Origin of the sequence: Klebsiella sp. JN_Kp126 (assembly GCF_033843325.1) — a bacterium.
GTDB classification, from domain to species: Bacteria; Pseudomonadota; Gammaproteobacteria; order Enterobacterales; family Enterobacteriaceae; genus Klebsiella; species Klebsiella michiganensis.
In genome coordinates, this window is sequence record NZ_JAWXQV010000103.1 from 1 (window position 1) to 44,392 (window position 44,392).

Genomic DNA, 44,392 nt, shown 5'->3' on the forward strand with positions numbered 1-44,392 from the left:
CAAGGCGCGTTAAGCGCCGCCCCCGGGAGCAGAGCGCAGAGTGGCTGAATTTCCCAAAGGCGCTGCTGCGCCTTATCCGCACTACACCCGCCACTCGCTCCTTTCTTCACCGTTCACCAGCAGCCTGCGTTTTTCCCCCGCCGGCAACGACACCTTCAGCGCTTTCCACGCCGGACGATAATCGCCGCGCGCGTTCACCTTCAGGTTGATGCTGGCGCTATCGCAAACCATTTCCCATTCTACCCACAGCGCATGGCCATTCTGGTAGCCCCAGCTTTCGCCATCATCTTCAAACAGCAGGCCGCGACGGGTCCCCACGCCCTTCAGCGGGAACAGCTTCAGCTCGCGGCAATCGTCTTTTTGCGCATCGACGTGGCGGAAACGCTCGCTCAGCGGCAGGCCTGCTCCGGCGCGAACCAGCAGCGGCAGTTTTTCCAGCGGCGCATCAAGGACGATCCACTGGCCTCCCGCGAACCACTGGTGGCTATCAAAGTCGTACCAGCCGTCCTGATTGGCCGGCAGCCAGACGCGGCGCTGACGTGCGCCGGGTTCGACGACGCTGGCGACCAGCAGATCGCGACCCAGCAGGAAGTCGTCGCATTCGGCAAACGTCTGCGGATCGTGTTCGTGATCGAGGAAGGTCGGACGCAGCATCGGTTCATCGTCGGCGTGAGCCTGCCACAGCAGCGTATAGAGATACGGCAGCAGACGATAGCGCAGCTCAATGGCTGAACGGATAGCCGGCGTGACTTCCGGGTACATCCAGGCTTCGTTGACCGTCTGGTCGTCATTCCACGAGTGAATGGTAAAGCGCGGATGCATAACGCCGTTTTGTACCCAGCGTACGAACAGCTCCGGGTCCGGTTTATCGCCAGAGAAGCCGCCAACATCGTGGCCGACGTTGAACAGCCCGGAGAGGCTCATTCCCAGCCCCATGCGGGTGTTATAGCGCAGCGTATCCCAATTGGTACGGTTATCGCCGCTCCAGGTCTGGACGTAGCGCTGCATCCCGGCGCAGCCGGAGCGAGAGATCAGGTACGGTCGTTTGTGCGGCGCAAAGCGCTGCTGAGCCTCCAGCGACGCGCGCATCATCAGCAGCGGCATGACCGGGCGAATATGTTTAATGGCAATTTCCTCGCCAAACCCGTAACAGCGGGCTTCGCCGTCCCAGACTTCATACTCGTTATTATCGTTCCACGTGGAGTCGATACCCATCTCCAGCAGCTGGGTTGTCACGCCTTCCTGCCACCAGGCGACGGTCTGCGGATTGGTAAAGTCAAGGTGCGACCCTTCGTCATCCCAGAAGCTGGAGCGCTCGGGAGCATCCGCCTGTGAATCGCGGATAAAAAGCCCGCGCTCCGCGACCTCGTTATAGCGCGGATGGTCCTGCAGCAGGCAGGGCTTAATATTGGCGGCGAGCTTCAGTCCGGCATCGTGGAAGGCCTGGCTCATCACCTTCGGCTGCGGCACCTTGTCGTTGTTCCAGTTAAAGACGTAGCGCTTGCCGTCAATCGAGGTATAGCCGGAAGAGAGCTGGAACGAATCGCACGGAATGGCGTGTTCATCACACAGGCGGATGAAGTTCATCAGCTGGTTTTGCGCATCCGGCGCGTCGGTGTAGTGCATCGTCGAACCGCTGTAGCCAAGACTCCATTTCGGTCCGAACAGCGTTTTGCCGGTCAGGCGTACGAATGCTTTGGTGATATCCAGTACCCGTTTGCCGGAGAAAAGATAGTAATCGATGTCGCCGGCTTCCGCCTGCCAGCGGCGATAGGCGGTATGGTAATTATCGATTTCGTTGCCGAGATCCAGCCAGCAGCTGCTCAGGTTGTCGTAAAACAGACCGTAGCTGACATCGCTACGCTGCGCGATGGTAAACGGAATATGTTTGTACAGCGGGTCGGTGCTCGCCGCGTTATAGCCCATGGCGTCGAGGTTACGCATCTCATAGCGCTTCCCGTTTCGCTGCAGATCGCCGGCTTTTTCGCCCAGACCGTAGAAGCGTTCGTCTTTGCGTCGGCTCAGGTAGTGGGCAACGCCGTCGCCGTGCGCATTCGCCAGGTAGGCGCTGGTGGGGCGGTCGTTAACCAGCGGCTGCCACTCGCCGGCCTCATCGCGATAGCTCCATTCCAGCCACAGCGGCTGGTGGACGGTGACGCGCAGCTGGTCGGTGGCGATGCTCAGGGTATCGCTATGCTCCGTGAGCTGCCAGGCGGGGAGGCTAAAGCCGCTCAAATCTTCGCGCGGGCGCCCTTCCCAAGGCACGTCCTGCTGGGGAGCGATACTCCAGGTGCGATCCAGCGCCAGCTGGCCGTGCCGCTTTAGCAGCACGCGGAACATATTCTCTTCCAGCACGTACAGACACAGGGTGTGCTGGCCGTCTACGATCAGCTCAACGTGGTGGTCCAGCCGTTGGTGCAAAGTCCAGTTTTTCGAAGTCTTCATTTTTTACATCCACTCTCAGGCGCGTTTTGCGCGACGTTCAGCAATAAATGCCACCAGGAATACCGCGCCAATCAGGTCAAAGAACCCCATGGCGATAAATAGCGGGTTGAAGCCGATTTTGTCGGCGGTGACGCCAATCAACAGCGAGAACAGAAAGCTGGCGATCCAGGCGGCGGAGCCGCGCATCCCGTTCACGGTCGCCATCTGTCCTTTATCGAACGACTCCACCACCAGCGCGCTGAGCATGCAGGAGATGATCTGGTGGCCGAAGCCGCCTATCGAAATCAGCACGATGGTGATATATGGATCGCGGGTGATCGCCACGGTGGCGAGCGAAATCATCAGGAAGGCGCCGGTGACGGAGCTGGCGACCACCGAGTTCACTCGCGAACAGCCGAACCAGCGGGTATACAGTTTGGTCAGATAGCCGCTGGCGACGCTGCCGAGGTCGGCCGCCAGAAACGGCAGCCAGGCAAACATGGCGATTTGTTTTAAATCCATGCCGTGCTCTTTCGCCAGGTAGAGCGGTACCCAGAAGCTCAGCACCGCCCAGGCGGGCTCAGCCATAAAGGCCGGAATGGCGATACCGTAGAAGCGCTTGTTTTTCGATACGGTTTTTAGCGCGGTAAAGAAGGGTAGTTTGACCGGTGGCGCTTCATTGTCCTGCTGGATCAGCGCCAGCTCAGCTTTACCGAGGTTAGGGTGTTTTTCCGGGTTATGATAGAACGCCCACCACAGCACGACCCACAGCAGCGCCAGCGCGCCGGTGAACATGAATGCCCCCTGCCAGCCGAACGAAGCGTGTGCGAAGTAGATAATCGGCGGCGCCAGCATGGCGCCCACGGAGAAGCCGACGCCCGCCCAGCCTGCCGCGATCGGCCGCTCGGATTTTGGAAACCACTCACCCAGCGTTTTGGCGTTGGCTGGCGTCGCCGCCGCCTCAGCGCCGCCCATGAAAAAGCGCAGAATCGCCAGGTGCAGCCAGCTCCCCGCCCCGGCATGGGCGATGCAGGCGATGGCCCACAGGGTGGCGCAGATCATAAAGCCGAGCTTGAGGCCAATAACGTCGATAAGCCAGCCGCAGAGCGGCTGGAAAATGGTGTACGCCAGCTGAAAAGCGCCGACTATCCATGAGTACTGTTCAGTGGTAATACCCAGGGAGGTTTTTAGTTCCGGGGCGATAATCCCCAACGAATTACGCGTGATGTAGTTAACGGTGACGCCGAGTAAAAACAGCACCAGCATCCACCAGCGCAGGTTCTTCACTATGCGGCGCGATTTACTGACCGCCATATCATTATTGAGGCCTTGGCTCATAGAACTCTCCACGAGACATGTAGTAGGGAAAATTGACCAACCCGCTTGCTGAGTTGTCGCTAAAATTTTCTATTTCGTTGTTTGTTAAGGTTGATGTCTCGACACTATTGGTTGACTAATCTCAAAGGTGTTGGACCAATTCAGGCTAAGGGAGAATGCGAGCGGGCAATAGCGACAATTCTGCAAATATTTTCATGGGACGATCCAGATCGCAGTATGACATCGCCAAATCGCTTAAAAATATTCACATTCTCAATATGAAAATTTTTTCATGAGAAAAGTAGAGCGCGATCACAAAATGGATAAAAAGCTGAAAGTGAGCGAAATCGCGGCGCGTACCGGGCTGTCGGTGAGCACGGTATCGCGGGTGCTGGCGGGAAAAGCAAATACCAGCGCCAGGGCTCGCCAGAGGGTACTGGAGTGCGCCCGCGAGCTGGGCGTGATGGAGGGTATCGCCGCCGGGCGAATGCTGCTCAATAATCTGGTGGTCTTTGCCCCTCAGCGCGCTTTCGATGAACGCACGGATATTTACTACTATCGGGTGATTCAAAGCATCAATAGCGCCCTTATGCCGCATGAGGTACACCTGCGCTATTGCGCGCTGGAAGAGAACGACAGCGATGCCAATTTGTTTTTGCAGCGCATGCATGAAGCATCGACCCAGGCCGCGATTTTACTGGGTATCGACGATCCGCATATTCACGATCTGGCGGCCGATCTGGCGAAGCCCTGCGTGATGATTAACTGCCACGACGCGGGAATGCGTTTACCCTCCGTCGCGCCGGATCATCGGCTGATCGGCCAGTTCGCCGCCCGGTATCTGTTTGAGATGGGGCATCAGGCGATCATGAACGTGATGTGCCTGCGCCGCTATACCATGGAGCTGCGTCTGCTGGGCATTAAGCAGGCGTGGCGGGCGCGGAATCTCCGTTTCGTTGACGGCAGGGATTTACTCGCTGTGGCCAACTTCAGCGCCAGGGATACGGAGGAAAAAGTCGGGGAGTGGCTGGATCAGCGCGGCGATGGCCCGCTGCCGACGGCATTTCTGGTGGGCGGTGATTTTATGGCGGCAGGCACGATCGCCGCTTTACAAAAACGTGGTTTGCGCGTCCCGCAGGATGTTTCCGTCATGAGCATCGACGGCTTTAACCTGGCGGCGATTCAGGATGTACCGCTAACTGCCGTCCACGTCCCACGCGATGAATTAGGGGCCGAAGCGGTACATTTATTACAGCAGAGACTGATCCGTCCCGATGCGCCGCACGGCGCGTTACTCCTGCATGGGACGCTGGCAGTACGCGATTCGGTACGGCGGATACGCGCCGGTAACCGCCGTACCGCCGTTGAAGCGAAGGGGCTATATGATGATTAATTCGCCATCCCCAACGCGCGCTTACCGTGGATATTTAAGTCATCCAGCGTAAAGCGGCCTTCCCAGTCGCTTTCATAATCCTCGCGGGGGAAATCTCCCGGCGAAGCGCCGCGCGCCAGCGCCGCTTTGACCTTCTGCGCGTAGGCGAGGTTTTTCTCGCACATTGGCGCGGCGGGAATATACATCACGTTGCCCCAGCCCTGCTGATTTTCCACCGGCGCGACCGAGTGGATCACGTCGCAGTGCCACCATACCGAATCGCCCGCATTCAGCGCCGGAATAGAGCTTAAGGCTTTGATCAGCAGCGGGTGCCATTTTTCCGAAATCGGCAGCACCTTGCCCGGCGCGACGCCGCACAGCTCATCTTCCGGGACATCATCGAGCAGCGGACGCAGCAGCACGTAAGCCATCGCTTCCGGGATCGGCACCACGTGCAGTAGGCCCTGATCGGGGATCATATCGGAGAGCGCGGTCCACCCCTGGAAGGTGCGGAACACCGAGCATTTGGTGGTGTTGTCGACCGTATACTCTTCGACTTCGGTGCGGTGCGCCGCGTCCCACGGGTCGTAAGCATCAATGTTGCCGTTAAACACGTCGGCAAACACTTTCTGATAGGCCGGCAGCAGCCAGCGCTCCAGGGCGCCGGAATCGGTATGCGCCCCCAGACCTTTCGAGGTAGTCCCCGGCGGGCGGCGGCGAATGCGGTCCGGGTAGATGACGCTGACATCCGGGTCGAACCATTGCTTGCCGTCGCGGTTAAACGTCCACAGACGGTTGAGGAACGACTGCACGGCAGCCATTTCATCGCTCTGTCGCGCCTGCATCTGCGCCTGGGACCAGTAAATTGGATAGATTTCCGGCCGTGATGCCTCCAGCGAGCCGAAAAAGGTATCGCCCGGGCCTCTGTAGACGTCATCAAAATGGTTGCGGTCGAGATAGTCGAGCATTGAGTTATCCCACGCCAGCGCCCGTTCACGAGAAAAATGGCCCTTGATGACCGCGCAGCCGCGACGCTTGATGAGCTCGCGCTGGGCCTCCGTGACCTGGCCACGCGCAATCGCCTCGAACGGGATTAGCGGCCAGACGTCCTGGCCGCTGGCTTTAAGGGCGTCAATTTCTTCCAGACGCGCGGCGATACGCGCGGTCAGCCGATCGAACACCGCCTGTACGTCGCCGATTTGCGCCCGCAGCTCCTGCTTGATCTGGCGGATAGCCGCTTTAGGGTCGGCAGGTAAAGTTTCACTGGTATGGGTAACAGCCATGATGACCTCTCATCTTTCATTCGAAAGTGTTAAATCTTACATATGATAATTTAAGTTAAAATTAAGTTAATGCAAGTTTAAAATTATGCAGAGGTGCACAAAACGGGAAGCCGGGGCGGTCAACCCCGGCGCGGCGTTACTGATTGAAGGGGGCGGCGTGGTCGAGGACGGCCTGAATGACGTTCAGCGCGCCGTCGTGGTTGTTATCATCGGTGGCAAAACGCGACACCGCCTTGATGCTTTCGGCGGCGTTGGCCATCGCGAAAGAGTATTTCACCAGCTTGAGCATTTCCGTATCGTTAGCGCTGTCGCCAATGGCTACGCAGGCCTGCGGCGAGATGTTCCAGCGCTTCAGCAGGCGGCTGATGCCGTTAGCTTTATGCAGGCCGGGGATAATCAAATCGACGAAGCCGAAGCCGCTGGTGACCGGCTTCATGATGCCGTCCAGCGAGACGTGCAGTTTGTCGATAAGCTGCGGGATTTCGCTATCCGGCAGGTTCAGGGAAAACTTAAACAGCGTGTCGTCGATGTCATGATAGCTGCTAATGCGCTGCAGGCGATGGTAGTGCTTTGACATCAGGGTGACGAACGCCTCGGGCGCGCGCTCGCTGACGTAAGCGCTCTCGAGGCCGCAGGCGACGAAGTTGAGCTGCGGGTCTTTCAGCAGTTCGCCAATGACGACCTGGGATTCATGACGGGTGAGTTCGCCGTGGAACAGCTGTTGACCGTGTTCGTAAACCAGCGCGCCGTTCTCGGCAACAAAGGAGATTTGGTCACGGATTTCCGGGAAAAAAGAGATCAGCTGGTAGTACTGGTTGCCGCTGGCGACCACGAACTCAATACCCTGCTGCTGGAGTTGCGCGAACTGCGCAAGAAAACGCGAGCGGTCATACTGCTTGGCGTCATTGAGAAAAGTTCCGTCCATATCGGTGACGATAACTTTAACGGTCATAACACATGCTCCTGGCTTAACTTCGACCAGTAACATTCTAATTACAATGTGATGGGGAGCACAAATTTATTTCGAATGAAAGTTTGCGTTCACCTCTGTGCAGCATAAAATCCCGGATTGCGGCGTAAACGCCTTACCCGGGCTACCGGCCCGCAAACGGCTTCGAACCTGTAGCCCGGCTAAGCGTAGCGCAAGCCGGGGGATGTGACTTACAGCGTATGCTCGGTACGGGCGATAATATCGTCCTGTGCATCCGGCGACAGGGCGGTAAAGAACGCCGAGTAACCGGCCACCCGGACCACTAAATCACGATACTGGTCTGGGTGTTTCTTCGCTTCCAGCAGCGTCTCGCGCGACACGATGTTGTACTGAATATGCCAGCCTTTATGCACCTCGAAGAAAGTGCGCAGCAGCACCATCAGTTTTTGCTTATCGGATTCGTTCTCCAGCGTGGCCGGGTTCAGCTTCTGGTTAAGCAGTACGCCGCCGAGGATTGAGCTGGTCGGCAGTTTGCCCACCGAGCTGATTACCGCGGTCGGCCCGAGATGGTCGGTACCGGAGGCCGGGCTGGCCCCTTCCGCCAGCGGCGAGTGCGCTTTACGGCCATCCGGCGTCGCCATGGTCTGCGCGCCAAACGGCACGTTGGCGGAGATGGACGAGGTGCCGGCGTAGTAGTTGCCGCCGATCGGGCCGCGGCCGTAGCGCGGGTTATGATACAGCTTCAGCTCGTCGATATAGGTCTGGTAGGCGCGAGCCAGCAGCATATCCACGCTGTCTTCATCGTTACCGTATTTCGGCGCGCCGTTGATTAAGCGCTGGCGCAGCTGCTCGTGGGTCAGGCCTTCGAAGTCTTCAGCCAGCGCCTTTGCCAGCTCCTGCTGACCAATAACGCCCTGATCGAACACCAGCTTCTTCACCGCCGCCAGGCTGTTGCCGAGGTTAGCGATGCCGACCTGCAGACCGGAAACCCAGTCATACTTCGCGCCGCCCTGCTTGATGCTCTTCGCGCGCTCGATGCAGTCATCGACCAGCGCCGAGCAGAGAATATCGTGCACGTTCTCTTCCAGCATGGTGTCGACCACGTACTCAATCTCGATAGATTTGCGCGTGTAGTAGCGGATCTGCGTATCCCAGTCGGCCAGAACCTGTTCAAAGTTGTCGAAGTTACCTTTTGACAGCGCATGTTCCTGCGGCAGGAAAACCTGGCCGCTGGTGGCGTCGCGGCCGCCTTCCAGGGTTGCCAGCATGACGCGGGCGAAGTTGATAAAGCTCATCCCGGTGCAGCGATAGCCCCATTTACCGCCGACGGCGGTTTCGATGCAGCCGATAGCGGCATAGTCGTACGCGTCCTGCGGCTCAATCCCCAGCTTGATAAATTCCGGGATGACGATTTCATCGTTGTTGAACGCCGGCATACCGAAGCCGCAGCGGATCACCTGCACGCAGGCGTCGAGGAAGTCGTTGCTCATGCCCGCGTGATAGCGCACGCTGAGGTTAGGCTGAGTCGAACGCAGCCGACCGCAGGATTCCAGGATGGCGTAGGAGAGCGGGTTCACCGCGTCCTGCGCGTTGCCGTCAACCAGATTCTGGCCGCCGATGGTGACGTTCTGGTACAGCGGGCTACCGGCGGAAGCCTTAGAGTGCGAGCCGGAGCGAATTTTGTTCACTTCCAGCAGCTTCAGCCAGCAGCAGTGCAGCAGCTCGATGGCGTGTTCGCGATTCAATGATTGCGCCAGCTCAACGTCGCGGCGATAGTAAGGGTAGAGATACTGGTCCATACGGCCGAAAGAGACCGAGTGACCGTTGGATTCGATCTGCAGAATCAGCTGGATGAAATAGCACAGCTGCAGCGCCTGCCAGAAGGTTTTCGGCGGCTCGTGGGCGATAATATCGCAGTTTTCGGCTATCGCCAGCAGCTCGTCGCGGCGGGATTCGCGGCTCTCCGTCGCGGCCATATTGCGCGCCAGCCCGGCATAGCGCTTACAGTGGTCGCTGACCGCTTCCAGCACGATATCAATGGCTTTAAGGAACTGCTCGCCGTGCAGATCTTCCAGCACTGTCAGGTTAATGCGCGAACGGCGCTCGGCGACTTTCGCCCGCATGCCGTCGAGGCCTTTTTCCAGCAGCAGCGGATAGTTAACCGCAAGGTGAGCGTCGCCGGAGGTCATATTGCCTTCGGCTTTGATAATGCCGGTCGCCAGCAGCGCTTTTTGCTCGTCGGTAAACATGCCGTAGCAGCGATCCTGTACGGTTTGACCGCGCCACCACGGGCACACTTCGTGGAGCACGCGTTTGTTCTCTTCGCTAACGGCAAACCCGGCGCCGGGGCGATCGGCGAGGTCGTCGATCTCTTTTTCGATCCAGCTAACGGTGTATTCCGGGAAGATAGGCGCCGCGCGAACTTCGCTGGCCTGGTTGCCGACGATCAGTTCATCGTGCTTAATCCAGATCGTGCGTTCCGCCAGGTGATGAGCCAGCGCCAGCGCGCGGCGTACCGGGATCGGCTTATCCAGGTGCTGCTGATAGGCTTCGGTATAGTGCAGGGCGCGCTCGGTACAAACCGGCGGCTTAACGATATGCACCAGCGCCATTTTATGCGCCTGAATGCGCGGGCTCAGAGTGTCCAGTTTCAACGTTGTCATAAGGTTATCCTCGTAGAGTCGCCGTTAAACCTTTGCTCTGAGCATAGCGCTGCGCGAAGGCGAGCAGCTCGGGTGCAGCAAGCGGTTTATCCGGAGCGGTATAGGGCTGACTGAGTAATTGGTATTTATTCATGCCTAAGGTGTGGTAAGGCAGGAAGTGGATCTCGCCAACCTGTAAACGGTCAGCGGCAAAATCGGTAATGGCGGCAATATCGCTTTCGTTGGCGTTAAAGCCCTGGATCAGCGGCACGCGAATGATGATTTTCTTTCCGGCCTGCGCGACGCGCTGCAGGTTATCCAGCACCCGGCGGGCGCTGCCGTCCGTCCACTGCTGAAAAATCGCTTCGTTGACGTGCTTGAGGTCGGCGAGAAACAGGTCGATAAACGGCAAAGCGGGTTCGACGTATTTCCACGGCACGTGCAGGCAGGTTTCGACCGCGGTGTGGATCCCCGCGTTGTGGCTGGCCTCAAACAGCTGTCGGGCCAGTTCGGGATTCATAAACGGCTCGCCGCCGGAAAGCGTGACGCCGCCGCCGCTGCGGTCGTAAAACGGTTTGTCGCGCAGCACCGTAGCCATAATTTCTTCGACGCTTTTCTCTTCGCCGCACACGGTTAATGCCGTGCTCGGGCAGCAGTCGCGCAATTTGCCGATATGCGCATCGGTGAGCTTTTCGCGGTGGATAATCAGACCGTCCAGCTTGCGGGTAATCACCTCCGGCGCAGCCTGCTGGCAGAGGTCGCAGCCGTCCAGGCAAAGGCGGGCGTCATACAGCAAATCCGCCGTGCGGGCGCGGCTTTCCGGATTCTGGCACCAGCGGCAGCCCAGCGAACACCCTTTGAGGAAGACAACAGTGCGGATCCCCGGGCCGTCATGGGTTGAATAACGCTGAATGTTGAAGATCATGATTCACCCTCTTATTTGCATATGAAGATTAAATTACTTTCGAATGAAAGTTGTATTGATATAAATCAACAAGCAGAAAGAGGAAGGAGAATGAAGGTTAAAATGCCGCTGCGGGTCACAAAACATCCGGCGACAGCGCCGCCGGAAAAGGGTCAGGGCGTACCGCACACCTCGCAGTGAGGGTTACGCGGCAGCCTCATTTCGCGGAACTGGCAGCGCATAGCGTCGTACATGACGATTTTTCCCGTTGCCGGGCTGCCGTAGCGGGCCAGCAGCTTAATCGCTTCCATCGCCTGCAGCGAACCGATGGTGCCGACCAGCGGCGCCATGACGCCGGCTTCGACGCAGGTGAGGGCGTTTTCGCCAAACAGGCGGCTCAGGCAGCGGTAGCAGGGTTCATCTTCCTGATACGTAAAGACGCTGATTTGCCCTTCCATGCGAATCGCCGCGCCGGAGACCAGCGGCGTTTTATGGCGGAAACATCCGGCGTTGAGCTGGTTACGGATCGCGACGTTGTCGGTACAGTCGAGCACCAGATCGTGGGCGGCGATTTGCGCCGCCAGCGCCTCGTCTTCCAGCCGCGCGTTGAGCGCCGTGAGCTGAACGTGGGGATTAATCCGCGCCAGCGCGGCGCGGGCGGAGTCGACCTTCGGCTGGCCGATGGTGTCGTCGCTGTGCAGCGTCTGGCGCTGAAGGTTGGAGAGCGAGACGGTATCGAAATCGAGCAGGGTTAGCTGGCCGACGCCTGCCGCCGCCAGATACTGCGCGGCGGCGCAGCCCAGCCCGCCGAGGCCGACGACCAGCACGCGGGAGGCTTTCAACTGCTCCTGACCGTCAAAATCGAAATCGCGGAGAATAATCTGCCGGTTATAGCGCAGCATCTCCGCATCGCTCAGCTCCACGCCCATTACAGCCCTCCGAACAGATGATTAAACGGCTCGACTTCCACCCATTCGCCCGCTTCCACGTTGCCGCGCTCGCGTTCGAGAACGATAAAGCAGTTGCCGAGGCTGAATGAACTGAAGATATGCGAGCCCTGGTGACCGGTGCTGCTAACCACCAGCTCGCCGTCGGGACCGCGCTGCAGCACGCCGCGCTGAAAATCGAGGCGGCCCGGCGATTTCTTCAGGCCGGAGGCGGCGCGAACGCGCAGGCGCATCGGCTGAGCTTGCCCGACGTTGCCGGACAGCTTCGCCAGCAGCGGCTGAACCAATTGGTAGAAGGTCAGCGTTGCGGAAACCGGGTTGCCGGGCAGGCCGCAGAACCAGCTGTGGTTGAGCTTGCCGAAAGCGAAAGGTTTACCCGGCTTAATCGCCAGCTTCCAGAAGCCGATTTCCCCCAGCTCTTCGAGGATCGCTTTGGTGTAGTCCGCCTCGCCGACGGAAACGCCGCCGGAGCTAATCACCACGTCGGCCTGCTGGTCAGCCTGAATAAAGGCTTCGCGCAGTTTAGCCGGGTCGTCGGGAATAATGCCGAGGTTAATAACCTCGCAGCCCAGCTCCTGCAGCATCAGGTGCACCGCCAGGCGGTTGGTATCGTAAATTTGCCCGTCGGCCAGCGGCTGGCCCGGTAGCTGGAGCTCATCGCCGGTGGAGAAGACCGCCACCCGCACTTTACGCACCACCTCAACCTCGGCAATCCCCAGCGAGGCGATGACCGGCAGCTCGGCGGCGGTCAGGCGGGTACCTGCGGGGAAGACGACCGCGCCGTGGGCGATGTCTTCGCCAAGACGACGAATATTCTGCCCGTTTTTCACCGGGGCGAGGAAGCGGATACCCTCATCGGTTTGTTCGGCCTGCTCCTGCATCACCACCGCGTCGCAGCCTTCCGGCACCGGCGCGCCGGTCATAATGCGGATACAGGTGCCCGCGGGCCAGACGCCGTCAAAGGGTTGACCGGCGAAGGCCTTGCCGGCCACCGGCAGCGCTGCGCCGTCGGTGAGATCCGCCAGGCGCACGGCGTAGCCGTCCATCGCCGAGTTATCAAAACCGGGAACGTTAAGCGGCGAAACGAGGTCATGGGCGGTCACGCGCGAAAAGGCCTGCAACAGCGGTACGGTATCCGTCGCATTCAGCGGCGTAATACGAGTGAGCATCTGGGTCAGGGCTGTGTCGAGCGGCATCAGTCCGGCGGTAAAATCCATGGGTTTCTCCTGCGGGCAAACATCGAAAACGCCTATTATGGCAGAAAAGAGAGGCGGGCTATATCCCACCTGGCGACAAGCTTTACATCACCGTCCGCTCTTTCTATATTCAAAAATTGTATAGGACAGTCAGCACGATAATGATATTTATACACTTTATCGTTAAGGAATGGCGCAATGGGTAAGGCGGTTATAGCAATTCACGGCGGGGCCGGGGCGATTAGCCGCGCGCAGATGACGCCGGCGCGCGAGCGGGAGTACGTGGCGGCGCTGTCGGCGATTGTCGATAGTGGACAAAAAATGCTGGCTGCCGGGGCCAGCGCGCTGGATACGGTAACCGAAGCGGTCCGGCTGCTGGAGGAGTGCCCGTTATTTAACGCCGGTATTGGCTCGGTATTTACCCGCGATAGCCGCCATGAGCTCGATGCCTGCGTGATGGATGGTTACAGCTTACAGGCGGGGGCCGTGGCCGGGGTTCAGCATTTACGCAATCCGGTGCTGGCGGCGCGGCTGGTGCTGGAGCAAAGCCCGCACGTGCTGTTGATTGGCGAGGGGGCGGAAGCGTTTGCCGCTTCCCGCGGTATGGCGCGGGTCGATAACAGCCTGTTTTCGACTTCCGAGCGTTTGCTGCAGCTGCGTCAGGCGCAGGAGGGGGACGATATCGTGCTCGATCACCACGCCGCGCCGCTGGATGAACGGCACAAAATGGGCACCGTCGGTGCGGTCGCGATGGATCTGGCGGGCAACCTCGCGGCGGCGACCTCCACCGGCGGCATGACCAATAAGCTACCGGGACGCGTCGGCGACAGCCCGCTGCCGGGTGCGGGCTGCTATGCCAATAACGCCAGCGTCGCCGTTTCCTGTACCGGTACCGGCGAAGTGTTTATACGTACGCTCGCGGCCTACGATATTTCGGCGCTGATGGAGTATAGCCAGCTCAGCCTGCAGGAGGCCTGCGAAAGGGTGGTGATGGAGAAACTTCCGGCGCTGGGCGGCAGCGGCGGCCTGATCGCCATCGACAGAGAAGGCAACGTGGCGCTGCCGTTTAATAGCGAAGGCATGTACCGGGCCTGGTGTTATGCGGGCGATACGCCCACGATTGGTATTTATCGCGAATAAGAGGAAAGGGCGTTGCCGCATAGTCAAGAAATCGATGCCGATGATGTTCTGCAGGTGCGCGGCCTGAACGTCGTGTTCAATCAGCAGCAGCAGGCTTTTTCCGCCGTCCGCGACCTGTCGTTTACCCTGCGGCGCGGCGAGACGCTGGCGATTGTCGGCGAGTCCGGCTCCGGGAAGTCGGTGACGTCCCTGGCGCTGATGCGCCTGCTCGACCAGGCGGTCAGCGAAGTGCGCAGCGATGCGCTGCTGCTGCGTCGTCGCAGCCGGCAGGTGATTGAGCTGAGCGAACAGTCTGAAACCGAGATGCGCGGCGTGCGCGGCGCGGATATGGCGATGATCTTCCAGGAGCCGATGACGTCGCTGAATCCGGTCTTCACCATCGGTGAACAGATTGCCGAATCTATCCGCTTACACCAGGGGCTGAAGCATGATGAGGCCCTGCGCGAAGCGAAGAAAATGCTCGATCAGGTGCGCATTCCGGAAGCGGAAGCCATGCTCTCGCGCTATCCGCATCAGCTTTCCGGCGGGATGCGTCAGCGGGTGATGATCGCCATGGCGCTCTCCTGCCGACCGGCTGTGCTGATTGCCGATGAACCGACCACCGCGCTGGATGTGACTATCCAGGCGCAGATTTTACAGCTGATCGCCGTCCTGCAAAAAGAGATGGCGATGGGCGTTATCTTTATTACCCACGATATGGGCGTGGTCGCCGATATCGCCGACCGCGTGCTGGTGATGTATCGCGGCGAAGCGGTGGAAACCGGCAGCGTGGAGGAGATTTTCCGCGCCCCGAAGCACCCGTATACTCAGGCGCTGCTGGCCGCGGTGCCGCGGCTGGGGGCAATGCGCGGCACTTCACTGCCGCGCCGCTTCCCGCTGTTAAACCAGAGCCCGTCGCCGGAGGGGCAGAACACCGTTGTGCCCGGGGAACCGATCCTGAAAGTTCGCGATCTGGTGGCGCGCTTCCCGCTGCGTAGCGGCATTCTCAACCGCATTACCCGCGAGGTGCATGCGGTCGAAAAGGTCAGCTTTGATTTATGGCCCGGCGAAACCCTGAGCCTGGTGGGGGAGTCCGGCTGCGGTAAATCAACGACCGGCCGGGCGCTGCTGCGGCTGGTGGAAACTCAGGGCGGTAGCATCACCTTCAACGGCCAGCGGATTGATACGCTGACGGGCAGTAAGCTTCAGGCGCTGCGCCGCGATATCCAGTTTATCTTTCAGGACCCCTACGCTTCCCTCGACCCACGGCAAACGGTGGGCTATTCGATTATGGAACCGCTGCGCGTGCATCGGCTGCTGGAGGGCGATGCCGCTCGTGAGCGGGTCAGTTGGCTGCTGGAACGCGTCGGGCTGGAGCCGGAGCATGCGTGGCGCTATCCGCACGAGTTTTCCGGCGGCCAGCGGCAGCGCATCTGTATTGCCCGCGCGCTGGCGCTCAATCCGAAAGTGGTGATTGCCGATGAGTCGGTATCGGCGCTTGATGTGTCGATTCGTGCGCAAATTATCAATCTGATGCTCGATCTACAGCGTGAGATGGGTATCGCATTTCTGTTTATCTCCCATGACATGGCGGTGGTTGAGCGCATCAGCCACCGCGTGGCGGTGATGTATCGCGGGCGCATTGTCGAGATCGGCCCGCGCCGCGCCGTGTTTGAAAACCCGCAGCACCCCTATACCCGTAAACTGATGGCCGCCGTTCCGGTGGCCGATCCTGCGCATCGTCGTCCGCAGCGCGTGCTGCTCTCAGACGAGCTGCCGGGCAACATCTTCAAGCGGGGCGAAGAGGGGATCAGTACGCCGTTACAGCAGGTGGGACCGGGGCACTTTGTCGCCAGAGAGCCCGCCGCCGACGTGCTGGCGCGCTAACAACGACACCAATAATGCAGCATTTCAGGAGAACAACATGACTCAACGCGTTTCAGGCAAATGGCTGTTGGCGCTGGGCGTCGCTTCGGCGCTGACAGCGGCTCCGGCCTTTGCCGCAAAAGATGTGGTGGTGGCGGTCGGCTCTAACTTTACGACCCTCGACCCGTATGATGCTAACGACACGCTGTCGCAGGCCGTCGCGAAGTCGTTCTATCAGGGGCTGTTCGGCCTTGATAAAGAGATGAAATTGCAAAACGTGCTGGCGGAAAGCTATACCGTTTCCCCGGACGGCCTGGTGTATACCATTAAGCTGCATCCGGGGGTGAAGTTCCAGGACGGAACCGAGTTTAATGCCGAAGCGGTTAAGGCCAACCTCGATCGCGCCAGCAATCCGGAAAATCATCTCAAGCGCTATAACCTGTATAAAAATATCGCCAGCACCGAGGCGGTTGACCCGACAACGGTGAAAATCACCCTCAAACAACCTTTCTCTGCGTTTATCAATATCCTGGCCCACCCGGCGACGGCGATGATTTCTCCGGCGGCGCTGAAGAAATATGGTAAAGAGATTGGTTTCCATCCGGTTGGCACCGGCCCGTACCAGCTCGACACCTGGAATCAGACCGACTTCGTTAAAGTGAAGAAGTTCGCCGGTTACTGGCAGCCGGGGCTGCCGAAGCTGGACTCCATCACCTGGCGTCCGGTCGTGGATAACAATACCCGCGCGGCGATGCTGCAGACCGGCGAAGCGCAGTTTGCGTTTCCGATCCCTTACGAGCAGGCGCCGCTGCTGGCGAAAAACAGCAAGCTGGAGCTGGTGGCCAGCCCGTCGATCATGCAGCGCTATATCAGCATGAACGTGACGCAGAAGCCGTTTGATAACCCGAAAGTGCGCGAGGCGATTAACTACGCCATTAACCGTCAGGCGCTGGTAAAAGTCGCCTTTGCGGGCTATGCCACCCCGGCGACCGGCGTGGTGCCGCCGTCAATTGCCTACGCTGAAAGCTACAGCGCCTGGCCGTACGATCCGGCGAAGGCCCGCGAGCTGCTGAAAGAGGCGGGCTATCCGAATGGATTTAGCACCACGCTGTGGTCGTCGCACAACCACAGTACGGCGCAGAAAGTGCTGCAGTTTACCCAGCAGCAGCTAGCGCAGGTGGGTATTAAGGCGCAGCTGACGGCGATGGATGCGGGCCAGCGCGCGGCGGAAGTGGAAGGTAAAGGGCAGAAAGAGAGCGGCGTACGCATGTTCTATACCGGCTGGTCGGCGTCGACCGGAGAAGCGGACTGGGCGCTGTCGCCGCTGTTCGCGTCGCAAAACTGGCCGCCGACCCTGTTCAATACGGCTTTCTATAGCAATCCCCAGGTGGATAAAGACCTCAACGACGCGCTGAAAACCACCGATGCGCAGGAAAAAACGCGGCTGTATAAAGACGCGCAGGATACTATCTGGAAAGAGTCGCCGTGGGTGCCGCTGGTGGTAGAGAAACTGGTCTCGGCGCACAGTAAAAATCTGACCGGATTCTATATCCAGCCGGATACCGGATTTAGCTTTGAACAGGCGGATCTTAAGTAGATAGCTGCGGGTCCCCGGGCGCAGGCTGCGGGGACTTCGCGCAAGGAGAAGCATGCTCAATTATGTGATTAAACGCCTGCTGGGGCTGATCCCCACGCTGCTGATTGTGGCGGTGCTGGTGTTTCTGTTCGTGCATATGCTGCCTGGGGACCCGGCGCGGCTGATTGCCGGACCGGAAGCCGATGCTCAGGTGGTGGGAATGGTGCGCCAGCAGCTGGGGCTCGATCGGCCGCTGCACGTGCAGTTCTGGCACTATATCAGCAATATTGTGCAGGGGGATTTCGGTACCTCGATGGCCTCGCGTCGCCCGGTAAGCAGCGAAATCGCCAGCCGTTTCATGCCCACGTTCTGGTTAACGCTCGCCAGCATGAGCTGGGCGGTGATCTTCGGTATGGCGGCGGGGATCGTGGCGGCAGTCTGGCGCAACCGCTGGCCGGATCGCCTGGGAATGGCGCTGGCGGTAACCGGCATCTCGTTCCCGGCGTTCGCGCTCGGCATGCTGCTGATGCAGGTCTTTTCCGTTGAGCTGGGCTGGCTGCCGACGGTGGGCGCCGACAGCTGGCGCCACTATATTCTGCCTTCGCTGACCCTGGGCGCGGCGGTAGCGGCGGTGATGGCGCGCTTTACCCGCGCCTCGTTCGTCGATGTCCTGCATGAAGATTATATGCGTACCGCGCGGGCGAAAGGCGTCAGCGAAACGCTGGTGGTGCTCAAGCACGGCCTGCGTAACGCGATGATCCCGGTGGTGACCATGATGGGGCTGCAGTTCGGCTTTTTGCTCGGCGGTTCAATCGTGGTGGAGAAGGTCTTTAACTGGCCAGGCCTCGGGCGTCTGCTGGTGGACTCGGTGGAGATGCGCGACTATCCGGTGATTCAGGCGGAAGTTCTCCTGTTTTCGCTGGAGTTTATTCTTATTAATTTAGTGGTGGACGTGCTGTATGCCGCCATTAATCCGGCTATCAGGTACAAGTAAGGTGCGATTGCTCAACTGGAGAAGACAAGCGGCTATCAACGCGATGCCGGGGATTAAACCCGGGCAGATACGTACCCCGTGGCACGAGTTCTGGCGGCGGTTTCGCGGTCAGCCGGTGGCGATGGGGGCGGGGGTATTTGTTCTGCTGCTGATTGCGGTGGCGATTGTGGCGCCGTGGATTGCGCCGTTCGACGCGGAAAACTATTTTGATTACGACCGGCTCAACGACGGCCCGTCAATGATGCACTGGTTCGGCGTTGATTCGCTGGGGCGGGATATCTTTAGTCGGGTGCTGGTCGGTGCGCAGATCTCGCTGGCCGCCGGGGTACTGGCGGTATTCATCGGCGCGGCCATCGGCACCGTACTTGGGCTACTGGCCGGGTATTACGAAGGCTGGTGGGATCGCATCATTATGCGTATCTGCGACGTGCTGTTCGCTTTCCCGGGGATTTTGCTGGCAATTGCGGTCGTGGCGGTAATGGGGAGCGGGATGTCGAACGTCATCATCGCGGTGGCGATCTTTTCGATCCCGGCTTTTGCGCGTCTGGTGCGCGGCAATACCCTGGTGCTTAAGCAGCAGACCTTTATTGAGTCGGCGCGCAGCATCGGCGCCAGCGATGCTACCATCCTGTTTAATCATATATTACCCGGAACGGTATCATCGATTGTGGTCTACTTTACGATGCGTATCGGGGTGTCGATTATCTCCGCTGCCAGCCTGTCATTTCTGGGGCTTGGCGCGCAGCCGCCGACGCCGGAGTGGGGGGCGATGCTCAACGAGGCGCGGGCGGATATGGTGATGGCGCCGCACGTGGCGCTGTTCCCGGCAATCGCGATTTTTCTGACGGTGCTGGCGTTTAACCTGCTGGGTGACGGCCTGCGCGATGCGCTGGATCCGAGGATAAAAGGGTAGGCGTTCGAGGATTGCGCAGCCCGGACAGGTGTCCGGGAAAGCACACCGCACGTTAATCCTGTGCGCTTTTGTCGCCCGGATAAGGCGCGCGAGCGCCTTCATCCGGGATAGGTTAAGCGGGCGGAATTAAACCCGGCTGCCCCACAGATCGTATTCGTCGGCGTGCTCGACTTTCACCCGCACAACGTCGCCCGGTTTGACTTTACTCTCACCGTTCAGGTAGACCGCGCCGTCGATTTCCGGCGCATCGGCCATGCTGCGGCCAATTGCCCCTTCTTCATCCACTTCGTCGATCAGCACCATAATTTCACGACCGACTTTCTCCTGCAGGCGCTCGGCGGAGATCTGCTGCTGCAGCTGCATAAAGCGGTTCCAGCGCTCTTCTTTCACCTCTTCCGGCACCTGATCCGCCAGCTCGTTGGCGGTCGCGCCTTCCACCGGGCTGTACTTGAAGCAGCCGACGCGGTCGAGGCGGGCCTCCTTCAGGAAGTCGAGCAGCATCTGGAAATCGTCTTCCGTTTCACCCGGGAAGCCGACGATAAAGGTCGAGCGCAGGGTGAGTTCCGGGCAGACTTCGCGCCACTGCTTGATGCGCGCCAGCTGGCGGTCGGCGGAGCCCGGACGCTTCATCATCTTGAGAATACGCGGGCTGGCGTGCTGCAGCGGAATATCGAGGTAGGGCAGAATTTTGCCTTCCGCCATCAGCGGGATTACATCATCGACGTGCGGGTACGGATAGACGTAGTGCAGGCGCACCCAGATACCGAGCTTCGCCAGCTCTTCGCACAGGCTAACCATACTGGTTTTGACCGGCATACCGTTGTGGAAACCGCTGCGATGTTTGACATCAACGCCGTAGGCGGAGGTGTCCTGAGAGATCACCAGCAGCTCTTTGACGCCGGCGTCGGCCAGGCGTTTGGCTTCCGCCAGCACTTCGCCAATCGGACGGCTGACCAGATCGCCGCGCATTGACGGGATGATGCAGAAGGTGCAGCGATGGTTGCAGCCTTCGGAAATTTTTAAGTAAGCGTAATGACGCGGCGTCAGCTTCACGCCCTGTTCCGGCACCAGGCTGAGGAACGGGTTGTGTTTAGGCTTCGGCGCGTAGTGGTGGACGTGTTCCAGCACCTGTTCATAGCTGTGCGGGCCGGTAATTTCCAGCACCTTCGGATGCACTTCGCGGATCTGATCTTCTTTTGCGCCCAGGCAGCCGGTGACGATCACTTTGCCGTTTTCTTTCAACGCTTCGCCAATCGCTTCCAGCGACTCCTGCACGGCGCTATCGATAAAGCCGCAGGTGTTAACGATAACCATATCAGCGTTATCGTAGGAGGGAACTACGTCATATCCTTCGGTACGCAGTTCAGTCAGGATACGTTCTGAGTCCACGAGGTTTTTCGGGCAGCCCAGAGAGACAAAGCCGATCTTCGGCTGAGGGGTGACATTGCTCATAGCTTAAAAAGTGTTCAATTATTGGGATGGTCAGGGCAGGGATTCTACAGAGATCGGCGGAAAGTTTATACTCCTTTTCTTGTTAGCCTGGCTATGTCCGTGTTTCTTTTTATCGGGATGATTATCCAGATTGTTAATCAAAATAAGGGAGTTATTCACCTTTTATCTTGCAACCCGGGGAAGTCGGTTTAGATCTGGTTTAACCTGAAGCGGTAAAATAGCCGCTGCTTTCAGTCTTTATTTTTATCAGGTTTCCCATGTTTAAAAAGTTGGGTGGTTTCGTCTGCGCGCTGGCCATGATTGGCGCGACGCCCGTTTATGCCAACGAGATGGCGTTATATTCGGTCAATACCGGTTCCTTTGTTTATCACATGACCGGCAATCACGGTCAATATAACGAAAAATTCAATAACCAATTTTTTTCCGTTGAGCGCAAGCTGTCAGCGGATTCAAAGTACAGCCTGTTGGCCGGCACCATGAAGAATAGCTTTGCCGACCGCTGCCTCTCTTTAGGAGCGAGGAGAGACTGGTACGCGGGGGCAAGCGGCTGGACGTTCAAGGGCGTCTATGCCTATACCGGCGAGTTTTTCTTTAAAGCCTTTCGCGATTGCGGGGATTCAGGCACCTATCGAACGGCGAAGAAAATCACCGGCGTCGGTTTCTCTCCCTATATTTATCATGGCCTGCAGTACAATTTTACCGATTATTTCGGCGTGGAAACGGGCATTATCGTCCCGGCTATATTTGTGATGAGCGTGCAGTGGAGCTTCCGCTAATTTGCCCGAAAAAGGCTTCCGGGCGAATTTTAATTAATGGCTTTGCGCAACGCCAGCGCCTGGCGCAGCCCCCGGCGCGGTCGGTTCTCTATTGTCGCGCAGCGTAAATACCGAGATCAGCGTAAACAGCCCGGCAATGCCGCCCAGAATATAATAGGTATGCGCGAAGCCGATGGTGTCGTACAAATACCCGGCCAGCGGCGAGTAAATCGCGGTGGCGATGGAGGCGACGAACAGCACCAGCAGGTAGACCGTCGAGGAGAGCTTGTTGTCGAAGTTGGCGGCGATAAATTTAAACACCGACACCAGAATCAGCGGTTTTTCCAGCGCATGCATCATTTTGACCGCGCCGATCCACACCGGGCCCAGCGGAATCGCGGAGCCGACGATACGCACCGACATGATCAGTCCGGCGATGATCAGCGCCCATTTCGCGCCGGTGCGGTTTACGAACCACGGCATCAGGCATAAAAACAGCGTCTCGCCGCATACCTGAATGGAGGCCAAAATGCCGTACCAGCGATTGCCTTCTTCCGGCGTCGGGAACTGCAGAGAAAAGTACTGGGCAAACTGCTGATCGTAGGTGTCGTAGATTTGCGTGACGAACAGGGTAAAGACCAGCAGCATCCAGAACTGGCCGTTCTTCGCCAGCTCCAGGGCATGCGAAACTTTCAGCGCGCTGGTTTTCTGCATTTCCGCTTCGGTCAGCTCGATTTTGGTCAGCATAAAACAGAGCGCGGCAATCACAATGGCGATACTCGCCAGCCAGAAGGCGAGGTTCGGATTGCTGTCGATATACTTGCCGACGATCCACGCGGCGGCGGCCCAGCCTAACGATCCCCACATTCTTACCCGGCCATATTCGAACTGGTAGCGCCGCGAAATTTTATCAATATACGAATCAATCACCCCGCAGCCGGAGTTAAAAATTATTCCCAGGTATACTCCGCCAAGCAGCGCACCCAGCCAGAAGCTGTGCACCAGCAGCGGCGCGTACAAATAAATAAAGAACGGGCCTACCGGTAGCAGCATGGCGACCAGGATCCAGATCAGCCGCTTTTTCAGGCCGAACTTATCGGAAATAAAGCCGAAGAAGGGCTGCATCAGCAGGGCAATAAAGGCGTTGACCGAGTAGAGCAGGCCGGTTTTCGTTGCGCTAATCCCGAGGTGCTGAGTCGTCCAGATCACAAAGAACGCCATGGTCGAGGACCAGGCGAAGAGATAGAGGAAATCGAAAAGACTCAACAAGATATAGTTTCTTTTGCCGGGCGTCATCATTTCAGTTCCTTCAAGCGATAGAGATAAAGGTTACAAACAGGATCGATATGCCTGCCGTTCTTATTGGATGTTATACGTAATACATTTTATTTGATGATATGACACCCGGCGGCATTTTCTGGCAACGTGAATTGCGCTAATTTGTGATCATTACTGCAATAAATGATTTTATATCCCAGGGTTGGAATTTTTACTTTTATGAGAGCGTATAACATTTTGGGCTTTCAGGAGATGATGTCGCAGGTGGGGATTTTAAGCTTCGTTGTAACATTGTAAAGGATGTTAATGACCTGAGAATTATTGATCTGCCTCATCGTTTTGTACAAAAAATAACCATATTATGGTTGTGGTAAAGGACGACAGAGGAGGAACCGCGATGAGCGTTGACAGACTATATCGTAACCTGATGAATAAGCTGATTAATGCCAACATTGATCTCGATGCTTATTTACAGCTGCGTAAAGCAAAAGGCTATATGTCAGTCAGCGAAAACGACCATCTACGTGATAACTTGTTTGAACTGTGCCATGAAATGCGTCAACACGCGCCGCGCCTGCAGCACGTCGTTGCGCCGGAGGAAAAGGATGCCCTGCGGCTGGCGGGCGAAGCCGTCGCTTCCGCGGCGGTGTGCCTGCTGAGCGGACATCATGACTGCCCGTCCTACATCGCTGTCGACGTAGATAAGCTGGAAAGCTGCCTGGCGGTATTGCGGCTAAATATTCATAAATTGAATGATTCCAAGCCCATTACTCATGCCTGAGATCGGGGGGAGCCTGCTCCCCCCGATTAATGTTATGTAAAAATCCCTTCCCGTTTTCCCACGCTGGCTACCCTTATCGCATTGCTGACAAAAGGAGTATGCCATGCGCCAGACCATTACCCTGATGATAGCCCTTACCGCACTGTTGCTGCCTGCGGCTGCCCTTGCCGCCCGGGAGCGCGTAGAGGTGCTGCAGAACCAGCTTGAACACCCGTGGGCGCTGGCCTTTCTTCCGGACGATCGGGGCATTCTGATGACCCTGCGCGGCGGCGAGCTCCGGCTGTGGCAGCGGGAAAAAGGCCTCGCGCCTGCGATTTCGGGCGTACCGCAGGTCTGGGCCAACGGGCAGGGGGGGCTGCTTGACGTGGCGCTGGCCCCGGATTTCGCCCAGTCGCGCCGGGTCTGGCTAAGCTACGCCGAAGGCGGGAGTGACGACAAGGCCGGGACCGCCGTAGGCTACGGCCGACTGAGCGAGGATCTCCAGCGCCTGGAAAACTTCCAGGTGGTTTTCCGCCAGCAGCCGAAGCTCTCAACCGGCAACCATTTTGGCGGGCGGCTGGTGTTCGACGGCCGCGGTTATTTGTTTATCGGTCTCGGGGAGAATAACCAGCGTTCGACCGCTCAGGATCTCGATAAGCTGCAGGGAAAAGTGGTGCGGCTAACGGCTGATGGCAAGGTCCCGGACGATAATCCTTTTGTCGGCCAGGCTGGCGTCAGGCCGGAAATCTGGTCTTACGGTATTCGCAACCCCCAGGGGATGGCGATGAACCCGTGGAGCGATACGCTGTGGTTAAATGAACACGGCCCGCGCGGCGGGGATGAGATCAACCTGGTGCAAAAAGGGAAAAACTACGGCTGGCCGCTGGCGACGCACGGCATTAATTATAGCGGCCTGCCGATCCCGGAGGCCAAAGGCAAAACGCTGGAGGGAATCGAAGCGCCGCTGTTTGTCTGGGCGAAGTCGCCAGCGGTGAGCGGTATGGCGTTTTACAACGCCCCGACCTTCCCGCAGTGGCAGCACAGGCTCTTTATCGGCGCGCTGAAGGATACGTCGCTGATTGTCTTCAAGGTTGACGGCAATAAGGTGACGGAACAGGAGCGGATTCTGGGCGATCGCGGTAAACGTATCCGCGATGTGCGCGTTGGACCCGATGGCTATCTGTATGTCTTAACCGACGAATCCAACGGCGAGCTGCTGAGGGTGAGCCCGGCGGGCTAATATCAGGTGACCGGGATCATCACCACGTTGCGCCAGGCCTGGCGCTGGTTAATCTGCTGATACCAGCGCTGCAGGTGCGGGCGCGGTTGCCAGGTTTTCACGGTCTCCAGCAGGTTATAAATGAACGGCGCGACGGCGATGTCGCCGAGGCCGAAGGCGTCGCCTGATAGCCACTGACGGCGCGACAGTTCGTCATCGAGAATGGCGAACAGGGTCTCGCAGGTGGCAATACCGGCTTCAATCGCGGCGGGGTCGCGTTTTTCCGGCGGGGTTCTCACCAGCCCCATTAAAATCGGCCGATGGGCCGGCGAGAGCGAACCGTTGGCCCAGTCCATCCATTTCTCTCCCTGAGCGCGTTCGGCGGGCGACTCCACCCACAGGCGATCCTGACCATACTGCGCGGCCAGATAGCGGATAATGGTGTTGGATTCCCAGAGCACGATATCGGTCGTCTCATCTTTCAATAGCGGTACCAGCCCATTGGGATTCATGGCCAGATAGGCCGGATCGTGATTCAGACCGAACTCCAGGCCTGCCAGAATTTGCTGATACGGGAGGTCGAGTTCTTCCAGCACCCAGCGCACTTTCTTCACATTGGTCGAGTTATTTCTGCCCCACAGCGTAATCATATCCGCTCCTGCTTTTTATTTCGCCGCCGTTGCGGCGTAGTGAGCATTCATGTTGGAATAAAGTTAATATTCCGGCAAGTGATTTTATTTTACTGAAACTAAACGTTTTTTATACCTACTACCTTACGTTTGGGGCACCCTTGGGACACAACGTCAGAAAAACTGTTATTCAGCATTTCTACCTGGTTGCGGTCCATCTCTCCGATCCACTTCGAGTAAATCTCGTAAACCATCTTTGCATTCTCGTGGCCCATCTGTCCGGCGATGAAAGACGGATTAGCTCCGGCAGTTAAAAGCCAGCATGCGAAAGTGTGGCGCGACTGGTAAGGGCGTCTGCTCCTGATTCCCGCCTTCTTTAATCCAGCCTCCCAACTATACCCCAGAGATTGAGAGCCATAATACTTCGTTTCCCCGCGCCAGTTTTTGGGCGGGATAAACACGAACCGCAGTTTTTGTTGTTCAGTTAACCCATGTTCGCGGTGATGGAAAGTGATTTCGGTTTTGCTTAATGCGCCAGTTAGCTTGAATTGCTCACGTAAAGCGTTCAGCGCAGGCTCAAGCAGGGTTACCGTTCTGATCCCGGCTTCTGTTTTGGGTGGCACAAACAGGCCCTCATTTGTCTGATTACGCCTGACGTGAAGCTCACCCTTATCAAGATCTACATCCTCCCAGGCTAAAGCTGTTAACTCGCCATGCCGAAGACCCGTAAAGATAGCTGTAGTCCAGAGCAAGGCATACCGAGGAGATAGCGCTTTTATAAATCCCTCGTACTCGCTCTGAAGAAGCGGATCCGGGTCTCTCCTGGAGCGTTTAAGCATCTTTATACCTTCGTGCGGGGTATGGTCAATAAAGCCGCTCAGATTCGCCAGCTTGAGCAAAGCAGTCAGGTTGTTCATCAGGCCGTTGACCGTGGATACAGCGCGACCTTTTCTTTTAAGCCAGGGCGCGTGATCGCTAAAGGTGTTACCAGTTAATAGCGCGTTCCTGTAATTCAACAGGTCGGTATGCTGAATATCCGCAATATGCGTATTACTTCCAACAATAGCGCAAAGTGTTGCTATACGTGATTCTGCGCCTCTGTATGACGCAGCTGAGACCTCAAGCTTTTTGGCATTAAGATAAACTTTGCACAATTCGCCGAAGGTTTTAATTTTTTGTGTTGTGGTGAATTTTTTAAGCGCCTTTGATTCAGGAAAGTGCTCTGCATAGTCAAATTTACCTTGCTGAATCTCACTCATAATTAAAGTACGGAGATTGCCAGCTTTTTTTATATTGCTATTTGATACAGTCCAGCCCCGCAAAACTTCGCGGCAACGTATGCCGCGATATAGAAAGCTAATTCTTATTCCTTTCCCATGCAGCTCTACGCCAGCAGGCATATTCATTATGTTTCCCCGACAAGCCTATTGATCCTGGTGTAGTTGTAGAGAAGCGTTACCCTTCCTTCTGAAGCTTTTGGATCTGGTGGGTGCTTCTTATAATGAATACCCTCGATCCATCTCCCCTCCCGGTAAGATTTAATTTGCCGGGGAGTCATATACATCTTCGCTACAATTCCCTTTTCCATCACCCATTCATCTTCTTGAGTAATATCGGCCATAAATAACCTCATGGCCGGGAAACTATAATCAGTTCCCCGGTTTAATGTTGATTATTGGAAATCAGTTCAGTTGTGTTTTTGTGTAATTCAGTCGTTCCATGCTTCCAGTTCGTTTTCGATCTCCTCGTCGATTTCGTCGTTGGTAGCTTCTTCGTCCAGGTAGTCACGCGCCTCTTTCAGATACTGTTCATGGCGCTCACGATACCAGGCTGAAAATTCTGGTGACCAGCCGTTCAGCTCACCGTCATAGTCAACCTTAGCGTTACGTTCAGCCATTTTCTCGACCATGCTGTAAGCGGTGGTAAGCGCCGCTTCGCGGATATATCCATGTAGGTCGCTCTTGCGCCAGAACGGATTAACCTTAGAATCGCAGATAGGTTTAAATTCCACTTCCCAGCGTCTGATGCAGCGTGCGTTTAGAGATTTGCTCATCGACAAGCCTCCGCGCGAAGCGCGCTGTATGCGCGCAGTACGTGAGGTGTTTTCCCGGAGATAACCGTTTTTAAAATAAAGAATCCACTGTGCTTAGAACGAACGGAAGGAGCTAGGAATAAAGCAGTATCAACGGCGCGATTGTGTAGCCGGAATTCGAATACCGTACTTGTGACAATCGCGGTTGCTATTACACCTTTATCAATAAATTCTATTTTCATATTTGTTATTTCCTTTTGCAGGATTGCTAACTGAAACTGATTTTATTTATTCCAGAACGAAGGCCGTAATTGGGCTGTTGCTGGTCTGGCTGGTAATGAGTTTCGGAATGATGACTTTGCAGCTGTGAGAGTTTCTTTCTTCTTTTGCTTTTCATTGCACACAGGGCAGTAATAGGCTTGCTTACGGTATGCACCCTTTCCGATGGGGCGATACTGTAACTCTTCGCGTGCAAAGGAGCCGCCGCAGCTGTAGCAGTGGAGTGTTTCGGTTTCCATATTTATTCCTGTATTAAGGTGTGTGGATACCTGCCATTTAAGGCATTAATTCCTTTTTTGGATAATTAAAATGAAACTTCGGTATTTACTTTATATTGCCCTGTAAGCAAGTCAGCATCGACGGAAATTAAATCTCCGTACAGATCATAATTTAAAACAACATCACGAAATTGAAGCCCTGAAAGAGCATCCGTACGGCCGCAAAACATATGGTATTCTTCGTGCTTTGCTGCTTCATGAATATCCTTCAATGACGCCATGGCCTGAGCCCACATTTCGCCATCGCTATTAAAAAAAGCAATTGCAAGCTTGCCTTGTGCTGCCTTAACCGCAGGATTGTGTTTTGGTAAACTAGCCATTAAATAACCCCGTAACATGCAGAATTTTTATAATGGTCGCTGACCAGGCAACAAGGCAGATAGCCAGAACAATTACCAGTGAACGAATGCCATTTCTGCTCATACTCCACCCCAGAACTGAACGCTTACCGATGCGACCACAGCCAAAAACGGAACAACCTTCAACCAGAACCGGCGCCATGCTGGCTTGTCTTCGTCTCGAATCATCTCCTTTCCCTCATGCGTGTTGAGTACCTAACAGGCCTTGCAATGCAGTGCCGGGTGCCTCCCGGTGATACCAGCCAGTTAACAACTGGTACCGACAGTTTCTTTTCCACCCCACTCTTTTCAGAAACGAGTGTTACCGCTTAACTGTGCCGCGTGCGCATAGCCGCATTCACTGCATTGCAAAGCCTGTTGATTTTTAGCCTTCAGGCGGCCAACCGAACGTTTTTTTCTTGCCAGTCACTGTGCAGTGATTGGTTTGGATGGGATAAACTTAGAATAACTTAAGTTTTCAATCAAGATTTATTTTGTAGAAAAACTTAAATTTGAGGGTGTGAGAAAGTAACCCATTGATTAAAATGGATTACTTAAAATTTGGAATGAGGTTACTTTTTCGAGGCGCGCTTTCTGACTTTTAGTAATTCTTCGAATCGTTGGTTGTTCATCTCTACGCGTGCTCGCAACTCATTGAGAAATCCTTCTCGATCAGAATCAGGAAGGGCATCAAAAAGCCCGAGCAGTTCTTGCTGTTCCTCCGATAACTCTTTTTCCTGGTGCGGAATAGGCTCACCTGGAATCTGGTCATCATCACCATAAAGTAACCACGTTGGATTGCATTGCAGACCACTGCTCAAAGCAAACAGCCTCTTACCAGCTGGCTGGGTTTCATCCCTTTCCCACTGGGAGATTGTGACGTGCGAAACCTTGACCAGCTTAGCAAGAGCGGACTGAGAGAGTTTTAACTGTTTTCGCCTTTCAAGAAGGCGCGAGCCAAAGGTTTTATTTTCCATCATTAGAGAATTCTAAATTTTCTTGACTTAAGTTTCTCTACGATCAAATATCCTTAGGAAAACCTAAGGAGATGAGCCTGTGTTTAAACAAGATGCAATCAATTACTTCGGCAGCAAGTCGAAATTAGCCAAAGCTGCGGGCGTAGCCCCCGCGTCAGTTTCCGTTTGGGGTGAACTCGTTCCTGAAAAAAATGCGATGAGACTGCAACTAGCTTCTGAGGGAGTCCTGCAATACGACCCTGAAGTTTACGATCAACATGCTAAAGCAAAACGTTCTGGTGAGGTGAATCATGAAAATCAGGCATGAACGCATTCGCGAGGCCATGAATGCCTGGGCGCTTTATCCTGGTGGCCGTAAAACGCCTGTATCGGCTATTGTCGACGCGTATTTCTCCATGGGCATGACTAAGCCAGAGTTGTATGACGAAAGCCACCCTGACGCACTGAGCCGCAATATCCAGAAGATTTACCGCTGGGTTGAAAGTGATTCACCTGCATCAATCGAAAAAATCGCGCAGCTTCTCCCGGCAATTGAACGGGCTATGCCGCCGTTACTGCTGGCGCGGGTGCGTAGTTATTACTCCGCAACTTTCCGGGAACTGCTTCACCGCAAACAGCGTGTCGACGACGAAATGGAAGCGCTGTTCGGCGCAATGATTGCTATCTCTGACCGGATTGCTGATGGCGGCCCCTCCGGTAACACGCTGATTCACTAAGCGAGGTTCAACCATGCGTAACCAGTCTGCTGCTGAATTGATTGCTCGCCTGAAACGAGCGTATCCGGCGTATGAGCCGTCTGAAGGAGATTGTGCAGGCACTGGCATTCCTAAGGCCGGTTCTCGCTTCCAGCACAGACACAAAGGCCACATGGTGACGGTACTCACAGCGACAGAGAAAGATGTTTCCTACAGCAAAGCCTGCGGGGCTGTTGGCTGGGTGGGGTTGAGAGAGTTTTTACGGCTACACAATGAGGTTTCGGAATGAACAATCAGGTGTTTGAAATTGTTCAGGCCATGTCGGGGCAGGGGAACTGCATAACGATCCCCGGACCGTATCTGGATTTCTTTGCAGGAGACAGGCAACAGTATTTGCTGGCGGCCATTCTCAATCAGCTGGTGTTCTGGTCTGGCAAGTCGAGTCTGGAAAATGGCTGGTTTTACAAAGAGCACGCAGCGCTTGCCAAAGAGATTCGCGCCAAAGATGGCGACGTGGTCAGAAAAGCAATGTTCAAGATTACAGAGCAGTACCTGGCGGGGGTTATTGAGGAAGAGTTACGGCAGGTAAGCGGGACTCCGAAGAAGCATTATCGGGTCGATCAGGAGGCGCTAATCGCCAAAATATTCCCGCAAGGGGGAAATTCAAATAACCCATTGAAAAATATGGATACGGCCCAAGAGCCGAATGGAAACGGCTTAAGAGCCGAATCGAAGCAAGTGATTGAAAGTGATGGAAACGGCTCTCAAGCCGAATGCATTCGTCCCAAGAGCCGAATGGAAACGGCCCAAGAGCCGAATCCTGGAAACGGCTCTCAAGCCGAATCCTATCTCTATACAGATCTTAAAAACAGATCACTACATACAGATCATAAAAACCACGCGGGAGAGATTCTTCCTGTGGATAACTTTGCAGAGTCAGGACGTGAACCGGTCATCCCGGAAGCAAACATTCCTGACGCTACCGAAGACAGTAACCTGGCTACCGATAACGACTTCGATCTCGCGATGTGGTTCTGGTCGACCATCATCGAGATGTACGAACGCGCCGCAGAATTTGACGGCTGCCTGGCAAAGCCGAAGGAACCAAATTTTGTTCGCTGGGCACAGGCAGTTCGTCAACTGCGCCAGGAGCACGGCTGCAGCCACGACCAAATCCGCACCATGATTGAGCGTATTCAGCGCGACCAGTGGTGGTGCGGAAAGGTTCAGGACATGCCGACGCTACATCGTAAATGGCCTGAGTTGGTGCTGAAGTTGTGCCCGGTAAATCTCGCAACCGGCGGAAACCTCGGATTTAGCGGCAAAGTTCAGGCAGATATTCCGAAGGGTTTCAGGGGCTAAGGAGTTTTTTTAATGAAAACAACCAAATCCAAGAAAACACAATACAGCGGTGAAATCACGATGATCGAATTTATCAAGGCCAATCCTGATTTGACCACTAGGGAAATCGCCGCTGCGCTGGGGCGCGGTATGTCCTCGGTGAATGGTCAGCTTCGCCAGTTGCATGGAGCAGGCAAGGTTACCCAGAACGGCCTACGCAACGGCGCAGCCTTGTGGCGCTTTAATGACATGCCGTTTGGCTGCGCGAACCGTATCCGCATGATGTTTGAAAACCTACTGAAGGAATATCGCGGGGTCGCTCAATGAAATTACAAAAATGCCCGGATTGCGGCGCTGTTCCAGAATTTCACTGGAAAGATTATACGTTTGGCTCTTGCTCTGGCGCCCTGAAATGCCCGTATGACCATTACCGGGTCCAGCACAGTTACTGGGCTGGTGGAAAGAACAAAGCCAGACATGCTCTGGAACAAAAATGGGCGGAAGCGGTGAATAAAAAAGAGGTTAAAAATGGCTAATTCATTCAGACAAATGCGAGACGGCGACGTCATCAAACGCACCGATAGTGGCATGTTCATCAGGATTGATGAACTGCATGTCAAACCGAATTTCAATCGCCGCGAGGACGACGAGCGTACCCGCCAGGCTGATGACGAATTATTTAATTACCTGATGAATGGTGGCACCGTTCCGCCGCTGGAAGTCGTTGTTCGTGATGAGGGTGGTGTCTGGATTGTAGAGGGGCATCGTCGCCACCGCGCATATCTACGCTGCCGTGAGGCAGGAAAGCCAGTTGAGCGCATCCAGATTATTTCCTTCACCGGCAATGATGTTGAGCGCATCGCTCGCATCATGACAAGCAACAACCAGTTGCCTCTGACCGCGGTTGAACAGGCCGCTGTAGTGAAAGACCTGGCCGCATTCAACCTGACAACAGCGGAAATCGCAAAGCTGGTGCACAAGTCGATCCCGACGGTTGAGAAGCTGCTGACGCTCAGTACGGCAGATCACGCGATTCAGAAGAGCGTGAAATCTGGTGAGGTATCGGCATCCGTAGCGGTAGACCGAATCAAAGAGCACGGTGAAAAAGCTGGCGAAGTGCTGGAGCAGGATAAAGCCAAGGCCGCTGCTGCTGGTGTAAAAAAGGTCACTAAATCGTTTGTGTCGCCGGAAATCAGCGTGAAGAAAGCCCGCCGCGCGGTGGAACTGCTGGCGCTGGCACAAATCAGTGACGAGGGTGTTATCTCTCTGGATGGCCTGGCACTGGCTGAAATGCTGGAAATTATCGACGAACAGAAAAAAATCGCTGCGGATCGCAGCAAGGCGGCGGCATGAACATCTCAACAGTAAACGAGCTCATTCATTCGCTGGAGAGTGCGGGCGAGCTGTCGAATTCGCTGGAGAGTGCGGGCGAGCTGTCGATCAAAGAGACAAAGGTTATGGCGCTGGCGAAAGCTTACCAGCAGCTGGCTGCGGAGAATGTGGCGCTGAAAAATCCAGATAACTGGCTATCACAGAGTGATTACGGCTATGAGGCGTCAGAAGTGGCTGCGGGTTACGGTGCATCTGAGGATGAAGTGCTGCGTGCCGGAATGATCGCGATTATTAATCGAATCGCAACCCCCGCCACCGATCGCATCGTAGCCGAAGCCGAGGCGCGCGGGGTAGAGAAGTTCGCGGCAGAGCAGCGAGGCGTAGCGGAGCGTTTAAAAAAACGCGGCGGTGATGTGGTGATGAGCAGTATTAAATTCTGTTTAGAAAGTGCAGAAGAGGCTGAAGTTTTCGCCCAGCAGCTGCGCGAGGGGGCCAAATGAGCAAAATTCAAAAACCTACCGTCCCTGATTGGATGCAGCCAACGGCTCCGCTCACTGATGCGCAGCGCGAGGAGCTACGGCAAGCCATCCGTGCGTATATCCGTCGCCGGAAAGACGAGGAGCATGCAGCATGACTGATATCACCGAACTGGCGCAGAGCCTGAAGCGTCGAGCAGCATCAGCAAATGAGTTTGGCGAAAGCCTGTACGTAAAAGCCGATAATGTTCTCGCTGTGGTAGAGGCGCTGGAGCTTAAGGAAGAGCAGCGAGCAAACTGGTTCCACATGGCGCAGAAGTTGGGGAATAACTTGGATGCGGCTGAAAAGCGCATCGCTGAGCTGGAGCGCGAACCGGCAGCACGCATGGTCGTAACCCCTACTATCTGGAAGCATTATACTGCCGCCCAAACTGCGATTATTTACGAGAAAGCCATGACAGATGCAGGCATTAAGTGGAGAAGTATTGATGAACGCTTAACGCATGAAGAGTTAGAATCACTATACCTGGCGATGAAATCACACTTCGAGGTTATGGCTGAATCCGCTTCAGAGGCTGAGGTTATTGAATGCAGCCAGATAGTAAGAGCATTGTGTGAGTTACAGGAACGCCGCACCGCAATGCTCGCAGTCGCTCCACAGGAGGTGAAATGATGGACTCTTTACTGGAAGACACCTGCAAGCGTGTCATTGAGCTGGAAGGTCTGCTGCTGGTGGTCGTTGTATAAACCCGCTGTTGCGGTTTTTTTCTTTCTGTTAGCACGCTTCGGCAACTTTGTGCCGCCACCGTTCGTTGAGGTACTGGTGATGGGCAATTTTCCTGAGTTATGTCAGAAAAGGGACGCAGCCGCATGATGTATTAAAAAGCTGAGATTGCAACTGTATCTGAAATTGTTGAATTAAATTCATGTGGTGCGCTTATTAATATGTGCTTTAGTTTAAATGATTTGGAAACTTCTCAATTTGAAAATAGTTGAATCTTTACTCCATTAAAGCTGCTATTGTCTCCTGTAAAATGGAACCATCAAGTACCGGAGCCTTCTGTTACTTGATTTTTAAGTCTTTTACTTAGGGATGACTGAGGATTTATCATGGCAAATGATTCACGAGGAAATGAGGTGGTTTTCAACCGCGCATATCTAAACTTGTGCTCTAAGAATAAGAATTTAAGTACATTGGTTATAGCCAGAGAGTTTAAGGATGATAATATTGTTGGATGTTTTTCTTTTGGCCTTAAAAAACTAATCGATATTGAGTCAAAGTGTTTGTTTTTGCGCTATAAGTACCCATGGCCAGATTTTGAAATTGAACTGGTTAAAAATAAAGGCGGTGATTACGAGTTCATGCTTTTTCATAATGATTTTCTTAAAGGTAGTGAGGTTTAAGTTAGTTATAACGATTTTTTTAATCAAATCGGATTTAATTTAATTGTTTATGTTAGACATTTTTTACCTTGAGCTTGTCTAAGGATAACATTCGAAGAGTGTCGCACGCTTGCCCGACTACTTTAATCGAACAGTTTTGATGTCACTGCTCGATTAAATTTGGCCATTACGTAATCATATAAGGTCTCGTCAATATGACTTGTTTTACCACTCATGAGTTGGGCGATTTTTGTTTACTGTGACCTAAGACTCTGTCTCTCTTTAGAGAACATGACTAAAAAACCCCATAGATTCAACCCGCTACGGTGGGTTTTGTTTTCCCATGACTGATAAAAATTAACGTTTTGTGCTCTTAAGATATTGCTCATTCAGTAAGTTAGGTGTACTGTGTATTTATACAGTTCTTAGGTGGGTGATACTATGAGAATCGAAGTAACCATCGACAAGACTAAAAACTGCCAGAAGGGGCCATTCCCGCCCTTGAAGTTGAATTGCTGCGCCGTCTTCATCAAAACTATGAAGGCTGCAAACTAAATATAAGACGCTCAAGCACTGACGGGCTGACCGTTCTGGGCGGCGTTGATGGCGATAAAAAGCGCATAGAGCAAATCCTGCAGGAAACGTGGGAAAGTGCCGATGACTGGTTTTATTGAGCTGTAAGAGAGTGGCAGTTATGCCGCCATTGTTAACTTTATACGCCATCTTAGCGCGGTTATTTTTTAGCGTATTAACTCATTGGCCGTGTTCGTTGCTGGTGGAGTGTTTCCAATGAGGTATTTATGGAAATACCGGATGATTTATTTCCAGGATTCAAAGAGCATACCGGGCCTGTCCTTGTTTATGTGAAAAATGGGGTTGTGGAGAGGGGCTTCCCGCTGCGCAAAGATGAGTTTGTCACCTCGCTAAAATCCCTTGATGAGGCCCGTAAAAAAGCCGGTCTTCCCCCTGTAAGTCAGGACTAAAATTAGCTATATTAATTACGGGTCTGAACAACCCTTCTTGCCAGTCGCTGTGCCACGGAGAAAAACCGATGGCGCAGAAGAACCACTCTCAAAAGCTGTACCTCCTGACACCGGCTATCACCTATGCTGGTGTTTCCGTTTGTCTTTCGCACCCTGGCGGTGCGATATGAGAGACCCTCGTCGCAGATGCAGAGCACCCGGCTGCGGTGCCTGGTTTAACCTTATCTATTCTAATGTTTACTGGTGCTGCGAAGAGCATAAGAGCCAGTACCTTGCGCATCAGCGCGAGAAACAAAAGGTTAAGGCACAAAACAGGTTAAAAAATAAACCCGTTCACCATATCCGCCCTCAACCAACGACGGCTGAAAAACATCTCAGCCACTGGCTGGAAGTCACCGAGCGCGTGGTTAATACCCTTTGCCGTGAAATGGCCCTTGCTAATGGGGAGGGGTGCATTTCCTGCGGAACCCACCAAGCCAAAGTATGGCATGCCGGCCACTACAGAACCGTTGCTAAAGCCTCCCACCTGCGGTTTACCCGCATCAATATCAACCTGCAGTGTGATGACTGCAACGTCGGCAAGTCCGGGAATATCAAAGCCTACCGGGTCGGGCTGGTGGAAAAAATCGGTGAAGCCGCAGTTCAGGGGCTTGATAACGACAACCGGATTCACCGCTGGACCATCGAAGAGCTGGAAACCATCCGCCTGCAGGCTTACGCCGACTTACGCGCACTGAAAAAAGCGCTGGAGGTCGCATGACTAATCCTTACTGCGAATCTCTCACAGCCCTACGCAACGCACCATCCCATTACTTAAAAGAGGTTGGCGACCAGTGGCGAACGCCGGATCCGCTTTTCTGGGGTATCAACGCGATGTTCGGCCCGTTGATGCTGGACCTGTTCGCTGATGACAGCAATGCAAAATGTCCTGTCTGGTACACCGCAGAAGATAACGCGCTGACACAGGACTGGTCGGAAATGCTTTCCTCAATCGGTGGTGTTGCATTTGGCAATCCCCCTTACAGCCGTTCTCAATACCACGAAAAGCAAGCTATCACCGGCATGACTCACATCATGAACTACGCAGCATCGCAACGAGAAAAGGGCGGGCGCTATGTTTTCCTGGTGAAATCCGCAACGAGCGAAACCTGGTGGCCAGAAGATGCGGATCATGTCTGCTTTATCCGTGGGCGAATTGGTTTCGATCTGCCCGTCTGGTTTAAACCCGCCAACGACAAACAAAGGCCGACCAGCGCGTTTTTTGCTGGTGCCATAGCTGTATTTGATAAGACTTGGCGAGGCGAAAAATTCAGCTACATCAACCGCACCGAACTGGAAGCTAAAGGCCAGGCATTTATGGCGCTAGCGCAATTTGCTATTGGCAAATGTCCAGGGCAAGCAATGGCGCAACCAGCGAAAGCTGAGCAACCGACCGCATCTACTGAACTACCAGAGACGGAATCAAGTATCTGGCCACTGGAGGTAGAGCTGATATTTCGACATGTTGAAGGTGCTGAGGATCTGGAGTTCTTCCAGCAGAACAAGCTGAAGGCCCACATTAACCAGCTGTGTCTGGAGCGTATGCAAACAAGCGAAATTATCGCTGTTGCTGGTGGATTAGTGGAAAGCATGCAGGGGGTTAGTCATGCGTGAATTAATTGTTGATAATTTTGCTGGCGGCGGTGGCGCATCGACTGGTATTGAACTGGCAATAGGGCGCAGTGTTGATATCGCTATTAACCACGATGAAAACGCCGTTGCCATGCATCGCACTAACCATCCCGACACGCTTCACTATTGCGAAAGTGTGTTTGATGTATCCCCATTAGCCGCTACCAGTAGCAAGCCTGTCGGCCTGGCATGGTTCTCGCCTGACTGTCGTCACTTTTCTAAAGCGAAAGGTGCTAAACCAGTAGAGAAAGCTATTCGAGGGCTGGCATGGATCGTCATTCGTTGGGCGCTGGATGTTGGCCCGCGAGTCATGATGCTGGAAAACGTCGAAGAGTTTAAAACGTGGGGTCCGTTACTCGCGGCAGAAATGCGACCGGATGCGCATGCTGCAGCCGCACGAGCTCTACCTGGCACAGGGCTTTCCGGAGTGGTACATCATTGACCAGGATTACCGCGGCGTGAAATACGCCAAAGACAAACAAGTCGCTAGGTGCGGCAACGCCGTCCCACCGCCGTTTGCAGAAGCGCTTGTGCGGGCAAATCTTCCTGAAATGTGTATTTACGGTCAGCGGGAGGTGGCATGAATCAGCTCTTAGTTGAACGCATCCGCTACCGCTGGAAAAAGCTTCGCCTTTGCCGTCATCGCGGCACTGTATTAGTTGACTACCGCATCCTCAAAAACTTTATACGCACCTGTCAGATCCGGGGAGAGACAGTATGACTCCAATGCAACGCCGTAGACATAATAAGGCCCTTAATGAGGTTGCCCTGGCTACGCATAAGCGCTATCTGGGGCGAGCAAAACTCTTGACCGGCATCCAGTCAGGCTGGATTAAATCATTGCTTACCGTATGGGGCGATACCATGCGCGGTGAAGCCGCGCCACGATTGCCAAGAAGCCATGAATGCTGGCGAGTTGTTAGAGGAGATCGCTGGTCTGATAAATCTCTTGAGCGCTTTACTGCGGCAATTAAGCAGGCGAGGGAGGAGGGTTATCGCGGTCAGCATGCGTTAAATAGAGCACACGCAATTTTATGGCCGAAACCCACTACCAGCATAATAGATACCGCTATAAGAGATGATGATGCGGATTTCGTTGAGGAATGTGTGTTAAAGGCATTCGACACAACGGATCCGGTTTATATCGTAGGGGTGAGCTTTTACACCACTCGTAAAAAAGTCGCGGATATTGCCCGCGAGCTGGAACGAGCAGCTCCATGGCTTACGTTCAAGATGGCAAAGGATCGGGTTAACTGGTGCTTACAGGTATTTCAGGCGAAAACTTTCCTGTCTGCAAGGCAAAGCCTGAAAGCTGAATCTGAATAAGTTTTTAGCAATTAGTGCTTATTTTGTTATTGGTAGTTGATTTCAGGTCTAAAAATTAGATAATACGTTCATGCTTGGCAGAGCTGCGCCACTCGGCAGCGACAAAAAGCGACAATTTGAATATAACGAAAACCCCGCAGTGCGGGGTTTTTGCTTTCCGGCGATACGACAGGGGTATTCGCGAGATGCATTGCATCAGTACCCCTGTCACATCGTCGTAGAGCATTGAAACGAGTTTCATCAGATGTTAAATTTTTGGTGTGGTGAATCCCCCTATGCGGAGGGGCATTGCCAGTCTGATATGTTTTTTTGCGCATTGCGAGTCGTCTGTGGACTGGCGGCGACTTACCGGGAGGCACCCGGCACCACACCTAATAAAAAATGATGATAGCTGTAAGGCCCACTTCGGTGGGCTTTTTCTTTGGGCAAAAAAAAAGCCCGCATGGTTTCATGCAGGCAAGGCAGTTACATTTAGATTTTGTCCCGGTATATGTTTTTTTGTCCGGAAGTCGAAAGATACTGTCTCGAATACATTTTGTAAATAACGGATTCAAATCACAAGGCCATGCATTTGCATGGCTTTTTTATTATCAGGTCCCGCAGGAATCATCATCGACACGCTTCGTTGTTAAATCCAGCCTGACGGGCCTGACCCTTTTCAAACACACAGCTTCCCGATTTTTCATCGGAGGCGGTAACTATGGCTAAACGTATGCAAGACAAAGAGAGCATTGCCGGGATGTCCTGGCTGGTTCTGCTGATCATTGCTTGCTGGGGTGGACTTGTCCGCTACCTGATAGATGTGAAGCAGAGCAAGGCAACATGGAGCTTGATCAATGCTCTTGCCCAAATGGTGGTTTCAGGGTTTACCGGCGTTATTGCTGGCCTGGTGAGCATTGAAAGCGGACTGAGCATTTACATGATACTGGCCACTTCCGGAATTAGCGGGGCAATGGGTTCTGTTGCTTTGACCTATTTCTGGGAGCGCATTACCGGAGTCAAGGCGCCATGACAGCAGATCAGATTATCGAGGGCATCCTCGGTAAAGAAGGGGGTTACGTAAATAACCCGAATGATAAAGGCGGCCCAACGCGCTGGGGTATCACGCAGACTACCGCCCGCGCATATGGCTATAAGGGATATCACTATGGATGGGGCGAACTGGTTCAATATGCCGTTATTAACGCCCCTGGGTCAGCAGGATTATGTTTGTCGATTTACTGATGATTTCTACGAGGGACCTACTCCCGAAGGGGGGAAATACTGGCGGTATACTGCGACACTTGAGCTTTGGGAAAGGCCAATTCTTCCTCCCGGCTGGGCAGAGTTCCCTGATTTTATAGTGAACAGCGACATTCTTGATCTGGCAGTTAACAGGGAGTGGCCTGAAGCATGACAATACTCAATCGCCTCTATGCCAGCAGCGGGCCGGAGGTCATCATTGAAACGCTGCAGATTAATATCGGTGATGCGGTTCATTACCTGTGCAAAGGCTATGAAGACATTACAGCCACCACCGAGAATGGCGATACCGTAACGTTTATTGCCTGTGCGATGGATATTGCATTACCAGCCCGTAACGCTGATGGCACACAGGATTTGAAGTTTGCCCTTTGCAATATTGATGGGGTTGTTTCGACTGCTATTCGTAACGCTATCAATGACCGTAACCCGGCATCGCTGACGTATCGTAGTTTTATCTCAACGGATTTAACGGCACCGGCTGCTGTGCCCTATACCCTGGCGATTAAGTCCGGATACTGGACAGCTACCGAGGTGCAGATTACCGCCGGTTACATGAATGTTCTCGATACAGCCTGGCCGCGATATCGCTATACGCTCCCATCATTCCCCGGTCTGCGTTACATCAGCTAAGGAATTTCAATGTTTAATCCTGATAAATATCTTTCAGTCAAATGGCTGAAAGGCGGAAGAGTGTATCCGCAGCTCGATTGCTTCGGCATTGTGAATGAAATCCGAGCAGACCTGGGTCTTCCTCTCTGGCCTGATTTTGCCGGGGTAACCAAAGACGACGGCGGCCTCGATCGGGAAGCGCGTCGAATGATGCTTATCCTGGAGCGCTGTGAACCATGCGAAGGCGCAGGGGTGGCCTGTTATACCGGATCGACGGTCACCCATGTGGGGATCGTGGTCAGTATCGGTGGCCTGCTACACGTGGCGGAATGCAATCCGGGAACAAACGTCACCTTTCTGCCTTTGCCGCGATTTAAGCGGCGATTTGTCAAAGTGGAGTTCTGGCAATGACCATTCGTTTTTACCCGTCGCGGCTGCCCGGTGAACCGCTGGAAACGCATGAGCATGGCGTTACCTGTATTCGCGACTGGCTGGCGGCGAATATTAAAGGTTACGAGGATCGGGATGTTCCGCCGGTAAACATTGAGGTAGACGGTAAATCTATTCCACCAGGCGATTGGGGTAGTTGCGTGATCCATCCTGAATGTGATGTCCGGCTTTATCCGGTGCCCTTCGGACTGGAGGCCGCCACCATCGCGTGGATTGCTGTAGGTGTTTCTGTCGCAGCTGCGGCTTACTCTCTGTTCATGATGGGGAATATTGATGCCGGTGGCTACTCTTCATCAACTGGGCGTAGTCTGGACCTCAACCCCGCGAAAGCGAACAGTGCAAAACTGGGCGATCCCATCCGTGAAGTTTTTGGCCGCCGCCGCATTTATCCGGATTATGTTGTCCAGCCTGTCAGCCGCTATGATCCCGCGGACCCGACTATCATGCATGTTCACATGCTTGTCTGTCTGGGGGCGGGTTATTTTGATTATTCTGAGGGTGATATCAGAGTCGGGGATACACCAAAAACGTCTTTGCCGGGCTTCAGTCATACAAACTATCCACCCGGAGCCGATGTTTCCGGCGATGAGCGAAGCGAAAACTGGTTCAACTCGACTGAGGTTGGGGGAACATCCTCCGGCACCGGGCTTGATATGGCGCAGACCTCACCAGATTCAGACGATATTATCGCGGACAGCATGACGGTATCCGGTGCGAGCGTAACGTTTACCGGACTTGATACAGATGACGACGATGATGAAGATGAGGACGATAACGCGCTGCCTGAAAGCTGGGTGGAAGGCACTATTGTGGAGATTAAAGCCCCCACCAACTTCCTTATCTCCACCTCGTCAGGTTGCAGCATATTTGCAAGCAAGCTCCTGACTGAAATCGCGCCGGCAGTAGGAATGCCAGTGACGTTGAGTTTTAACAGTGTTGATTACGACCTCTTCATCGCAGCATACACGCCGGGGCAGGATGCCGTACCGGGTGAGGGGGGGAGTGCAGCTAAAATTCAGGCCAGCGCAGCGCCGACGACTTACGATTACTCTCTGGGCAGCACAACCTTTACGGTGACCTGGCACGGAACAACCTATACCGTCTCTCTGGTCGCCGATTATGTCAACATGTCCGGCCTTCTGGCTGCAATTACTGAGGGGCTGACCGGGTCCGGCCTGGTGGCGCAGGATAATGGCGGAACGGTACTGATCGCTGAAGAGGCAAGCCCGTTTGCGGGCGGAGAAATTACTTCATCCTCGCTCCCGGTAGCGGTCTTTGGCGAAGCGCCTGTTTATACCGCAGGCAGTGAATCAACCGGCGGAAGTGCAGCTATCACCGCAAACGTCACATTAGCGTATAACAGCGCGACGGGTACGCCTTTTTCGGGGATGCCGGAAGGTACCCAGCGTCTTTCTCTCTCTCATAGGGGGAATGAGTACCAGATAATTTCAACTGATGGCACAACGGCTACCGTTGCGCGTCTGGTTAATGGTGCTGTTGATGCCTCCTGGCCGGGTTTTTCAGCGCGGACGATGATCGACTATGAAGCCACCGGGCTGAATGACAGTGACACATGGATGGGCCCCTTCCTGGCGAGCCCTGATAATGAAACTGTGGATATGTTTGAGGTGAATTTTTCATTCCCCAGCGGTATCTGCGGCTTCGATAACAAGGGCAAGAAGCGCATCCGGCATGTTGAGTGGGAAATCCAGTATCGGGTTTATGGTTCAGGTGCAGGCTGGATCAGTAAAACAGGTGAGTATGCGTTAAAGAACGTAAACGGCCTCGGGTTCACAGAGCGGATTGTGCTGGACTCACCGGGTCTTGTCGAGGTGCGTTGCCGTCGCCGGAATGAGCAGGGGAGTAATAACGCGCGCGACAACATGTACTGGCAGGCTCTTCGCGGGCGTCTGCTGACACGCCCTTCATCCTACCCCGGAGTGACTCTTATGGGCGTGACTGTGGAGACCGGCGGGAAACTTGCTGCACAGTCGGATCGCCGGGTTAACGTTGTGGCCACGCGTGTATATGACTCAGCCGCCGCGAGGTCAATTTCGGGCGCATTAATGCATGTGGGGAATTCTCTCGGTCTTCAGATGGATACGGAAGCCATTAGCGTGCTGGAATCGACATACTGGACACCTGATGGTGAGTATTTCGACTTTGCAACCGGAGACAGTATTTCGGCGCTGGAAATGCTGCAGAAGATAACGAATGCCGGGAAATCCTATTTCCTGCTGAGTGACGGACTGGCGTCCGTCGGGCGGGAGGGTGTCAAGCCCTGGACAGGAATAATCACACCACATGAGATGACTGAGGAGCTGCAGACCGGTTTCACCGCGCCGTCCGATGACGATTATGATGGCGTTGATGTGACCTATATCAACGGGACCACATGGGCGGAGGAAACCGTACAATGCAGGACCAGCGATAATCCTACACCGGTTAAAATTGAGGATTACCAGCTTGATGGTGTACTTAACCGGGACCGCGCGTATCAGATTGGTATGCGTCGCCTGATGAAGTACCTGCAGCAACGGGAGACTTATCAGACGACAACAGAGCTGGACGCGCTGTGCTATAACGTCGGCGATCGCATTGTTCTGACAGATGACATACCGGATTCAGCGACGACAATCAGTTGCCTCGTTGAATCCTTATCAACTGTCAATGGCGTAACGACGATGACGGTATCCGAGCCCCTGAACTGGACGTATCCGAATCCCAGAGCATTAATCCGCTATCAGGATGGTTCGGCCTCAGCGTTGATTGTCGCGACTAAGGTGGGAGACTATCAGCTGTCAGTGCCTTATCTCAGTAAGTTCGACGAGATAGATTTTTCCACGGCATCCATTGAACCGGTCAGGCTGGTGTTTTGCGATTCTTCCCGCGTGGGTTACAACGCAATAGTGTCGGAAATAGCTCCGCAATCTGACGGGACGTGTCAGGTTACCGCCAAAGAGTACCGCGCGTCATTCTACGACTACGACAACGCCAGCTATCCCGGCGACGTTGCATAAAACTGAAACATCTCTCAACAACCCGCTTCGGCGGGTTTTTTGTTATAGGGCGACTATGAGCACATATAAAACCGGCAACCCGTTGGGTTCGGCGGCTGTAAAGGATTTATTTGATAACGCCGAGAACCTCGACTTTGCACTTAACAGCCTGACCGCCTTAATCTGGACCGATCGTCTGGGCAAAACGCGTCGCTCGTTTTTCGGAATGGAGTCGGCATTTGTCACGCAGCTCATCAGCCAGGAAAGTCGGTTCAATACCTTCATCCACAGTTCGGGCTATCAGATTGTCGGTGATTACACCACCGGCCCGTTGACACTCACCGAGTATAACCAGCTCATTCGCTATAACAACGAGTTGTATAAACTCACCGCAGCGACAG

47 protein-coding genes and 5 pseudogenes are annotated in these 44,392 nt (G+C 54.7%); 34 read left to right on the top strand and 18 right to left on the bottom strand.

Annotated elements, in window-relative coordinates:
- Positions 1-81 precede the first annotated feature (81 nt).
- Together SIK97_RS29015 and SIK97_RS29020 are read right to left on the bottom strand one after the other, a co-directional pair.
- A complete protein-coding gene (locus SIK97_RS29015; RefSeq protein WP_057173025.1) occupies positions 82-2,445 on the bottom strand; it encodes a TIM-barrel domain-containing protein in 2,364 nt (787 codons plus the stop codon).
- 15 nt (positions 2,446-2,460) lie between these two features.
- Entirely contained in the window at positions 2,461-3,762 is a 1,302-nt protein-coding gene (locus SIK97_RS29020) for an MFS transporter (RefSeq protein WP_004849139.1), read from the bottom strand.
- Positions 3,763-4,033: 271 nt separating this feature from the next.
- Here SIK97_RS29020 and SIK97_RS29025 point away from each other — a divergent pair, with 271 nt between their 5' ends.
- Complete coding sequence (locus SIK97_RS29025; protein WP_192845374.1) at positions 4,034-5,134, top strand: LacI family DNA-binding transcriptional regulator; 1,101 nt, start codon at positions 4,034-4,036, stop codon at positions 5,132-5,134.
- On the opposite strand, the gene SIK97_RS29030 is transcribed toward SIK97_RS29025, so the two are convergent.
- The 6 genes from SIK97_RS29030 to moeA all read right to left on the bottom strand — a co-directional run bounded on the left by SIK97_RS29030 (position 5,131) and on the right by moeA (position 13,037).
- Positions 5,131-6,396 carry a DUF1479 domain-containing protein gene (locus SIK97_RS29030; RefSeq protein ID WP_032748861.1) on the bottom strand — a complete coding sequence of 422 codons (1,266 nt, stop codon included), beginning with the start codon at positions 6,394-6,396 and terminating at the stop codon, positions 5,131-5,133. The two genes, SIK97_RS29025 and SIK97_RS29030, sit on opposite strands and share 4 nt — an antisense overlap.
- A 136-nt stretch (positions 6,397-6,532) precedes the next feature.
- Entirely contained in the window at positions 6,533-7,348 is an 816-nt protein-coding gene (locus SIK97_RS29035; protein WP_032748863.1) for a Cof-type HAD-IIB family hydrolase, read from the bottom strand.
- A 209-nt stretch (positions 7,349-7,557) separates the two neighbouring features.
- A complete protein-coding gene (locus tag SIK97_RS29040; RefSeq protein WP_032748865.1) occupies positions 7,558-9,990 on the bottom strand; it encodes a formate C-acetyltransferase/glycerol dehydratase family glycyl radical enzyme in 2,433 nt (810 codons plus the stop codon).
- 4 nt (positions 9,991-9,994) lie between these two features.
- The gene (locus SIK97_RS29045; protein ID WP_032748867.1) at positions 9,995-10,894 is read right to left on the bottom strand and encodes a glycyl-radical enzyme activating protein; all 900 of its coding nucleotides are present in this window, start codon (positions 10,892-10,894) and stop codon (positions 9,995-9,997) included.
- Between the two features lie 152 nt (positions 10,895-11,046).
- Positions 11,047-11,802 carry a molybdopterin-synthase adenylyltransferase MoeB gene (moeB, locus tag SIK97_RS29050; RefSeq protein ID WP_032748868.1) on the bottom strand — a complete coding sequence of 252 codons (756 nt, stop codon included), beginning with the start codon at positions 11,800-11,802 and terminating at the stop codon, positions 11,047-11,049.
- Positions 11,802-13,037: a molybdopterin molybdotransferase MoeA gene (gene moeA / locus SIK97_RS29055; protein ID WP_014837888.1), complete on the bottom strand. Its 1,236-nt coding sequence runs from the start codon at positions 13,035-13,037 to the stop codon at positions 11,802-11,804. Before moeA ends, moeB begins: the two co-directional genes overlap by 1 nt.
- 177 nt (positions 13,038-13,214) lie before the next feature.
- Between moeA and iaaA the strand changes: the two genes are divergently transcribed.
- Genes iaaA through gsiD form a run of 5 tightly spaced genes read left to right on the top strand, consistent with a single transcriptional unit; the run spans position 13,215 to position 19,484 of the window.
- The gene (iaaA, locus tag SIK97_RS29060; protein ID WP_032748869.1) at positions 13,215-14,156 is read left to right on the top strand and encodes a beta-aspartyl-peptidase; all 942 of its coding nucleotides are present in this window, start codon (positions 13,215-13,217) and stop codon (positions 14,154-14,156) included.
- Positions 14,157-14,168: 12 nt separating this feature from the next.
- Positions 14,169-16,022: a glutathione ABC transporter ATP-binding protein GsiA gene (gene gsiA / locus SIK97_RS29065; protein WP_014228532.1), complete on the top strand. Its 1,854-nt coding sequence runs from the start codon at positions 14,169-14,171 to the stop codon at positions 16,020-16,022.
- 37 nt (positions 16,023-16,059) lie between these two features.
- Entirely contained in the window at positions 16,060-17,598 is a 1,539-nt protein-coding gene (gene gsiB / locus SIK97_RS29070) for a glutathione ABC transporter substrate-binding protein GsiB (protein WP_004849160.1), read from the top strand.
- A gap of 52 nt (positions 17,599-17,650) precedes the next feature.
- Positions 17,651-18,571, top strand: a complete 921-nt coding sequence (gsiC, locus tag SIK97_RS29075) for a glutathione ABC transporter permease GsiC (RefSeq protein ID WP_009653824.1) — start codon at positions 17,651-17,653, stop codon at positions 18,569-18,571.
- A gap of 1 nt (position 18,572) precedes the next feature.
- Positions 18,573-19,484 (top strand): glutathione ABC transporter permease GsiD, encoded by a 912-nt coding sequence (gene gsiD, locus SIK97_RS29080; RefSeq protein ID WP_009653837.1) that lies wholly within the window; start codon positions 18,573-18,575, stop codon positions 19,482-19,484.
- A gap of 126 nt (positions 19,485-19,610) precedes the next feature.
- Here the strand turns inward: gsiD and rimO are convergent, their stop codons facing one another.
- A complete protein-coding gene (rimO, locus tag SIK97_RS29085) occupies positions 19,611-20,936 on the bottom strand; it encodes a 30S ribosomal protein S12 methylthiotransferase RimO (RefSeq protein ID WP_009653812.1) in 1,326 nt (441 codons plus the stop codon).
- Between the two features lie 296 nt (positions 20,937-21,232).
- On the opposite strand from rimO, the gene SIK97_RS29090 reads away from it, so the two are divergent.
- Positions 21,233-21,712, top strand: coding sequence for a hypothetical protein (locus tag SIK97_RS29090; protein WP_161506334.1), 480 nt, complete (start codon positions 21,233-21,235; stop codon positions 21,710-21,712).
- A gap of 33 nt (positions 21,713-21,745) precedes the next feature.
- On the opposite strand, the gene SIK97_RS29095 is transcribed toward SIK97_RS29090, so the two are convergent.
- A complete protein-coding gene (locus SIK97_RS29095) occupies positions 21,746-22,987 on the bottom strand; it encodes an oligosaccharide MFS transporter (RefSeq protein WP_025108077.1) in 1,242 nt (413 codons plus the stop codon).
- A 379-nt stretch (positions 22,988-23,366) separates the two neighbouring features.
- On the opposite strand from SIK97_RS29095, the gene bssR reads away from it, so the two are divergent.
- Together bssR and SIK97_RS29105 are read left to right on the top strand one after the other, a co-directional pair.
- On the top strand, positions 23,367-23,750 hold the full coding sequence (gene bssR / locus SIK97_RS29100; protein WP_004849210.1) for a biofilm formation regulator BssR: 384 nt from the start codon (positions 23,367-23,369) through the stop codon (positions 23,748-23,750).
- A gap of 103 nt (positions 23,751-23,853) precedes the next feature.
- Entirely contained in the window at positions 23,854-24,969 is a 1,116-nt protein-coding gene (locus SIK97_RS29105; RefSeq protein WP_047724210.1) for a PQQ-dependent sugar dehydrogenase, read from the top strand.
- 2 nt (positions 24,970-24,971) lie between these two features.
- On the opposite strand, the gene SIK97_RS29110 is transcribed toward SIK97_RS29105, so the two are convergent.
- From SIK97_RS29110 to SIK97_RS29150, 8 genes are all read right to left on the bottom strand, one after another.
- Positions 24,972-25,598: a glutathione S-transferase family protein gene (locus SIK97_RS29110; protein WP_014837893.1), complete on the bottom strand. Its 627-nt coding sequence runs from the start codon at positions 25,596-25,598 to the stop codon at positions 24,972-24,974.
- Positions 25,599-25,696: 98 nt separating this feature from the next.
- Positions 25,697-26,983, bottom strand: a complete 1,287-nt coding sequence (locus SIK97_RS29115) for a site-specific integrase (RefSeq protein ID WP_014837894.1) — start codon at positions 26,981-26,983, stop codon at positions 25,697-25,699.
- The gene (gene xisR, locus SIK97_RS29120) at positions 26,983-27,198 is read right to left on the bottom strand and encodes an excisionase family protein (RefSeq protein WP_004111685.1); all 216 of its coding nucleotides are present in this window, start codon (positions 27,196-27,198) and stop codon (positions 26,983-26,985) included. Before xisR ends, SIK97_RS29115 begins: the two co-directional genes overlap by 1 nt.
- Positions 27,199-27,285: 87 nt before the next feature.
- Positions 27,286-27,630, bottom strand: coding sequence for a hypothetical protein (locus tag SIK97_RS29125; protein ID WP_014837895.1), 345 nt, complete (start codon positions 27,628-27,630; stop codon positions 27,286-27,288).
- Positions 27,627-27,851, bottom strand: coding sequence for a hypothetical protein (locus SIK97_RS29130; protein WP_064404689.1), 225 nt, complete (start codon positions 27,849-27,851; stop codon positions 27,627-27,629). The genes SIK97_RS29125 and SIK97_RS29130 overlap by 4 nt, the downstream gene beginning before the upstream one ends.
- Positions 27,852-27,893: 42 nt before the next feature.
- Entirely contained in the window at positions 27,894-28,127 is a 234-nt protein-coding gene (locus SIK97_RS29135) for a hypothetical protein (RefSeq protein WP_123828190.1), read from the bottom strand.
- A 65-nt stretch (positions 28,128-28,192) separates the two neighbouring features.
- Complete coding sequence (locus tag SIK97_RS29140; RefSeq protein WP_025108072.1) at positions 28,193-28,486, bottom strand: hypothetical protein; 294 nt, start codon at positions 28,484-28,486, stop codon at positions 28,193-28,195.
- A 590-nt stretch (positions 28,487-29,076) separates the two neighbouring features.
- Complete coding sequence (locus SIK97_RS29150; RefSeq protein ID WP_025108070.1) at positions 29,077-29,481, bottom strand: helix-turn-helix domain-containing protein; 405 nt, start codon at positions 29,479-29,481, stop codon at positions 29,077-29,079.
- A 79-nt stretch (positions 29,482-29,560) separates the two neighbouring features.
- Between SIK97_RS29150 and SIK97_RS29155 the strand changes: the two genes are divergently transcribed.
- The 25 genes and pseudogenes from SIK97_RS29155 to SIK97_RS29275 all read left to right on the top strand — a co-directional run.
- A complete protein-coding gene (locus SIK97_RS29155) occupies positions 29,561-29,788 on the top strand; it encodes a Cro/CI family transcriptional regulator (RefSeq protein ID WP_009653783.1) in 228 nt (75 codons plus the stop codon).
- Positions 29,772-30,197 (top strand): toxin YdaT family protein, encoded by a 426-nt coding sequence (locus SIK97_RS29160; RefSeq protein WP_009653775.1) that lies wholly within the window; start codon positions 29,772-29,774, stop codon positions 30,195-30,197. Before SIK97_RS29155 ends, SIK97_RS29160 begins: the two co-directional genes overlap by 17 nt.
- A 13-nt stretch (positions 30,198-30,210) precedes the next feature.
- A complete protein-coding gene (locus tag SIK97_RS29165; protein ID WP_071886321.1) occupies positions 30,211-30,465 on the top strand; it encodes a hypothetical protein in 255 nt (84 codons plus the stop codon).
- A complete protein-coding gene (locus SIK97_RS29170; protein WP_009653780.1) occupies positions 30,462-31,538 on the top strand; it encodes a hypothetical protein in 1,077 nt (358 codons plus the stop codon). Before SIK97_RS29165 ends, SIK97_RS29170 begins: the two co-directional genes overlap by 4 nt.
- 12 nt (positions 31,539-31,550) lie before the next feature.
- Entirely contained in the window at positions 31,551-31,844 is a 294-nt protein-coding gene (locus tag SIK97_RS29175) for a FaeA/PapI family transcriptional regulator (RefSeq protein WP_025108069.1), read from the top strand.
- Positions 31,841-32,053 (top strand): hypothetical protein, encoded by a 213-nt coding sequence (locus tag SIK97_RS29180; protein WP_004849236.1) that lies wholly within the window; start codon positions 31,841-31,843, stop codon positions 32,051-32,053. The genes SIK97_RS29175 and SIK97_RS29180 overlap by 4 nt, the downstream gene beginning before the upstream one ends.
- Entirely contained in the window at positions 32,046-32,870 is an 825-nt protein-coding gene (locus SIK97_RS29185) for a ParB/RepB/Spo0J family partition protein (protein WP_025108068.1), read from the top strand. Before SIK97_RS29180 ends, SIK97_RS29185 begins: the two co-directional genes overlap by 8 nt.
- Positions 32,867-33,349: a hypothetical protein gene (locus SIK97_RS29190; protein ID WP_057173024.1), complete on the top strand. Its 483-nt coding sequence runs from the start codon at positions 32,867-32,869 to the stop codon at positions 33,347-33,349. The genes SIK97_RS29185 and SIK97_RS29190 overlap by 4 nt, the downstream gene beginning before the upstream one ends.
- A 130-nt stretch (positions 33,350-33,479) precedes the next feature.
- A complete protein-coding gene (locus SIK97_RS29195; protein ID WP_224226557.1) occupies positions 33,480-33,998 on the top strand; it encodes a hypothetical protein in 519 nt (172 codons plus the stop codon).
- 437 nt (positions 33,999-34,435) lie between these two features.
- The gene (locus SIK97_RS29200) at positions 34,436-34,729 is read left to right on the top strand and encodes a hypothetical protein (RefSeq protein ID WP_004111726.1); all 294 of its coding nucleotides are present in this window, start codon (positions 34,436-34,438) and stop codon (positions 34,727-34,729) included.
- Between the two features lie 420 nt (positions 34,730-35,149).
- Positions 35,150-35,382: pseudogene (locus SIK97_RS29205) on the top strand (DinI family protein).
- 126 nt (positions 35,383-35,508) lie between these two features.
- Complete coding sequence (locus tag SIK97_RS29210; protein ID WP_014837900.1) at positions 35,509-35,691, top strand: hypothetical protein; 183 nt, start codon at positions 35,509-35,511, stop codon at positions 35,689-35,691.
- Between the two features lie 166 nt (positions 35,692-35,857).
- Positions 35,858-36,451 carry a recombination protein NinG gene (locus SIK97_RS29215; RefSeq protein ID WP_057173023.1) on the top strand — a complete coding sequence of 198 codons (594 nt, stop codon included), beginning with the start codon at positions 35,858-35,860 and terminating at the stop codon, positions 36,449-36,451.
- Positions 36,448-37,344 (top strand): phage N-6-adenine-methyltransferase, encoded by an 897-nt coding sequence (locus SIK97_RS29220; RefSeq protein ID WP_014837902.1) that lies wholly within the window; start codon positions 36,448-36,450, stop codon positions 37,342-37,344. The genes SIK97_RS29215 and SIK97_RS29220 overlap by 4 nt, the downstream gene beginning before the upstream one ends.
- Positions 37,337-37,741, top strand: a pseudogene (locus SIK97_RS29225) (DNA cytosine methyltransferase); the annotation flags it as partial. The gene SIK97_RS29220 and the pseudogene SIK97_RS29225, both read left to right, overlap by 8 nt.
- Before the next feature lie 4 nt (positions 37,742-37,745).
- Positions 37,746-37,946, top strand: coding sequence for a DNA cytosine methyltransferase (locus SIK97_RS29230; RefSeq protein WP_065366247.1), 201 nt, complete (start codon positions 37,746-37,748; stop codon positions 37,944-37,946).
- Positions 37,943-38,083 carry a YlcG family protein gene (locus tag SIK97_RS29235; protein WP_089046440.1) on the top strand — a complete coding sequence of 47 codons (141 nt, stop codon included), beginning with the start codon at positions 37,943-37,945 and terminating at the stop codon, positions 38,081-38,083. Before SIK97_RS29230 ends, SIK97_RS29235 begins: the two co-directional genes overlap by 4 nt.
- Positions 38,080-38,688 (top strand): hypothetical protein, encoded by a 609-nt coding sequence (locus SIK97_RS29240; protein WP_025108063.1) that lies wholly within the window; start codon positions 38,080-38,082, stop codon positions 38,686-38,688. Before SIK97_RS29235 ends, SIK97_RS29240 begins: the two co-directional genes overlap by 4 nt.
- A 712-nt stretch (positions 38,689-39,400) precedes the next feature.
- A complete protein-coding gene (locus tag SIK97_RS29245) occupies positions 39,401-39,700 on the top strand; it encodes a phage holin family protein (protein ID WP_031280382.1) in 300 nt (99 codons plus the stop codon).
- Positions 39,697-39,828 (top strand): annotated as a pseudogene (locus SIK97_RS29250) (glycosyl hydrolase 108 family protein); the annotation flags it as partial. The gene SIK97_RS29245 and the pseudogene SIK97_RS29250, both read left to right, overlap by 4 nt.
- Positions 39,824-40,084 (top strand): annotated as a pseudogene (locus tag SIK97_RS29255) (hypothetical protein); the annotation flags it as partial. The pseudogenes SIK97_RS29250 and SIK97_RS29255, both read left to right, overlap by 5 nt.
- The gene (locus SIK97_RS29260; RefSeq protein WP_049592239.1) at positions 40,081-40,563 is read left to right on the top strand and encodes a DUF1833 family protein; all 483 of its coding nucleotides are present in this window, start codon (positions 40,081-40,083) and stop codon (positions 40,561-40,563) included. The pseudogene SIK97_RS29255 and the gene SIK97_RS29260, both read left to right, overlap by 4 nt.
- Before the next feature lie 9 nt (positions 40,564-40,572).
- Complete coding sequence (locus tag SIK97_RS29265; protein WP_057173022.1) at positions 40,573-40,953, top strand: hypothetical protein; 381 nt, start codon at positions 40,573-40,575, stop codon at positions 40,951-40,953.
- Positions 40,950-44,012, top strand: a complete 3,063-nt coding sequence (locus SIK97_RS29270; protein ID WP_319610997.1) for a host specificity factor TipJ family phage tail protein — start codon at positions 40,950-40,952, stop codon at positions 44,010-44,012. Before SIK97_RS29265 ends, SIK97_RS29270 begins: the two co-directional genes overlap by 4 nt.
- A 55-nt stretch (positions 44,013-44,067) precedes the next feature.
- Positions 44,068-44,392, top strand: a pseudogene (locus SIK97_RS29275) (hypothetical protein); the annotation flags it as partial.

Bases quoted from the DNA above. Each gene is read 5' to 3' on its own strand.
- SIK97_RS29015 (WP_057173025.1), bottom strand. From the start codon at position 2,445: ATGAAGACTTCGAAAAACTGGACTTTGCACCAACGGCTGGACCACCAC.
- SIK97_RS29020 (WP_004849139.1), bottom strand. From the start codon at position 3,762: ATGAGCCAAGGCCTCAATAATGATATGGCGGTCAGTAAATCGCGCCGC.
- SIK97_RS29025 (WP_192845374.1), top strand. From the start codon at position 4,034: ATGAGAAAAGTAGAGCGCGATCACAAAATGGATAAAAAGCTGAAAGTG.
- SIK97_RS29030 (WP_032748861.1), bottom strand. From the start codon at position 6,396: ATGGCTGTTACCCATACCAGTGAAACTTTACCTGCCGACCCTAAAGCG.
- SIK97_RS29035 (WP_032748863.1), bottom strand. From the start codon at position 7,348: ATGACCGTTAAAGTTATCGTCACCGATATGGACGGAACTTTTCTCAAT.
- SIK97_RS29040 (WP_032748865.1), bottom strand. From the start codon at position 9,990: ATGACAACGTTGAAACTGGACACTCTGAGCCCGCGCATTCAGGCGCAT.
- SIK97_RS29045 (WP_032748867.1), bottom strand. From the start codon at position 10,894: ATGATCTTCAACATTCAGCGTTATTCAACCCATGACGGCCCGGGGATC.
- moeB (WP_032748868.1), bottom strand. From the start codon at position 11,802: ATGGGCGTGGAGCTGAGCGATGCGGAGATGCTGCGCTATAACCGGCAG.
- moeA (WP_014837888.1), bottom strand. From the start codon at position 13,037: ATGGATTTTACCGCCGGACTGATGCCGCTCGACACAGCCCTGACCCAG.
- iaaA (WP_032748869.1), top strand. From the start codon at position 13,215: ATGGGTAAGGCGGTTATAGCAATTCACGGCGGGGCCGGGGCGATTAGC.
- gsiB (WP_004849160.1), top strand. From the start codon at position 16,060: ATGACTCAACGCGTTTCAGGCAAATGGCTGTTGGCGCTGGGCGTCGCT.
- gsiC (WP_009653824.1), top strand. From the start codon at position 17,651: ATGCTCAATTATGTGATTAAACGCCTGCTGGGGCTGATCCCCACGCTG.
- rimO (WP_009653812.1), bottom strand. From the start codon at position 20,936: ATGAGCAATGTCACCCCTCAGCCGAAGATCGGCTTTGTCTCTCTGGGC.
- SIK97_RS29090 (WP_161506334.1), top strand. From the start codon at position 21,233: ATGATTGGCGCGACGCCCGTTTATGCCAACGAGATGGCGTTATATTCG.
- SIK97_RS29095 (WP_025108077.1), bottom strand. From the start codon at position 22,987: ATGACGCCCGGCAAAAGAAACTATATCTTGTTGAGTCTTTTCGATTTC.
- bssR (WP_004849210.1), top strand. From the start codon at position 23,367: ATGAGCGTTGACAGACTATATCGTAACCTGATGAATAAGCTGATTAAT.
- SIK97_RS29105 (WP_047724210.1), top strand. From the start codon at position 23,854: ATGCGCCAGACCATTACCCTGATGATAGCCCTTACCGCACTGTTGCTG.
- SIK97_RS29110 (WP_014837893.1), bottom strand. From the start codon at position 25,598: ATGATTACGCTGTGGGGCAGAAATAACTCGACCAATGTGAAGAAAGTG.
- SIK97_RS29115 (WP_014837894.1), bottom strand. From the start codon at position 26,983: ATGAATATGCCTGCTGGCGTAGAGCTGCATGGGAAAGGAATAAGAATT.
- xisR (WP_004111685.1), bottom strand. From the start codon at position 27,198: ATGGCCGATATTACTCAAGAAGATGAATGGGTGATGGAAAAGGGAATT.
- SIK97_RS29125 (WP_014837895.1), bottom strand. From the start codon at position 27,630: ATGAGCAAATCTCTAAACGCACGCTGCATCAGACGCTGGGAAGTGGAA.
- SIK97_RS29130 (WP_064404689.1), bottom strand. From the start codon at position 27,851: ATGAAAATAGAATTTATTGATAAAGGTGTAATAGCAACCGCGATTGTC.
- SIK97_RS29135 (WP_123828190.1), bottom strand. From the start codon at position 28,127: ATGGAAACCGAAACACTCCACTGCTACAGCTGCGGCGGCTCCTTTGCA.
- SIK97_RS29140 (WP_025108072.1), bottom strand. From the start codon at position 28,486: ATGGCTAGTTTACCAAAACACAATCCTGCGGTTAAGGCAGCACAAGGC.
- SIK97_RS29150 (WP_025108070.1), bottom strand. From the start codon at position 29,481: ATGGAAAATAAAACCTTTGGCTCGCGCCTTCTTGAAAGGCGAAAACAG.
- SIK97_RS29160 (WP_009653775.1), top strand. From the start codon at position 29,772: ATGAAAATCAGGCATGAACGCATTCGCGAGGCCATGAATGCCTGGGCG.
- SIK97_RS29165 (WP_071886321.1), top strand. From the start codon at position 30,211: ATGCGTAACCAGTCTGCTGCTGAATTGATTGCTCGCCTGAAACGAGCG.
- SIK97_RS29170 (WP_009653780.1), top strand. From the start codon at position 30,462: ATGAACAATCAGGTGTTTGAAATTGTTCAGGCCATGTCGGGGCAGGGG.
- SIK97_RS29175 (WP_025108069.1), top strand. From the start codon at position 31,551: ATGAAAACAACCAAATCCAAGAAAACACAATACAGCGGTGAAATCACG.
- SIK97_RS29180 (WP_004849236.1), top strand. From the start codon at position 31,841: ATGAAATTACAAAAATGCCCGGATTGCGGCGCTGTTCCAGAATTTCAC.
- SIK97_RS29185 (WP_025108068.1), top strand. From the start codon at position 32,046: ATGGCTAATTCATTCAGACAAATGCGAGACGGCGACGTCATCAAACGC.
- SIK97_RS29190 (WP_057173024.1), top strand. From the start codon at position 32,867: ATGAACATCTCAACAGTAAACGAGCTCATTCATTCGCTGGAGAGTGCG.
- SIK97_RS29195 (WP_224226557.1), top strand. From the start codon at position 33,480: ATGACTGATATCACCGAACTGGCGCAGAGCCTGAAGCGTCGAGCAGCA.
- SIK97_RS29200 (WP_004111726.1), top strand. From the start codon at position 34,436: ATGGCAAATGATTCACGAGGAAATGAGGTGGTTTTCAACCGCGCATAT.
- SIK97_RS29210 (WP_014837900.1), top strand. From the start codon at position 35,509: ATGGAAATACCGGATGATTTATTTCCAGGATTCAAAGAGCATACCGGG.
- SIK97_RS29215 (WP_057173023.1), top strand. From the start codon at position 35,858: ATGAGAGACCCTCGTCGCAGATGCAGAGCACCCGGCTGCGGTGCCTGG.
- SIK97_RS29220 (WP_014837902.1), top strand. From the start codon at position 36,448: ATGACTAATCCTTACTGCGAATCTCTCACAGCCCTACGCAACGCACCA.
- SIK97_RS29230 (WP_065366247.1), top strand. From the start codon at position 37,746: ATGCTGCAGCCGCACGAGCTCTACCTGGCACAGGGCTTTCCGGAGTGG.
- SIK97_RS29235 (WP_089046440.1), top strand. From the start codon at position 37,943: ATGAATCAGCTCTTAGTTGAACGCATCCGCTACCGCTGGAAAAAGCTT.
- SIK97_RS29240 (WP_025108063.1), top strand. From the start codon at position 38,080: ATGACTCCAATGCAACGCCGTAGACATAATAAGGCCCTTAATGAGGTT.
- SIK97_RS29245 (WP_031280382.1), top strand. From the start codon at position 39,401: ATGCAAGACAAAGAGAGCATTGCCGGGATGTCCTGGCTGGTTCTGCTG.
- SIK97_RS29260 (WP_049592239.1), top strand. From the start codon at position 40,081: ATGACAATACTCAATCGCCTCTATGCCAGCAGCGGGCCGGAGGTCATC.
- SIK97_RS29265 (WP_057173022.1), top strand. From the start codon at position 40,573: ATGTTTAATCCTGATAAATATCTTTCAGTCAAATGGCTGAAAGGCGGA.
- SIK97_RS29270 (WP_319610997.1), top strand. From the start codon at position 40,950: ATGACCATTCGTTTTTACCCGTCGCGGCTGCCCGGTGAACCGCTGGAA.